Genomic DNA, 57671 nt, shown 5'->3' on the forward strand with positions numbered 1-57671 from the left:
GTGAGTAACGCCCAAATTAAAAATTTCAATTTTTTGTTTGGGTGCTTTCTCCTCCCGCTTGTTATCTGGCGCTGAGCGACAGATGACCAGTGGGTGTTCAACCCGCGCCCCCGTTATCCGGTCACGCAGTGAGCGGATAACTATTTATTCAAGGAACAGTATAACACAATTACCTACTAATATGATTATTAAGGGTACATTTAATATGTCCCCTGCAAATTGAAAATTGAGTCTATTTAATGACAAATTGTCATATTATTTAATGTTTTGCATTCATTTAAGTAGTATGCTTAAATAATTAATGTCCTTTTATACTGAAATCAGTTGTTATTTGGACAAAGTGTTCCGTTATTTTTAAAATAACCCATTAAAAGGACAAAATGTCCCTTAAGTATAAGGTGTATATTATGGAAGTAAAAAAGAAACTTTTAGATATTGTTCGTGATAAGATAAGGTTTAAACATTACAGTATGTCTACAGAAAAAACATATGTACATTGGATTAAGAGCTATATTTTATTTCATGACAAAAAACATCCTATAGAGATGGCTAAAGAAGAAATAGAGCAATACCTTACTAGTTTAGCAACAAAAAGAAAAGTTTCACCAACGACTCAGAACCAAGCTTTTAGTGCTATATTATTTTTATAAGAAGTTCTTGGTGTAGATATAAGCGAGTGGAATATTCAAGCCTTAAGAGCACAAGAGAGAAAACACATACCAGTTGTGTTAACAAAAGAAGAGGTGCTAAACGTATTAGCATCTATAAGCAAAGACTACAGTTTACTCGTTCATCTTATGTATGGTTGTGGACTTCGTATGAATGAAGTACTAAGTTTGAGAATAAAAGATATTGATTTTGGATTTGATAAAGTTTATGTTTGGGATTCTAAATCTTTAAAAGACAGAACTGTGCCACTGCCTTTAAAGTTAAAGCAACAGTTGCTATCACAAGTTCAAGTTGTAACACAAATCCATATGCAAGATTTAAAAGATGGCTATGGCACTGTGTATATCCCCTTTGCTTTAGAAAAAAAGTATCCCTCTTCTAAGCGTGAAACAAAATGGCAGTTTCTGTTTCCTATGAATAAAATCTCTCGTGACCCTAGAACAGATATACAAAGAAGACATCATGTTCACCCAAAAACACTTGGACGAAACATAAAAGTAGCATCGGAAAAGGCAAATCTAAACAAGCGCGTAACTTCACATATATTTAGACATTCCTACGCAACTCATTTACTCCAGGCAGGTATAGATTTACGAAGCATCCAAGAACTATTAGGTCATAAAAGTGTTGAGACTACTATGATATATACTCATGTAGTTAGTGAGATGAACAAGGCAAAAGTTATTAGCCCATTAGATTTTTAACTACAACATAAGCAACTAGGAATATAATAACGGATATATAGACTCCCAAGCAAAAGGACAAACCTTGTCTCTAATTACTCTTGAATACGTAGATGCTCTTGACTCTAACAATGAAAAAAAGGTTTTGGAGTTTTCTCTCAGCTTACTTAAAGAACCGATAAACAAAGACTCTCTGTTTGTCATAAAGGTTGATGGTGAGTCAATGGAGCCTGTTATCAAAGACCGCACACTTGTTGTTGCTGATCTTTCTCAAAGAGAAGTTGTTGATGCTGGTATATATTTGGTCTATTATGAGAACAAAATGTGGATAAAAAAAGCTAAACAAGAGTCAGATGGAATGACGTTTGTATCTATCAACAAAGAATATTCGCATCTGGTATATAAAGAAGAGGAAGTTCGTGTAGTAGCTAAGGCTGTTTTGTCTTTTAATAGCTTCTAAAAATACTTCACTAGTCTATAATCGTTCATATATTATCTATTTACCTATGATTATGCTATAATTCGTTCAAATATGAATGAAAGAATATAAATGGATAAGAAGCTAAATAATAACTTTGAGTTTATGACATCGGGTGAAATAAACAGAGCTCTTGCAAAAAAGATACAGTTGATTCGTAAAAAGCATTTTAAATCTCAAAAACTTTTTTCTACTCATATCAATATGAGTTTAGGAACATATGCAAGGTTTGAGAAAACAGGGCAGGTCTCTCTAAAGGGCTTTATAGATATTCTAAAAGGTATTGAGCGAGTAGATGAAATTTCTGATCTTTTTAAAGAAGAAAAAGAAGAGATTCAAGAGATTCAATGGTAGAGGTAAAATAATATGGATATTATAGTTAAAGCATGGGGTGATGTTGTAGCAAAACTAAAAGATATTAAAGTAAATAGAGCCAATGCTATCTTAGAAGCAAAGGAATTATACCAAGAAACAAAAAAAGCTCTTCTTGGAGATGCTGATTTTTCTATCAATGAAATTATCGCTATTTCCAACTCTGCTGCATCTGGAGCACAACTAAAAGCTATAGTGGGATTTAACCCTATTTCTAAAAAGATGTATATAGCATCTAAGTGTGAAGCTCTCCCTGATGGATACATTCACTCAATGGTGAAGTATGATATGAAAGAATGGAGTGAGAACGACTAGAAACTAAATTATTTACCAATAGTTTGGGCAAATGTTTCTAATTCAGCATCAGAGTATTTAGCAACTTGACCTTTCATTACAGCTTTCATAACTCCGCCATAAGTTCCAGCTTTGTAACCTTTTAATGCAGTAGCAATCTCTGCATGTGTTAAGTCTGCAACAATTTTTGATTTACCAAGTGCAGATTTTTTAAAATCAGCGTTATGACAAGCCGCACAAGCCTTTGGTTCTACTGCACCCATGAGAGCGATGCTACTTATAAATAACATTAAGACAATTTTTTTCATTTTATATCCTTTAAAAGTATAGTGTTTTGTATTATAATCCCTTATACTTAAAATTGTTTAAGATATTAATTTTACTTGTTCCATTCTCCTTACTAAGTTAAATACAAAGATTTTGAGAGTATAGTATTAGTAATATACTTCAACAAAGAGGGTGGATGAATAGTGCCAGATGCTAAGACTGATTTAAATCTAATTAACTACGAAAAATATACTATTCATATAGTCGATGACAGTAGATCAATAGTTGCTTTGTTGAGTGAATTATTGGGTTTTAAAGGCTACCAAATTACTAGCACAAGTAATGGACAAGAAGCAGTAGCCGCTATTAACCTAAATAGACCTGACCTCATAATCCTTGATGTTGAGATGCCTGTCATGGATGGCTATGAAACAATAAAGATTTTGAAAAAGAATAAAAGAACTTCAGATATTCCAGTTATTTTTAATACCTCATTAACTAAACCAGAAGTCATTGAAAATTTATTTGAACTTGGTGCTTCAGACTATATTTCTAAACCTTTAGTTCCAAAAGAACTTCTAGCTAGAGTAGAAAAAGAAATAAAAAATATTATGATGCAAAACATACTCAAAGAGAAAATAGCTAAATTAGCAGAAGTTATTTCAACAGACCCACTAACACATACTTCAAATAAATTGCATATGAGCTCTATCATTAATACAAAACTCGAAAAGTTAAAACAGGAAAATAGAGGTGTTTTTTCATTGATGTACATTGATATAGATAACTTCAATTCTTTTACCAAGGTAAATGGGATTAACGCTTCAGAAAATGCTATAAAAAAGATTTCTTTGCTGCTTAAAAGATCTATCCGCGATAAAGATATACTAAGCCACTGGAGTTGGGATAAGTTTATGATACTCTTCCCGCAAATTATAAAAGATGACTTAGATAATATAGCAAAGACTATAGGAGAAAATATAAAGAAGTTACACTTTCAGTCCAATACAAGTTTGACATGTTGCATCAGTATGATTGAAGTCTCCACCTCAGACACTTTAGATACTTCACTATATAAACTTCAAACTGGAATGAAAGAGGCTAAGAACATTCATAAAAGCGCTATTATTAGTACAGATGGCAGATTACTAAAGGGTATTTAAACACCTCTTAAGTAATTTTTATGCGAACGTCTTCTTTATAAACCCACTACCTAAAACCTTGTTACCGTCATAAAATACAGCTACTTGTCCCGTAGCTACTCCGTCTACATTTGTATCTAGGTATATCATGGCTTCACTATCTTCTATAACTACCTTACAAGGTATTTTAAAAGTTCTGTATCTTAGTTTGACTGTACACTCAAACTCTTGCTTATCTATGAAAAGGTTAAGCGTGTCTATGAGTACTTTTGAGACACCGAGGTCGTCTTTTTTACAGACTACTATAGTGTTTGCATTTGGGTCTATCTCTTTTACGAAGTGAGGCTCATGTGCACCGTGGACTGTGAATCCTTTTCTCTTACCTATGGTGTAGTGCATGTAGCCTTTGTGATGACCGACTTCATTACCCTCAGCATCCAAAACACGACCGGGAAGGTCTATGTCTGCATGTTTTTCGATGATGTCAGTGTAAACATTTTCCACAAAACATATCTCTTGAGACTCTTTTCTTTTTGTTATCTCTTTGATAACGGGCAGGGTACTTCCAAGTTTTACGATGTCCGTTTTTTTATACTTGTTCATCGGGAAGATTAAGTGCTTAAGTACATCTTGCTTTATCTGTGCTAGAAAGTAGCTCTGATCTTTAGTGTCATCCTCTGCTTCATAGATAAACTCGCCATCTGTTTTTGCATAGTGTCCAGTTGCTAAAAAGTCAGCTCCAAGTTCCTTTGCATAGTCAAAGAGTGCCCCAAACTTGATAGTACGGTTACACTTTACACATGGGTTTGGAGTCTTGCCATTGAGGTATTCGCCTACAAAGTAGTCATAGACCTCTTCTTTGAACTTACTACTAAGGTCAAGTATATGATACTCGATGCCAAGAGAGTCTGCAACTTTTTTCCCAGATGCAATGTTGTCTTCGTGGAAGCCATCTATGATGTCATGAAGTCTCATATATACTCCGATGACCTCATAGCCCTCTTGCTGGAGTAGGTAAGCCGTGACAGAAGAATCTATCCCGCCACTCATACCTACTATTACTTTTTTACTCATGATATCTTCTTTTAAGAGTCTAGTGCAGCTTTCAAGTCTGCTATTAGATCATCTGCATTTTCAAGACCGACACTTAGTCTTACAAGACCTTCAGTGATGCCAATCTTCTTTTGTTCAACAAGTGGAATCTGCTGATGCGTAGTTGATGATGGATGCGTGATGATTGATTTAGAATCACCGATGTTTACAACGATAGAGAAAAGCTTAGTAGCATCTAGAACTTTCCATGCACTCTCTTTATCTTCAACTTCAAAACTGATAAGACCGCTACACTGTCCATCTTTGAAGTATTTGTTTGCAAGAGCGTTATAGCTGTTGCTCTCTAGTCCCGGGTAGTTAAGGTTGAACACTTTTGGGTGTGACTCTAAGAACTTTGCGACCTTTAGTGCATTACTAGAGTGTTTTTCTATTCTTAAACTAAGTGTCTCTAAACTTTGAATCAGAGACCAAGAGTTAAATGGTGAAGGTGTCGCACCGATATCTCTAAGAAGTGCAAGTCTCACACGAAGGTTAAACGGAGGAAATGGAAGATCAGTATATACCAGACCTTGGTAACTCTCATCCGGCTCGTTGAAGTGTGCGTATCTTGGGTTGCTTTTAAAGAACTCTGTTAAACCGTCTCTGTCTATGATAGCACCACCAAGTGCAAGACCCTGACCTGAGATATATTTACTACAACTATGTACTACGATATCAGCACCATGAGCGATAGGATTTACCAAAAGCGGTGTCGCTACTGTGTTGTCACAGATGCTGATGATTCCATGTTTTTGAGCAATTGCACTGATAGCATCTATGTCTGCAACAGCGATTTGAGGGTTTGAAAGTGACTCGTAAAATATCGCTTTTGTTTTGTCATCTACAAGTGCTTCGATAGTCGAAGGATCATCAAGGTTAAATACTCTCGCTTCTATGCCAAACTTCTTAATAGTATGTTTTAAAAGAGTAACACTCCCGCCATAAACTTTATCTGATAGTATGATGTTATCTCCAGCTTCTACAAGGTTAGTGATAGCGTAAAATATAGCCGCCTGACCACTTGAAGTAGCTAAAGCACTTACTCCGCCTTCTAGTTCTGCAAGTCTAGCTTCTAAAACCGCTGTAGTAGGGTTATTTAGTCTTGTATAGATATTTCCTAAGTCTTGCAGAGAAAACAAATCAGATGCATGTTTAGCACTCTTAAAAGCGTATGCTGTTGTTTGGTAGATTGGGACTGCCGTTGTACCTTGAGAGTCTCTCTCGTAACCGTGGTGTATTGCTATTGTATCTTTGTTCATTATTTTTCCTTTTTAAGTTCATATATTGACTCTTTGAGTGCAAAGAGTAGATGTTTGATGCTATCTACACTATGTGTGTAGTTCACGCTTATTCTTAACCAACTTGGTTTTTCATTGTCAGCTTCGACCTCTGAGATGCCAAAGAGGTCATGTCCGTATGGTCCCGCACAACTACAGCCCGCACGTGTTTGGATGCCAAAGTTTTGTGAGAGTTTCTCACATAGATCAAAAGGCGTTATCCCGTGAAAGTTTATAGCCAAGATGCCGACACTACTGTGTCCTTCGTTTTGTCCGTAGATGGTGTAGTCGTCAAATTCCGAGAGACCATCTTGGAGAAGTTTAAATAGTTCTACTTTCCTATCTTGGATTCTTTTGATTCCTATCTCATTTCTAAGTTGGTAAGCAAAAGAAGCTTTGATGAGTTGAAGAATTGCAGGAGTTCCTGCATCTTCACGTATCTCAATATCTGAGTTAAATATATGATCGTTAGATGAGACATAAGCAACTGTACCGCCACCTGCGAAAGTAGGGGACTCTTTTTCATTTATGAGACTCTTTCTTATAGCTAATAGCCCACAAGTTCCAGGACCGCCTAGAAGTTTGTGAGGTGAAAGAAACAGAGCATCAAAAAGGTTCGAGTCAACATTTAAACATGGTGATGAAGCAGCACTGTCAAATGCAATAACAGCCTTATATTTTCTCAGTAGTTTTGAGATCTTCACATACGGAGGGATGATTCCTGTCACATTAGATGCTGTTGAAAATGCACCGATTATCTGACGTGACTTGTTTTTCTCCAGTACATCTGCCAAAAATTCTAAATCTACATTTCCAGTTTTATCCAGAGGGATTCTCTGTGTGTCACAGATAGCTTCTCTGTAGCTAATCTCGTTTGAGTGATGCTCAAAAGGACCTATAACTATAAGCGGTTTATCTATTGAATCTACATCAAGGTTAAACCTAGCTCTAGTTGCTGGAGGAATGTAGAGACCAAGAAGCTCTTGAAACTTCTTTATTGCACCTGTAGCACCTGTTCCACAAGGAAGAAGGACAAAGTCTTTCTCGAGTTCTAGATGCTCTTTTAGGTTTTCTCTTGCTATGTCGTAGTAAAAAGATGTAGTTCTAGCATCACTTGCAAACTCTGAGTGAGTGTTTGCATATGTTGTAAGTACCTCTTGTATCCTTTGTTCTATAGGCTCGTAAGCCAATCCAGAAGCCGTGTAGTCAAAGTAGTTGTCTTTGTTTACACCGATAATACCGTCAGATATCTGTTTAAAAGTGACCTCTTCTTCAATAAAAGGTCTAAAAATATCTTTTCTATTTAACATAACTTACCTTTAAATTTTTATGAATAAAGGCTAGTACTTAGATACCTCTCACCTGTATCACACAGGATTGTAACTATTGTCTTACCTTTATTTTCAGGCCTTGCGGCTATCTGTCTTGCTATAAAAACGTTTGCACCTGATGAGATGCCAACCAGTAGACCTTCTGTTTTTGCCAACTCTTTAGATGTTGCAAAAGCATCTTCGTCATCTACTTTGATTACTTCATCGAAAATCTCAGTGTTTAGAACTCCAGGGATTATTCCTGCACCGATACCTTGTATCTTATGTGGACCGGGTTTTCCTCCAGAAATTACAGGAGAGTTTGAAGGCTCAACTGCGATTACTTTGATATTTGGATTTACCTCTTTTAGAACTTCTCCGATTCCTGTCAGTGAACCGCCTGTTCCAACGGCTGCAACTAGAAAATCTATTTTGCCGTCTGTATCTCTTAAAATCTCAAGAGCTGTTGTTTTTCGGTGCATCCTTGGATTAGCCGGGTTGTTAAACTGTTGTGGCATAAAACTGTTTGGCATCTGGGCATCTAGTTCAGCCGCTTTGTCAATCGCACCCTTCATACCCAAAGCAGCAGGAGTCAGTACTATGTTCGCACCTAGTGCACTCAGCAGCTGACGTCTTTCCATGCTCATTGATTCGGGCATCGTAAGAGTCAGGTTAAGCCCTTTTGCCGCACAAACCATTGCAAGACCGATTCCAGTGTTTCCACTTGTAGGCTCAACGATTATAGTGCCTTCATTGATTTTGCCATCTTCAAGAGCTGCATCTATCATTGCTAGAGCAATTCTGTCTTTAACAGAACTAGAAGGATTCATAAATTCACATTTGCCTAAAATAGTAGTCTTTGTTTCGTTAGAGAATTTATTTATTCTCACCAATGGAGTATTCCCGATTAACTCAGTTACATCTTTTGCAATGTTCATCTTATATTCCTTAATTTTATTTCATAATTTATATATGATATGTTATGTTCTTAGAGTCTTTTTCTAAAAACTCCTCCAATTCCTTTATTGAGAGTTGGAAAATCTCTTTTACTTTTTCTTGTGTATCTTCCCAAAACGCTTGTAACATGTTGTCGTTACTTTTGTTGTCAGTTTGTGCCATACAGCACTCTAAAGAGTTTAGTACTTCATATACACTTATACTGTTTTTGTCTCTTGATAGTTTGTATCCACCATTTGCACCTCTAACGCTCTCAACCAGACCACTTTTCTTTAAAAGAACAAGTATCTGTTCAAGATAGTTTTGAGGGATATCACCTTTTGCAGCGATATCCTTGATCTGTAAGAGCTTATCATTCTCTTCTTTTGCTAGAATAACTATTGCTGTCAGGCCGTAAGCCCCTTTAGTTGATATGATTGCCATTTTTGATACCTTTATTTAATAATAGTATAATAATAACAAGTTTACAGCTTAATGTCAAGTAATCCTATCGATTTACTCTAGTATAGATTTATTACTTTAAATCATAGATAGTAAACTCATCTCCTTCTATCAAATCTTTTAAAAACAGACCTATATATTTTTTAGAACTTTTAATATATGAAGCAATTATTTTCTCAAGTGTGCTATTAACGTTTTTAGGTTCTATTTTTAACTTCATCTTTTCTCCATATCTTGATTTATCACCTTCTAGTGTTCCGCCTAAGACTAACTCAAAACCTGAAATAGTCTCACCATTTTCATCTTTAAACTTTGCGCCGACAAGCCCTATATCCACAATATTTGGATGCGCACAAGAATTTGGACATCCATTCATAGAGATACTAACCGTCTCTTGAAAATCTGGAAACTTTTCATGTAGATGCTCAGCTAAGCTGATAGCTGCATCTTTAGTCTCACTGATTCCAAGTTTACAAAACTTCATCCCTGTACAAGATATAGTTCTTGCTTTAAAAGGGTTTGGATTAGCATCTATGTTTATTGCATCTAAATCATCTACCAGAGACGCAGTAGCATCTGAGGGAACATCTATGACAACCAAGTTTTGAGTCGTTGTTGCTTTTATAGTTGTTGCACCATGTTTTTCTAAGATATTTGCTAAATCTTCTAAGCCTTTTGCTCCGATGTTTCCGCCATTTACAGCACAGCCAACAAATGAGTCACCGTTTACTTTTGACTTATGAACACCAAAGTGCTCTCTCTTTGCATAAGGAGTATACTCCTGTGCTTCACCTTCTTCGAAGATAAAACCAAGGCTGTTCTCAACTTCGGCTTTGAACTTTTCAAGTCCCCACGCAGTTATGAGGTGACCAAGTCTTGCTTTTCTTCTGTTTTCTCTTAGTCCGTGAATTCTATATATGATAGAAACGGCTTTTACAACTTCTAAAATTCTAGAAGCATCAACAAAACCCAGATGTAAAGCAAACTGTTTGTTAGATGCTAGACCGCCACCGGCAGTTACATCAAACAAGATTCTTCCATCTTTAAACTTAACCGCAGTAAAAGAAAGGTCTTGAATCTCATGTCCCATACAGTGTTTGGCACATCCTGAAATCCCTACTTTGTACTTTCTCGGCAGATTGACCAAGTCTTTATTTCCATCAAAGTAGCCATTTACTTGAGCTACTATCTTAGATACATCATATATCTCATGTTCATCTACACCAGATACCGGACATGTAACTATATTTCTTGGAACATCACCTGCTGCAAATACAGTAGTCAGTCCCACACTTTTTAGTCTGTAGAAAATCTCTGGCAAGTCACGCACTCTTATAAAGTGAAACTGTAGAGATTGTCTAGTAGTAAAGTGGGCAGTTCCTCTGGCAAACTCTTTAGAGATGCCAGATAGTATTCTTATCTGCGTTGTATTCATCGCACCTTGAACTAACTTGACTCTTAACATGAAGTATAGAGTCTCATCGTCAGATGCTTGCAGGTTTTTGTTTTGTGTATACAAACCGTACCATTTAAATCTATCTATATCTTCAGGGTCTACGTCTTCACCGCTAATTGCGTAGTGGTGAATACTCTCAAGAACATCTAAGCCGCTTTTTTCGACTTTAATACGTTCAACCCTCTGCGCTGCTGTTTCCTTAGCCATAATATTTCCTATAAAATCTCTTTAGCTTCCCAATGAGGAAAGTGTTTTCTAACAAGTGCATTAAACTCAACTTCAAACTCTGAGTGTTCGTTTATGACCGCTTTTGCTGTTTGCTCGGACTTCTTTACAATCATTCCTGCACCAACAGTGTTGTTTGTGATCCTATCAATGATGATAAAACTACCCATCGCTTTAATGTGGTCGTATGAATCATATGCAATACTTTGATTCAATGACAATCTGGCAAGTGCAATCTCATTTAGTTCTAGTTTATTAACACTTTCCTCTTCTAGTGTATTTACATCAGTTCTATGATAAAAACTATCAATTGAACCGGTAACTACCGTTGAAGCACGTTTGAAAAAGTACTGTTTGCCTTTTGTAAGAGGCTCTTCATCCATCCAAACAATATTTACGTCTAACTCACTTGCCTGATCTGGCTGCTCATCACTTTTTACTAAGATATCTCCACGTGAAATATCTATCTCATCGTTTAGAGTTATAGTAATAGCTTGCTGTGCATAAGCACTCTCTAAGTTACCGTCATAAGTAACTATCTCTTTAACAGTTGAACTTTTACCTGATGGTAAAACAGTTACTGAATCACCGACATTTATAATGCCAGATGCTATAGTTCCGCTAAAACCTCTAAAGTTTAAGTTGGGTCTATTTACATACTGCACAGGCAGTCTAAAGTGAGTCAAGTCTCTGTCAGATGCTATCTCGATAGTCTCTAACGTATCCATAAGAGTCTTACCTCTGTACCAAGGTGATTTCTCACTAACATTTACAACGTTGTCACCCTTTAAAGCTGACATTGGAATAAGTGTCAAGTCAGATGTCAGACCTAACTCGTCCGCAAACTCCAAATACTCTTTCTTAATCTCTTCATATCTCACTTGGCTGAAGTCAACCAAGTCCATTTTATTTATCGCAATAACCAGATGCTTAATACCAAGTAACTTTGTTATGAACGAGTGACGTCTAGTCTGAGTCTGCACACCATATCTTGCATCTATCAGGATGATGGCCAAGTCTGCTGTTGAAGCACCTGTAGCCATGTTTCTAGTGTACTGCTCGTGACCTGGAGTATCAGCGATGATAAACTTTCTCTTGTCAGTTGCAAAATATCTATATGCAACATCGATAGTAATACCTTGTTCTCTCTCAGATGCAAGTCCGTCAACTAAAAGTGCCAAGTCAAACTCTTCACCTGTTGTTCCAGACTTTTTAGAGTCGTTTTTTATAGCTGCCAATTGATCTTCAAAAATCATCTTTGAGTCATGAAGAAGTCTGCCTATCAGCGTACTTTTACCATCATCAACACTACCACAAGTAATGAATCGGAGCAGCTGTTTGTTTTCATGTTCTCTTAAATAACTCTCTATATCGTTAGCTATCTTTGTTTCTTGTTTTGACATCTTAAAAGTACCCCTCTATTTTCTTTTTCTCCATTGATCCCGCGCTATCGTTATCAATAACTCTGCCTTGTCTCTCACTTGTTTTAGTAAGAAGCATCTCCTGAATAATCTCAGGAAGTGTAGTTGCAGTTGACTCAACTGCCCCCGTTAACGGGTAACATCCAAGTGTTCTAAATCTTACGTTTTCAAGAGATGGAACTTCACCTTCTTCAAGCGGAAGTCTCTCATCATCAACTAAGATTTTCACTCCGTCTCTTACAACAACAGGTCTTTCTTGAGCTAAATAAAGAGGAACAATAGGAATACCTTCAAGGTATATGTATTGCCAAATATCAAGCTCCGTCCAGTTTGAGAGCGGGAATACTCTGATAGATTCACCTTTTTTAACTCTAGCGTTGTAAACGTTCCAAAGTTCAGGTCTCTGATTTTTTGGATCCCATCTGTGCTTTTCATCTCTAAAAGAGTAGATTCTCTCTTTAGCACGAGTTTTCTCTTCATCACGTCTGGCTCCGCCAAATACAGCATCAAACTTGTACTTGTTGAGTGCCTGTTTTAGACCTTCTGTTTTCATCACGTCTGTATGAACAGCTGAACCGTGAGAAAACGGTCCAATATCCCCGGCTATTCCATCTGGATTTGTATGAACTAAAAGTTCAAACCCAAGATCTTTAGCCATTTTGTCACGAAACTCTATCATCTCTTTAAACTTCCATCTTGTATCTACATGTAGTAGAGGAAACGGTAATTTTGCAGGGAAAAAAGCCTTCTGCGCAAGGTGTAACATAACTGCAGAGTCTTTACCTACAGAGTAAAGCATTGCCGGGTTTTGGAACTCTGATATAACTTCTCTCATGATATGAATAGATTCAGCTTCGAGTTGTTTTAAATGTGTTAATTTTTCTTTATCAATCATCTTTGTCTCCTACGCAGACTTTATTAAGTGTAGTCCACACTCTTTATGTTCTGGGTTTTCCCACCACCATCTACCGCTTCTTATATCTCCACCTTCTTTTACAGGTCTTGTACATGGTGCACAGCCTATACTCGGGTAACCAAGCTTGTGAAGTTTGTTATATGGAACTCTATAAGTCTTTATATAAGCCCATATATCTTGTTCAGACCAATCTTTTAAAGGACTGACTTTGATAACATTGTTCGTCTCATCAAACTCAAAAAGTCTCATATCTTCTCTTGTAACACTCTGAGCAGATCTAAGACCTGTTACCCAGAAGTCAACATTTTTTAAGGCTCTCTTTAATGGAGCTATTTTTCTGACAGAACAACAGCTCTTTCTATTCTCAATAGAGTCGTAAAAGCCGTTTATCCCTTGTCTCTTATATAGGTCTTCTATATCTGTAGCTTTTGGAAAAAATACTTTTACTTTAATGCCATATTTTAAATTTGTTTCATGCATCACACTATATGTTTCATCAGGAAGTCTTCCTGTATCAAGAGTAAAGATATTTGCTCTTTGATCAACTCTTAACATCATGTCAGTCAGTACTTGGTCTTCTGCTCCAAAGCTTGAAGACAACGCTACATTTTGTCTAGTCTCTCTTAAAAGAAACTCTAACACTTCTAGTGTAGATGAGTTTTTGAACTCTTCATTTAATTGGTTTACTGTATTTTCCATTTTATTTCCTATATTTGATATTCTGGGCTTTGAACTTTCCCTAGTTGTACTTTGTTCCATCCTCTTTCATGAAAATAGTACAGAATCATTTTTGTTACAACTTCAATAGACCCAATAGATGCAGCCATTGCCAAATTTCCGGTAATAAAATATGAAATAACAATAGTGTCTATCGTTCCAACAGTTCTCCAAGAGATTGTTTTTACAACAGATCTATAAGCCTTTTCTTTCATTTTATTTCCTTTCAATTGATATCAACTATCAATGCGTGGAGAAATTGTAACAGATAATATATTTAATGTCAAGTAAGTCTATAAGTTTACTAGGGTATTGTCTTGTGATATAGTAGGGTATGTTTTAGAAAAATATCTTTAAAGCCAAATATTTAGGGCTTTGTTCAATCTCTGTACTTTTGTATGAGATTCGCAAAAATATGTAAATTTTACAAAAGGTAAAAAATATCTTACCATTATATGGTATAATTTCTTAAATACTCTAGTAAGTCTATTGGATTACTATTGTTGTAAAATTAAATCAGGAGCTGAGATGTTTAATTCTATTGCAAAAAAGGTTACGTATATACAGGTCGTTGTAATTGTTGTTTCAATGATTGCATTTATTGGATATATAAATGACTACCTTAACACATATATAGATAAAGAGACTCGACTAAAATTAGATACGAGTGTTGAACGTATGGTACATACTATGGACACATATAATGGAGCATTAGAAGAGAGTGCTACAAAGTTATATAGTGTTTTTAAGGACAACTATAGTGATTTCTCTATAGATCCAAATAAAAAGGTTGATGTATATGGTGTGTCGACACCAGAACTATCAAGTAATGGAATAGTTATAAATAATAACTTTGCAAAAATTGAAAAGTTCACAAAACAAACCGGTGCAGTAGCGACAGTTTTTGCTAGAGATGGTGATGATTTTGTACGTGTTTCTACTTCTTTGCTAAAAACAGATGGCAAGAGAGCAATGGGAACTTATCTAGGTGGTTCAAAAAGTCCGGCATTTGAACCAATTATGAATAAGAAAACATTTATAGGTAATGCAAGACTCTTTGGAAAAGATTATGTAACTGTTTACTCTCCAATAGTAGATGCTTCCGGAAATGTGATTGGTATTTTATTTATAGGTTATGATTTTACACAAGGACTTAAATCTCTCTCTCAAAAGATTAATGAGATGAACATCGGAGAAAACGGTCACTTCTATGCGATTAACTTAAAAACTAAAAAATATGATATCCATAAAACTCAAAGAAATGAATCTGCAAGTTCAGATATTGTAAAACAAGTAATAGAAAAAGAGAATGGTTATATATCTTATGAAGAAGATGGTTTAAATAAAGCTGTAAGATTCAAAGCATTTGCCAAATGGAACTGGATAGTTGCAGGAGAAGTCAATTTAGCTGATTTTGAAAAAGAAAATATTGAGTTAAGAAATAACCTTATAATTGCTGCTGTTATTATGATACTTTTTATTAGCCTTATAACATGGTTGGTAGTAAGAAAAATAGTATCTTCACCATTGAATAATTTAATAAGTCGTACAAAAGACTTATCTAGCGGTGATGGCGATTTAACAAGAAAACTTGATATTTCAGGACGTGATGAAATAGCTATTGCCAGTGAGGGAATAAATGATTTTATAGAAAAGGTAAGGCTTATTATCTCAGATGCTAAGCAGCTATCTAGCGAAAACTCATCTGTTTCTCATGAACTCTCAACTACATCAGTTTCAGTAGGTAATCTGCTAGAAGAATCAACTACTACAGTAAACAGTACGACTGAACAAGCCCTTACTATTAAAAATGAGATGGGAATCAGCATAGAAGAAGCAAAAAAATCTAAAGATGATCTGGAAAAAGCAAGTGGCTTTCTTGTTGAAGCAAATCAAGCAATTTTAGCACTTACTCAAGATATAAAAGTAAGTGCTTCAACTGAAGTAGAATTAGCGCATAAAATCAAACAACTAAGTCAAGATACTAAGCAGGTAAAAGATGTCCTGTTGGTTATAGGTGATATAGCAGATCAGACAAATCTACTTGCTCTTAATGCGGCTATTGAAGCAGCTCGTGCAGGTGAGCATGGACGAGGATTTGCAGTTGTTGCTGATGAAGTTAGAAAGCTGGCTGAGAGAACACAAAAAAGTTTAGTAGATATCAATGCAACTATTAGTGTAATCATTCAATCTATTGTTGACTCTAGTGATCAGATGAATTCAAATGCAAAAAAAGTTGAAGAGTTAAGTGAGACAGCCATAGGTGTAGAAGACAAAATAACAGAACTCTCTTTAGTTATGAATGAAGCAGTAATCACCGCAGATAAAACAGTTGAGAGTTACGTTCAAACAGGAAAAGATACTGAACGTATAATTGACGGTGTTAGCAGAGTTAATGAGCTGACCGGTAAAAATGCAAGAAGTGTTGAAGAAATAGCAAGTGCCGCAGAACATATGAATAATATGACCGAAACACTCAATAATAAGCTCTCTGAATTTAAAACTTAAGAGAGTGTAGGGTAGTCCGTGTAGCCTTTTTCATCCTGAGTATAAAAGGTTTCAGGGTCTGCTTTATTTAATTGTGAGTTTGTTTTAAAACGCTCAGGCAGATCAGGATTTGATATGAATAACTCTCCAAATGCTACAGCATCTGCCAGATTGTTTTCAATGGCTTTATTCCCTCTCTCTTTGTCATAAGCTCCATTTGTAATCAAAATACCTTTATATGCTTTTCTTAGTACTGAGAGTTCAACAACATTAGCTCCATGACGAATATCACCTTCAAGAGCATCTATGATATGAAGATAAGCGAGTTTATACTTGTTTAGCTCATTACAAATATATGTAAAGTGTTTTTGTGGATCAGAGTCAGTCATGTCATTAAAAGTACCACTTGGAGATAGTCTTAGACCTACTTTATCTGCTCCTATCTCTTTTATGATAGATTCAATGATCTCAAACAGGAAGCGGCTTCTGTTTTTTATATTTCCTCCATACCTGTCTTCTCTGGAATTGCTGCCATCTCTTAAGAACTGATCTATTAAGTAACCATTTGCTCCATGAATCTCAACACCGTCAAAACCAGCTTCTATGGCATTTTTCGCAGCAATCACATATTTTGTAACAAGTTCTTCTATCTCATCAATAGTAAGTTCTCTTGGAGTTTCATACTCTTTCATGCCTTCAAATGTATAGACTTCACCCTCAGGTTTTATGGCAGAGGGAGCTACTGGTAATTTACCATCATGATATAAGGAGTGAGAGATTCTGCCTACATGCCAGAGTTGTAAAAATATCTTACCGCCTTTGTCATGAACGGCTTGGGTTATTTTTTTCCAACCTTGAATCTGCTTTAGTGTATGAATCCCTGGAGTACAAGGATAACCAATCCCCTGTGTTGAAATCTGAGTTGCCTCAGTTATAATCAAACCAGCAGTTGCTCTTTGTTCATAGTATGTTACCATTAAATCATTTGGTATATTATCTTCAACACTTCGGCATCTTGTAAGTGGTGCCATGAAGATTCTGTTTTTTAAAGTATGGTTCCCGATGAGAATAGGTGAGAATAGATTCATGATTAACTCCTTGAAATAATTAAAACTATTATCTCATAGTATAAATTTTATTTATATAAAGAAATATTATTAATAGAGAATAACACGTTTATAAACGTTAGTAAGATGAAATAAAAAATAGAAAATAATTAGACATTGTCCTTAAAATTTGAAAAATATTAAACTTTTTCTCTAAAATAGAGCTTATTTTAAACTCATTATTATATAGTTTCATTAACAAAATATTTAGGAAGACACAATGAGAATTATATTATTAGGAGCACCGGGTGCCGGTAAAGGTACTCAAGCTCAATTTTTAACAAAAAAGTTTAACATTCCTCAGATCTCGACTGGTGACATGTTAAGAGCAGCTATCAAAGCTGGTACAGATATGGGTAAAATGGCCAAAGCAGCTATGGACTCTGGTCAACTTGTTACTGATGAGATTATCATTGGTCTTGTAAAAGATCGTATTGCTGAAGATGATTGTAAAAATGGTTACTTACTAGATGGTTTTCCTCGTACACTTCCTCAAGCAGATGCTGTAACTCAGGCTGGTATCGAAATCGATGCTGTTATCGAGATAGATGTTCCTGCAGAAGAGATTGTTAAACGTATGTCAGGTCGTCGTGCTCACTTAGCATCTGGACGTACTTACCACGTTATTTTCAATCCTCCAAAAGTTGAAGGTAAAGATGATGTGACTGGTGAAGATCTAGTACAACGTGATGATGATAAAGAGGATGTTGTTCTTGATCGTCTTAAAGTTTACAATGAACTTACTCAACCACTTATCGGTTACTACAAAGATCAAGCAAAGACAATCGATACACTAACTTACATCACAGTAGATGGAACAGCTCACATCTCTGAAGTTGAAGCTGCTATCACTTCTCAACTAGGTTAATTATTATTATCGTGCCCAAGTAATACTTGGGCATAGATTTAAAAAGAGTAGCAATGCAATTTCACCGTGTTCACATCGAAGTAACAAATATCTGCGGTCTTGCATGTAGTTTCTGCCCTCCAAAACTTCAACCCTCCAAAACAATGTCACTTGAACTATTTACTAAAGTATTAACACAACTACAAGGTTATACAAAATCACTCGCATTCCACGTTATGGGAGATCCTTTAATACTTTCAAACCTAAATGAGTACTTAGAACTTGCTCACAGTCATGGCTTTGAAGTAGAACTCACTACAAGTGGCTACTACTTTAGTAATCTGGAACACTCCAGCATTTTTCATCCTTGTGTTCGTCAGTTGAATATTTCATTAAACAGCTACAATAAGAACTCTCTAAAGCTTACTTTTGATGATTATATTGACTCTGTACTGTCTACATGTAAATACAAACTGACTGACAAGCCAAAACCTTTTATAAATCTAAGAGTATGGAACTTTGATGAAGCTTGCAGTGAAGCAGAGTTTAACACTCTGTTATTAAATAAACTATCTGCTTATTTTGATATTGAACTAAGCACTGCTGAGCTTTATAAAACTAGACCAAAATCTATACGTCTTGCCTCAAAAGTACTACTGAACTTTGATGATTATTTTGAGTGGCCATCATTAGACTCAAATCATAGCTCGAATGGAAGATGCTACGGACTGAAATCTCATATTGGTATATTGGCAGATGGGACGGTAGTCCCGTGTTGTTTAGATGGTGATGGAGTTATCAATCTCGGAAATCTAAACACAACAGCTCTTAGTGAAGTCTTAGGTTCACCAAGAGCAGTGGCTATGAGCAAAGGATTCTCTGACGCTATAGCGGTTGAAGAGTTATGTTTGAAGTGTAGTTATAAAGATAGGTTTACGGCACTAGGTTGACTTTGAGACATCATAGTCTCTATACTATATCCATTAAGAAAATTACTATTTAGCTTAACTTTTTTATTAATATTTTTATTTGAAGGAATACGATTTATTCCTTGTGATAGCATTAGCGCAACTGCATCATCATAAGCAAATTTATTTTCTATTTCACATGATTTTGGAAAATAACTTGAGCCATGAGTCATCCCTGGAACTAGATTTACTTCCATGAAATAACACTCGCCATCTTTATTAGTCTTAATATCTATACGACCATAATCTCTTATGCCTAAACCAAAAAATACTTCAGTCGCCATCTTTACTAACTTAACTTTTGTCATATTGTCTTTGATTTTTTTGAGTTCTTCAGAGTCCTCTGTTTTTGCTTTATGACCTAAAATTTTAAGTCCATTTGTTGATGCTAAGGGTACTATTTCAATTGGTGATATAACTAAGCGTCCACTACTTGTCTGAATGACTGATACTGTATACTCTTTACCATCCAAATACTCTTCTACCAAGACAGGAGCATTATACTGGCTATACAAAGAGAGTACTTTACTCTCAAACTCTTCATAATTAGTTACATATGATAAGTCATCAATCCCATTTCCATTTGCAGCATCTACAGGTTTTAAAAATAGTGGAAACTTAACAGGTAAATCAACTTCAGATTTATATTCCCCAGGAACAGCAGTAAAGAAATCTGCTGTTTTTATTCCTCTGTTTTTTAAGTATGACTTGGCCATAACCTTGCTTGAATCAAATCTTAAAACATCTTTTGATGAACCTGTATAGTTTATTCTATGATTAGAAAAATATTCAGATAGCCAAACATCAGACTCATCTTTAAATGATAAATATTTTACACCTAAAACTACTAAATCAGGTTGTCTCAGAACTATATTAAGTAAATCTTCTTTAGTTTTACATATATTTAGGACAACATTATGTCCCATATTCATTACTGCTTCTAACACACTGTTACAAGAACTCAGACTTCCAAAGCCGCTCTCTTTTAAATCTTTATTTGGTGTTGTGATTATTTCTATATTCAATGGGGATACCTTGGTTCTGTATGCATCAGTAGTTTTGTTAGATATATAAAGTGCATGTTGAAAAAGCCTAACAAAAATCTGTTAATGTTAATTCGAGTAGATCTAGGCTTTATGTGTAGTTATTATGTCTTTGAAGTATTTCAAAAACGAAGTCAAATACAGATCAAGTATTATGATATTGTATTCAGTATAGCAGAATAAAGGAGGGTCGTTTACAAAGATATGTAATTCGTTATTTAAAAAAGGGTTTACTTACCCTTTTTTAAAATAATAGTAGTTGATTTGTCAAAGTTAAAGTACTTATTAGCAGCGTCTTGAACTTTCTTTGCAGTTATCTTTTTGATGTCCTCTTCATAAGTAAGAAGTGGAGTTAAATCACCGCGAACAAGGTAGCTTCCAAAAAGGTTGGCAACAGAAGTTGAACTCTCAAGTGAGTAGATGAAGTCTGCTTTTGTATTGATCTTGACTTTGTCCAGTTCTGCTTTAGTGACCTTTGATGTCTTCATTAGCTCTATCTGCTCGATAAGCTCTTTTTCTACATCTTCGGCTTTTACGCCGGGGTTACAAGATGCCAAAAATATAAAAAGACCCGGATCAATGCTTTCCATGTTGTAAGCGTATATTTGGTTTACAAGACGTTTTTTATCTATCAGCTCTTTGTATAGTCTTGAACTTTTACCGGAGTAAAGAATCTCAGAGATCACGCTAAGTGTAACTTGGTCTTGGTCTTTAAAGTTAGGAATGTGAAAAGTTATAGCCAGCATCTCTACTTCACTCTCTTTATGGATAGTAACTCTTTTAGCTCCATCTTGCTCAGGTTCTACAAATTTAAACTCAGGAATCTTAGCACTGTTCTTGATACTGCCAAATTCTTTTTTAGCCTTCTTAAATACTTCTTTAGGGTCAACGTCACCTGTAACCATTAAGATGGCATTACTAGGCTGATAGTAAGTCTTATGGAAGTCCTTTATATCTTTGATAGTCCAAGTCTGGATATCGTTCATAAAACCGATTGGAGTCCAGTGGTATGGATGGTAAACATAAGCGTTGTTAAACATCGCAAAATAAAGATAACCAAGTGGAGAGTTCTCTGTTCTCCAGCGTCTTTCTTCAGCAACAACATCACGCTCAGGTTGAAACTCTTTATCTTTTAGGTTTAGGTTTTGCATAAGCTCGGCATAAAGGCTAAGTGATTTAGAAAGATTGTTAGTGCTCGACTTGATGTAGTAATGAGTATAGTCAAAACTTGTAGATGCGTTGTTTACTCCACCTATGCTTTTAACTTCTTTGTCAAACTCTCCTGCTGGAAGGTTTTTTGTAGACTTAAAGTTCATATGCTCTAGCATGTGAGCTATTCCGGTTTTACCCATAACTTCATTTCTACTTCCAACCTTGTAAAAGATATCAGTAGAGATTACATTTGTAGAATTTTCAAGAGGGATTACAACGATTTGTAGTCCATTTTTTAGTGTTTTAGTCTCATATTTCGGTAATGAAGATGCCATTAGTGTCCCTAAGATTAGTATGAGTGCTAAGAAATGTTTCATTTTCTGTCTGCACCGATTGCTTGAGTGATATTTGTATATCCGTCAGCTTTGATAAGCTCTATAAGCTCTTTGTTAATATTCATAACCATATCAGGACCATGAAATACGATTCCGCTTAGTATTTGCACTAGTGAAGCTCCTGCTTTAATTCTTCTGTATGCTTCCTCGGCCGAGTCGATTCCACCAACAGATATAAGTGTAGTTTTACCGTAAAGCTCTTTTGCTACAGCTTCAAAAATTTTAAAACTTTTTTCTTTTAAGACTGCACCGCTAAGTCCACCAATATCATAAGGCTCTTTAACAAGCGAATAGTCAATAGTAGTATTTGTAGCAATGATACCATCTGCACCTTGGTTTACTGCCATCTTCGTAAGTGCTACCGCATCTTCTTCTGTCATGTCTGGTGCTATTTTTAGAAGGATAGGCATGTCTGTAAGTGCTTTAGCTTCACTAAAAAGTTTGCTGATAAACTCTTCGTTTTGCAAGTCTCTTAGACCGGGAGTGTTTGGAGAAGATATGTTAATAACAAAGTAATCTCCAAGACCGTCAAACGTTTTTATAAGATGCGTATAGTCGTTAATAGCCTCACTATCAGGAGTTAACTTGTTCTTACCGATATTTACACCGATAGGAGTTGTAAAAGGGTAGATTTTTTTAAGTCTTCCCTGAACTTTTAGTGCCCCGTCGTTGTTAAATCCCATAGCATTTTGAATAGACTTTTCACCTATGTGACGCCACATTCTAGGTTTTGGATTTCCAGCTTGCGGTTTAGGTGTAACAGTCCCGATTTCAGTAAAACCGAAACCTAGTATCTGCATACCGCGAATCATCGTAGCATTTTTATCAAATCCTGCACCAAGTCCTACAGGGTTTAAAAACTTTCTACCGAATAGTTCTTGTTTTAAAACATCGTCTGTAATGAAGTGAGACTCTAAAAAAGAGTTAAACGGTATTTGGCAAACATTTGCAGTTCTAATCGCTGTTTCAGCTAAGTGGTGTGCATTCTCAGGCTGTAGTTTAAACAGCCAAGGTTTTATACTTTCATAATTTATCATATTCGCAAATTTACCTTTTAATATTTTAGAGATTATACTAAAATAAAGGTAATGATTTAATAAAGGAGATATTATGAGTAGAGTTTTAGTACCTATAGCTAGTGGTTTTGAAGAGATAGAAGCAGTAGCGATAATAGATGTTTTAAGAAGAGCAGAAATAGAAGTTTTGGTGGCTTCACTGGATGAAGAGAAGCTTGTAAAAGGTGCAAATGGCATAACTGTTCAAACAGATATGCAAGTAAGAGACATAGGTGTAGATACTCTTGATATGATTATTCTACCAGGTGGATGGGATGGAACATATGCATTAGCAGATGATGAAAATGTTCAAAGAATTTTAAAAGAGATGGATTCTAAAGGTAAAAATATTGCTGCGATTTGTGCTGCACCGTTTGCACTTAATAAAGCAGGTGTACTAAAGCACAACTACACATGTTACCCATCGGTGGAAGAGCAAATAAGAGAAGATGGATATCTGGGCGATAAAGCGATGGTTGTAGAAGATGGTAATGTTATGACATCTCGCGGACCGGGGACAGCTATATGTTTTGCTCTGGCAATAGTTAAGAAGTTAAAAGGTGAAGAGACATATAAGATGTTAAAGGCTGGAGTATTAGCCAACTTTTGTGAGGATCTTGCATGATAAAACACTCACTTGTGAATCGTATTAGTATATTACTTAGCGCTTTAGCACTTTTTACAGGTTGTTCTACTCTTCAGGTAAGCACAGACTATGATGATACTTTTGACTTTTCTAAACAAAAAAGTTTTGTTATTAAACATGAAAACAAAGCCGGTGAAGACACACTTTCAAATGACAGGATAATAGACTCTTTAGAAGTAGATTTGCAAGCTAAGGGTTATAAAAAAGTATCTCAGAAAGAGGCTGATCTTATCTTTGTATTTCATGTAAATGTAGAGAAAAAAAGTGATATTCAAACTGATTATCAGATGATGGGATATGGTATGTATAGATATGGCGGAGCCATGATTGCGACAACAAGTACATACAACTACGATGAAGGCACTTTGGTTATAGACGCATTAAACCCTAAGAATGAAAAGATAGTCTGGAGAGCTACAGGAGTAGCTGAGTTAAAAGAGCAAAAGACCCCTCAAAAAAGAAAAGAGTATATAAACTCTATCATTACAAAAATGATGAGTAGTTTTCCAAAGTAGAAAGTCTTTAAGGCTTTTTACCTTATGACACTTCTCTATCATTTAGGAATTTTTCAAACTTGTTAACTGGAAGGGCTTTAGACATTACATACCCTTGATAGTATTCGCAATTCAAGTCTTTCAAAAAATCTACATGCTCTTTCTCTTCTACACCCTCTGCAATAACTTCAAAATTAAACTGTTTAGAAATCGTTAAAATAGTTTTAACTAAAGAAGCGTCATCTTCATTGTCAAGTATATTCTGAATGAAACTACGATCGATTTTTAGAAAATCAAACGGTAAGTTTTTAAGGTATGAAAGTGATGAGTAACCTGTACCAAAATCATCCATAGCGATTGTAAAACCGTGAGATTTTAGTAAGTTCATCTTATCAGTAGTTGCTAAAAGATTATCGAGTGCAACCGACTCTGTAAGTTCAAGTTTTAATGCACTTGGATCAACGCTGTACTCTTGTGTTGTTTTTAAAATCTTTGTTACAAAATTGTCTTGGTTAAACTGTTTGGAACTAATGTTTATAGATATGTTTTTTATCTTGTTTTTTATTTTTTTATAGTCTATACAAGTACGTTCAATCACCCAGTCTCCAATAGAGAGAATAAGTCCACTCTCTTCGGCATAAGGTATAAAATCATCTGGATATATAACTCCACGTGTAGGATGATTCCATCTGATGAGTGCTTCACATGAAGTGATATGTGAACTTTTTGTCTCAACTATAGGTTGATAGTATAGTTCAAACTGATTGTGTTTTAAAGCTTCTCGAAGTTCACTACCAAGCAGAAGTTGGCTTTCTATCTTTTCACTCATCTCTTGTTCAAAAAAGCATGTAGTATTTCTACCTAGTTGTTTTGCCTTATACATGGCAATATCAGCATGTTTTAAAATAACGTTTATATCTTCCTCTTCTTTAGATATAGTTGTTATGCCTATACTTAGTGTGATATATAGAGTATGCTCCTCCATTTCTATAGGCTCCTTCATAAGTTTATGAAGTTTTTTTGCTACATTATGTGAGTACTCTAGTGCGTGGTTTTTATTATCACTCAAGTCTGATAATAGTATAACAAACTCATCACCGCCCAGTCTTGCGATAGTGTCTTCTTTTCGCATGATAGTAGAGGCTCTTTTTGCGAAAGTTTTAAGAAGAATATCTCCGATATGGTGACCTAAAGAGTCATTAATAGTTTTAAAGTTGTCTAGATCTATAAAAAGTATAGATCCATAGCGATCATGTCTTGCAAGCCTTGCAAGTTGCTGTTCAAGACGATCATTAAGAGTTAGACGATTAGCCAGACCTGTTAAATGGTCATAAAAAGCTTGATGACGAATCTTTTCATCAGCTTGAATACGTCCTGTAATATCCTCAACAATCCCAAGACCACCTTTAATATTGTTGTTGATATCATACATAGGAACAGCCTGCATCTTTATCCAGATCGTTTCATTTGATATCTGTGTATGATATGACCCTTCATAGTAACCTTTCTCACCATGAAGTGTAACATCAAGAGATGGTCTTATAGATTGGTCATTAGCTAGTTTAATATCCAAATTTATGAGTTTATGTACCGGAGTGTTTAGTAACTCAGAAATAGAGTTGTTTGCCTCTGTGATAATAAGGTCTTTGTCATAGGTAAATACACCTATAGGAACTTCTTTAAATATAGAAGTAAAATAACTCTCAGACAGTTTTAGCTCTTTTTCTGACTCCAGTACTAGCATGTTTGATGTGATTAGTTCTATGATTTTGTCATGATATTTTTTTGAGAATGTAATAAGTAACATTAAAAATAGAGCTATCAGCACTGCCATTAGAATATGTATCTCACTACCGAGCTGATACATGGCAAATGTAAATGGAATGAGTAGTATTAGTAAGTAGTTTCTGGCAAGGTCTTTGTATACAGAAAGGCTCATAACTGTCCCGGCTGATAAACCAGCCATAATCATAGTTAGAAATGCTTGATGATATGGTTTATCAGCAGGAAACATAAAAAATATACCCGCACTGATAATGACAGAAGTTAGAAGGGCTTTTCCCTTAAAGCTTTTTTCTAGAGATTCAAGTGATTGTTTTTGAATAGTTTTTAAATATGATTTTGCTTGTATGTTACGTAAAGTTAGTAGAATGATTATAGCTAGTAGCCAAAGAGATAAAAACGTCTTATCTGCAATATTCCAAAATATAATAGAAACTATTATAGCGTTGAGAATGACTGCGAGAGAGGATGAAAAGAGATTTGATGATGCTAGATGCATCAGCTCTTCTCTGACTTCTAAAGTACTCTCATTAGTTTTAGTCATTGTTTATACTTAACGTATTTTGTTTATTCATAGCATTATTATACTATATTTATTGACCTTTGGAAGACTAAGTTTTTTAAACTTCTCTTTTCATCTTCACTTGCAAACTCTTTTACGTTTTCAAGACGTTCTACAAACTTGAAAGTAGGAGCAAGTTCTTTTATAAGTTCTTTTATAAAGTCCATATCCAGATCAGGTGAGTTAAGACAGGCTAGAAGTGTACAATCCTCAGATGCAATCTGTGGAAGCTTCATAATAAGCTTTCTGTAGTCCTTAGTAGCCTCAAAACTACCTTTTTGAAAGGTTGGAGGATCGATGATAATAAGATCATAAGGACCCTTCTTCTTTATGCGTGAGAATGATTTTAAGATGTTATATGGATGAAAACTAACACCTCTGGTATCTATGTCATTAAGATGATGATTTGTACGTCCTGTGCTTAGTGCGCCTTTACTCATATCAATGTTTGATACTTTGTATGCACCGCCCATCATAGCAGCTATACTAAAAGCACAAGTGTATGAGAACAGATTTAGAACGCTTTTGTCCTTAGAGTTTGATTTTACAAACTCTCTACCGTTTTTCATATCAGGAAAGTATCCGCTGTTACGATTTGAAAGCAAATTTAGCTTTATCTTCATACCGTTTTCAATTACAAAAAGTTCATCTGCTAACTCTCCGACTATAACTTCACTAGGAGCACCTTTTATATAACGGCGTTGAAGAACTATAGTCTTATGTCTGCTAGATGCAATATATGACTTTAGCATCTCTATAAGTTCTGCTTCATTCTCTTCTTCAAAATAAAGAGCAACACTTAGAATGTCGTCTATAGAATCAATAGTCAGATGCTTCCAGCCTTCATAAAGCCCACCGCGTCCATGAAAAAGTCTTTTAAACTCGTTTGTTAAATCTTTTGAATTTTCTTGTAAGTGTGTTTGTATATCTTTAATAGTCAATGTAATTCTTTTATTAGTTTGATTTATGTGAAATGATAGCGAATATTACATCAATATGCTTGCTAAATAAAGATAATTTTATTTTAACGAAGTATAATATCGGCATATTAGTTATTTAAATAAAACAAGGGATAACGATGGGCAGTTCTTTCGTAGATATAGAAGATATAAATATTGATAATAATACAAAAAATGCGTTGGAAAAAACGCTAAACAATATTGGTGATGATTGGATAGTCAGTAGAATTATTGGGTTATCTAAATCTTACTCGTCTAAATTGATAACATTTCAGGATATCTTGGATGGAATCGACGATATTTTATATGGTGAACACGGAGGAGAGGCAACTCTTGCAATGCTACAATCTGCTGAAGACTTTAAGAAAGAATTTTCAAATGCTTATCAAAATGTTAGCTGTGATATAGCTTCATAAGCTTTGGATCTACATGTAAGTATTTATAAAATACTTACACCTTTTCCCAAAAAGTACCTTGTGGTGTGTCCATTATGTTTACACCAAAGGCTAATATCTCATCACGAAGTCTGTCGGATTCTTCAAAGTTTTTCTCTTTTTTAGCCTCGTCACGTTTTACTATAAGGTCGAATATTTTAAGTTTTGTATGAGTATCTACACCAAACTGAAAGTATTCAAAGGCATTTTTAGCACCAAAGCCTAGAACTTCTTCTATGTATGCAAGGTTTGAGATAGTCTCACGTTTAAGTGACTTATGTTTTCCGGCGGTGTCTAGTGTCTCGTTCGCAGTTGATATCATTTCATCAATAAGTGCAAGAGCAGTAGATACATTCATATCATCACTTAGAGCTTTTAGTAGAGCCTCTTTAAATGGAGTAGCATCTGTACAGTCAGCAAGCCCAAAAAGTCTCTTTTTAAGTCTGTATATCTTGTCAAGTCTCTTTTTAGAACTTACAAGGTCTTCAGTGTTGAAGTTGAAGTTACTTCTGTAGTGAGTGCTTAAAAGGTAAAAACGTAGAACTTCTCCGTCATACTCTTTTAGTGCATCTTTTAAGAAGAAGCTGTTCCCTAAACTCTTAGACATCTTCTCGCCGTCAATGTTTACAAAACCGTTATGCATCCAGTAGTTTGCAAGTGCGTGGTTAGTTCCACATCTAGTCTGTGCAGCTTCGTTTTCATGGTGAGGAAAAAGCAGGTCAGCTCCACCGCCGTGGATATCTACAGCAAACTCTGCACCCTCGTGAGCTAAATGTTTTTCTATCATCGCAGAACACTCCAGATGCCAGCCCGGACGACCTTTACCAAATGGAGAGTCAAAAGTGATAGTGTCATCTTTTACGCTTTTCCACATAGCAAAGTCAGCAGGGTTCTTTTTCATAGAAGAACTTTCAACTCTCTGTTGCTTGTCATCTTCGTTTTGAACTCTATGCGAAAGTTTTAGGTATTCGCTATCACTTGAAGTATCGAAGTAAACATCACCCTCAGAAGTCTCATAAGCATGTCCTGAGTCTAAAAGCTTTTGGATAAGTTCGTACATAGCATCAAGAGACTCTGTTGCTTTTGGCTCTATGTCTGGACGAGATGCACCGATGGCATCCATCTCTTTGTGAAATGCATCTGTATAGAAGTCTGTAATCTCTTTTATCTCTTTACCGGACTCTACAGCTTTTTTTATGATCTTGTCATCGATGTCCGTGATGTTTCTAGCATAAGTTACATCGTAGCCGTTAGCTTTTAGCACACGTGAAAGAAGGTCAAATACTAAAGCACTCTTAGCATGACCAAGATGCGCGTCATCGTAAACAGTCGGTCCACACACATAAAGAGAGGCTTTTCCCTCTACAAGTGGAGTAAACTCACGTTTTGTTTTTTGTACTGAGTCGTATATGTACATCTGAAAATTTCCTATGATTGTAATTATTTATAGAAGTTATTATATTCGTGATTATATCATAGTAAGTTTATTTAGCTTTTATATCTATTTAACAATTTCAAAAGACCTCGTGCCGCCTGTTTACCTTGCCCCATGACACCTGTCAATAGATAGCCTCCAGTTGGCGCTTCCCAATCCAGCATCTCTCCAACACAAAATACTCTAGGAAAATCCTTTAGCATCAGATGCTCGTCTAAATTTTCAAAACCTAAGCCTCCAGCTGTACTAATAGCCTCTTCAATAGGTCGATAAGATTCTAATGTTAAGGGAAACTTTTTAAGCGTATTTGCTACTAAATCAGGATCTGTTAACGACTCCTTTACTAAAACCTCTCTCAATAAAGAAGCCTTAATACCATCCAATCCTAAGCGTTTCCAAAAAGCACTCAAACTCTTCTTACCTTGGTTTGCCATCAACTGTTGTTTTAACTGACTCTCCATGCGATGAGGAAAGAGGTCTAAGTAGACTCTAAAGGGAGATTTTTTCTCTATTTGCTCTCTTATAAATTTAGAATGTGTATAGATTAAACTGCCTTCAACCCCATACTCATTCACTAAGAGTTCGCCCAATTTTGAATGAAGGTTACCTTTAATATCTCTGAAGCTAAGTTCTACATTTTTTAGCGGTGTTCCTGAAAACTTCTCTTTAAACACAGTTGACCAAGAGACATTAAAGCCCATATTCGCAGGTTTAAGTGGGGTGATTGTTAGCCCTTTATCTTTGAGCATCTTTGTCCAGGCGCCTGTTGAACCTAAGTGTGGCAAAGATGCGCCACCTAAAGCCAAAATAACTGCATCAAATGAATAATCTTTTAGCCCATCAGGAGTTTCAAACTGCCAAACATCATTAGACCAACCCACCAAACGATGTTTCATTTTAAACTGAGTACCGTTTGCTTTGAGTTTATGTATCCAAGTACGGAGTAGGGGTGCTGCTTTTTTATCTAGCGGATAGACTTTACCAGAAGAGCCAATAAAGGTTTCATAGCCAAGACTTTTCGCCCAAGAGCGCATGTCATTTGGGCTAAAGTTATCAAGCGCAGGTTGTAAAAAAGGTTGGGCTTCAAAATAGCGGCTTGAAAAGAGGTCAAAGTCTTCAGCATGTGTTAGGTTTAAACCCCCACGTCCTGCTATTAAAAACTTACGTGCCGCAGAAGGCATCGCGTCAAACACTGTTGGTGCATAACCCGCTTCAGATAAAACTTGTGCCGCCATCAGACCAGCAGGTCCAGCACCGATAATAGCAATCATAAATCTCATCCTTAGCGAGTTAAAATAATTTCTGAATTATATCTAAAATCACAATATCTCTTGAACCGTATAAGCTTGATTTTGACTCTTGTCAAACACCCATCGCTTCGTACTTAAGTTCTCTAAAAAAGTCTCGTCATGAGTAATGAATAGTAGCACCCCTGAATACTCTTTTAAAGAAGCCTCCAACGACTCTATAGACTCCAAATCCATATGATTGGTTGGCTCATCCAAAATGATCAACGAAGGGTGCTTTAATAGCCCCTCGGCTATTAGCAGTTTTCTTACTTCACCCGGACTCGGTATACTACTGTTTAGCAGTGCTTTGGCATCTGAGCCTAGTCTTTGAACGAGGGTGAAAAGTTCACCTTTTTCTTCACTGTTTAAGTTACTGATATCAGAAAAAAGTTGCTCTGCCTCTTTGTCTGTAATCTCTTGAGGTATGTAAAGATAGTCATGTTGAAAATCAATCTTTTCTATAAAATAGCTTATAAATGTGCTCTTACCAGCACCGTTTTCACCGCTGATACCTACTTTATCTCCAATATCTACTGATAACCTTGGAAAACAGAGTTGTGTTGACTCAAAAAGTGTAATGCAGTTTTTCTCAAGTGCTATGGGGAAATTGTGTTTGGCAATATCTGCCTCAAAGCTGATACCTGTTGCATACTCTTTTGAGAGTTTACTCATATTTTCACTTAAGTGACGTTGTTTAGTAACTGTACGCTGTAGCATCTGCCCATCATGCTTATCTTTACCAGTCAAAATAGCGCCGTTAATTTTCTCTTTCATCGAGCTGTCAGATTTACCAATACCTTTTTTAGAGAACCGCTTTTTAGCAAGTGATACTTTCTCTCTTTGGACTTGAACGACTCTGTTGATTTTTTTTAGCTCATTTTCCTGTTCAGAGATTACTTTTTTCTTGTGAGAGAGTGTCTCTTCATAGGCAAGGTGAGCCAAAGAAAATTTCGATCTATATTTTAAGACTTCTCCTGCTTTTATCATAATAGTCTGTTGTGTTAATGCATCTAGTAAAGTTCTATCATGACTGACCAAGATGCCTATTCCTTTGTAGCTTCTAAGTGCCTCAATTACTATTGCCTGAGAACGAGAGTCAAGATGGTTGGTCGGCTCATCGACCATTAGAACATCACTTTCACTTGAAAGTGCAACTGCGAGTTGTAGTCGTTTGCGTTCACCATGACTCAGAGTTTCCCAAGTGCCTAACCATTCATCTTTGACCTGCAAAAGGTCTCTTAGCTTATACGCCTCTTTTGTAAAAGTCATCATAAACTCTTCAAGCTGTTGCGGGGGAAACTCTGTACTTTGTGCGCAATAAACCACTAGGTCATTACCAATAATCAACCCCTTTTCGGTTTTTAGTTCTTTTGATATTAGTTTTAAAAGTGTACTTTTACCAGAACCGTTAATCCCAGTAATAGCACTCCATCCCTCTTCAAAGTCTAAATTTAGGGCACTAAAAATGGGTTGGGCTGCGCTTGGATATTTATATGATAGGTCTCTGATTTTTAAACTATTCATAATTTCCTGTTTTCTTTGAGTATAGCTAAAAATGTGAATCTAGGATATTTGTTGCTGTTTGATGAACGACTTCCCATTCTTCTATTCCCCCGTCTACTTCGGTAAATAAAGGATGGGTTTTTATTTTTTCAAGAGATTTCAATTCCTGATAACGACTTGGATCACGAAGCTTTAATTTGCTCAACAAGTGCTTGAATTCGTATTTAATCTGACCCTCGGACACTTTTATAAGACTACATTCTCCACTCTTTGGTATCTTTTCCCTGTTAAACTTATAATCTCTTTTATCTGCCTCATCCGCCACACTCCGCAGATAAGAACCTATAGCGGTTTTAGAATTGTCAGCATCTTTGAACCTAATTAGCTGTGGATGATTCTTGTAGCCATTTGTCTTGCCAAGCAACACATTTTGCGCCAATAGTCCCTCTCTCCACAATGCAACTAAACCTTTTGAATCTAAATAGCCTGGATGTATTGACCAAAGTCTCATTTACTACCTTCTGCAATATAACGTTTAAGGAGAGCAATATGAACCCGCTCTTGGGTTCTTTCTCGTTCCCAAGTTGTACTTGGGAATGCACACAAATAATAAATATACATAGACACTCCCAAGCGGAGCATGGGAGCTAGACTGAAATAACCTTTTTTAAATATAAGAACTAATAAAGTCTTTAAAAACTAAAAGTAAAGCAGTAAAAACGACAGCCCCAAGCACAAGATAAAGAGTGTTTTTAGAGTTTAGCATCTCAAAGAAGTTTTTTACTCCGAAGACTCTTATAGTCAAAGTGAAACTTACAAAACCACCGACTGTAGATGCAAGAGCTAGACCGCTTACTCCCATGGGTGATATAAGCGAGAGTGCGAAGATGATGTAAGTGGCTAGAGAGAAGGTTGCTATTTTTGCCGCTTTCATCTGCATCTCTTTAGCGTAGAGCCATAGGACAAAGAGCTTTTGAAGACCAAAAGGAAGTAATCCTATCATGTACATCTGCAGAACTAGGGTAGTGTTTTGAGTATCTTGGGCACTAAATGCACCTCTCTCAAAAAGTAGCCAAGTTATCTCTCGTGAAAGTACAAGTCCGCCAATGGCACTTGCTGTAAGTAAAAATGCTAAAAACCAAAAAGCACGCTGCAAAAAGAGTAGGGCTTTTTCTTCGTCTTTGTTTTTTATGTACCTTGCAACTCTTGGAAAAAGTGCTATAGATGTTGCAATAGCAAAAAGAGCAAGAGGGAGTTGAAAGATGCGGTTAGCGTAGTAGAGGTAAGAGATAGAGCCTGTGATGAGAAAAGAGGCTAAAAAAGTATCTAGAAATGCACTCACTTGTGCAGTTGAGTTTCCCCACATGGCAGGAAAGAACTGTCTTCTAAACTCTCTTGTATCTTTTTTGATGATTTTAGACTTTACTCTTAGGTGTCTGAATCCGCCAATTAGAAGTTTAGAGAGTCCCATTTTATATATGGCGATAACATGAACCCCAAGTTGCATAAGCCCACCGATAACTACACCCCAACTAAGGTAGTAGACTATCTCTGCTTGTTCTTTGTCTTGTGAGAGAAGTAAAGCTAAAATAAGCGATAAGTTTAAAAGAGCAGTAGAGAAAGCTGATGTCGCAAAGTGGTGTTTGTACTGAAGCATTGTACTTAAAAATGTAACCCCAAATATAAGTGGCAAGTACCAAAAGTTTATAGCCACAAACGGAGATGCCAAGTCTATAGTCGCCGCGTCAAAACCTACTGCTATGGCTTGTGTAGCTAATGCTGGTAAAAGGTTTACAAGCAGAGTGATTATGAGTATGATAGAGAAAAAGACTACAAAGATGTTTGCTGAGAATACACCCTTGTGTTTAGACTTGGCAAATGCCGGAATAAAGACCTGTGTAAATGCGCCTTCTGCAAAGATACGGCGAAAAAGATTTGGCAGTTTAAAAGCTATGAAAAAGATGTCACTATATATGTTTGCACCAAGAACGGATGCTGTCAATAGATCTCTAATAAATCCTAAAATTCTTGAAAATAAAATTCCAAAACTGTTCGTGAAAATCGCTTTAAACATGGGCTTCTTTGTGTCTGTTTTATAGGTTTTATGAAAGTTTAACAAAACAATGTGTAAAACTACATTATTTATTATCTCTTTAAAAAGAAGTTTTGATTATAATATTAAAGAAATTAAAATCTATTAAGGCAGAAAGATTGAAGTTTATTAGACTTTGTATATTAATATCGATTCTTTCTGCGACTCTATTTTCTGCAGAAAAAACTTACATTGACAACGAACTTCTTGAAAGAATTACAAAAAAATATGGCAAATTTGCAAAAAACAGATTTCATTTTCTTCAAAAAACCATAGATGCAAATAAAAAACTAAATGAGTTAGAGCAGTTAAAAGAAATAAATGATTTTTATAACGGAGTGAGATATGCAACCGATAAAAATGTTTATAATGAAGATGATTATTGGGCTACTCCTTGGGAGTTTTTAGGTAAAGATAAAGGTGATTGTGAAGATTATGTAATCTCAAAATACTTTGCCCTAAAGCACCTTGGAATAGATAGCAAAAAATTGTATCTTACTTATGTAAAATCTACAAAATTTAAAGAAATACATATGGTTTTAACTTATTTTAAAACACAAAAAGCTGATCCGCTAGTGCTAGATAACAATAATCATAGAATATTTAAAGCATCACAAAGGAAAGACTTGATTCCAATTTACAACTTTAATCCGACTTTATTAAAAAAAGGTAAAAAGAAAAAATCTCACAAAAAATGGGATAAATTAATATATAATATGAAAATGGGGAAAATATGACACTTTTTAGACAAATAGCAATACTACTATCAATATTCTTGATAATTTTACTTTCAACTGTTTTATTTTTAAACTTTAAAAATGCAAGTAAATCAGTTAGCCAAAGACTATATGAAGATGCGAAAAATACGGCAACTTCTCTTAGCTTATCATTAGCCGGTGCTAAAGGTGACATTTCTATGATGTCTATCATGATAGATGCGAATTTTGACAGTGGGCATTATGGGTATATATCTTTAGTAGATTTAGATGATGAACTACTGCATGAGAGAAAGGCTCACAATGATATGCCAAATGTTCCCGCATGGTTTTTAAATGCTATTGATTTACAAGCGCCTATAGCCTTGGCAAATGTTTCAGCAGGTTGGAATCCCATTGGAATTTTAAATGTTCAGAGCAATGTATCATATGCTTATACTCAATTATATGAGATTTTAAAAAGTCTATTTATATCGTTTTCAATTCTATCAACAATAGGTCTTTTTGTATTAAACTTTGTTCTAATTGTAATATTGAAACCACTTAAAAAGGTTCAACTACAGGCTGAAGCTGTTGTTAGAAATGAGTTTGTTGTAGAAGATACAGATATCTTCACAAAAGAGTTTAGAGATGTAGTTGTTGGAATGAATACTATGGTTATAAAAGCTAAAGCTATGTTTGACAAAGGAAATAAAGCCCTTCAAAAACAAAAAGAGTTAGAGTACACAGATAAAGTTACTAAACTTAAAAACCGTAAATACTTTATGCATAAAGCACAAGAGTATTTAACAGTAGATTCCTCATCAAAAGGTGGAATAAATATAATCATAGAAATAAGTGGTTTGATAGAAGCGAATGATGTCATAGGTCGTGAAAATGTTAATAAAATGTTGTGTGATATAGCCGATGTGCTCAGAGATTATTCAAGTCAACATCAACATGCAATAGTAACAAGAATGAACCCGGTGGAATTCTCTATATTGATTCCAGACTTATCTTATGAAGACGGAGTCATATTAGTCGATGGTATAGATAGTTTCATTCAAGATATCGTGCAGGAGTATGACCTTGAGCCTTCTGAAGTATATGTAGCAATTGGACTCAGCGAGTATAGCTACAAAGATAAAATCGGTGTACTCTTAGCACGAGCGGATAGTGCACTTACCCATTCAAAATATTTAAAAAACAATAAATATCTACAAAAAGTTGAAAATACCTCTGAGATTATGAGTAAAGATGAATGGAAAAGTGTTATAGTTAATGCTATAGAGAAAAATAATTTCTCATTGACAACATGGGATATAGTAGATACTGAAAATCAAAAAGACATTTATAAGTCCATATATTTTATGATAAAAACAGATGATGGCACTACGTACAGTTATGATGAATTTATGTTACATGCAAATCAACTAGAGCTAAGTAACAGTATTTATAAAAATATCTTAAATATGATATTTACAAAACCAGATACAAAACTAAGTGGAAGTGTATGTTCCCTTAAGCTATCTTACGATTACGTCATGCATGATGACACATATAATGATATGAAAAATCTTTTCTCCATTTATGCTTCAAATTTACCGTTTAAATTGATTATTGAGTTGCCAGATAAATTGCTTCATACAAATTCTCAAGAGATAAAGCAATATAAAGCTTTATTTGACAAATACTCAATAGACATAGGCATAGTAGATTTTATTGGTGAAAGTACAGATTATCAATATTTACAAGATTTTAGACCTGTATATATTAAAGCAGATAAAAATTATTTTATAGATCAAAATGAACATATTTTATCCGCTCTTAGACTGATCACAGATTCGGCTGGTATCTCCCTAATAGCTACGGGTGTAAGTAATATGACAACTTTGGATGCTTTAAATAAAAAAGATATCTACATGATACAAGGAGAGGTTACAAAGACGACTAAACTCTAGAGTTTAGTGAGTGTTGAAATCTCTTGTAAGCACCAAGGGTACTGTTTTTCAAGGTCTTTAACATACTATTAACAAAAATTTGATTAAAATAGAGGGTTTATTTTTAAAATTTATTTTTGGCAGGAAAAAATGGCACTGTTTGGCTCAGACAATAAGACTACTAAATCATCCAAAAAGATTCGACCAACTGTTGTCCGTACACAAAACGTTGCAAAAGAGTTGATGTCAATCGCAAAATCTAATGATGTAAATGTTAGTTCTATAGATTTCAATATACTAGAAGTACAAACATATACAAGAGTTAATAAGGGTGATAAAGAAGTAGACTGGGAAGAAGCTACTGAGGAAGAACTCTCAGAGTTAGAAGACAAGGGCGCCATCCTTGACAAAAACTTTCAAATTAAACAGATGTATGAGATAGAGATCTTTTCAAAAATCGATAATGATCCATATGGTGACCTTCATTTAGCTGTTGGTGCCAATGCAACTAAATGTAAAATATATCTGAGCATCAGAGAGGGTTCTAAAGTCTCTTTTAATCCAAGGTTTGAAGAAGAACTTTTAATACTTATTAACAAGAGTAAAGTTCGTGCAAATATCTTGATAAATATCTTTGATGAGATGTTAGCAGATGAAATCTCAAAAATAGTTGCTCATGTCAGAGTAGAAGAGACAGCTGTTTATGACAAAAGTGAAACGCATCTGATAGCTGAAGCGTATGAACCGACACCTACTACAAACGATGCTCTAATCTTCCATTATGATAAAAAAGATACTATTAATGAAAAAGATAAAGTAGATTATGCAAACAGAGGTTTTATCCAGAGTGTTCATAAAGATGAACTTCTTATTGAATATGTAAAGATTAAAGAGGGTAAACCTGGTAGAAACTGTCGTGGTGAGTTTATGGAGCCTAAGGAACCGATAGAAGAAAATGTACCTACATTTACTACTGACGATACTATAAAAGTAATTGACTCTGAGAAAAATATAGAGTACCGCGCCGTTGAAAATGGATATATCGCTCTTGATGGAACTTTGTATACGATAAAGTCTGATGTTGATATAGGTGAGATTAGTTTTAAGACTACCGGTTCTATCTCAGCCGGTGTAGATTCAGATGTAAATATAAGTGTAAAAGAGACAGACGCTGTTAAAGATGCTGTAGGTACCGGAATGGTTGTTGAAGTTAGTGAGATAGACATTGATGGTAATGTCGGGTCTAATGCTAAAGTAACAGCACTTAAAGCTAACGTAGGTGGTCAGACTCACAAGACTGCTACTGTAAGAGCAGACAATCTTCAAATCAATATTCATAAGGGAAAAGCATATGGAAAAAATATCCATATAACTAGACTGGAACATGGAGAGATAGACGGAGACAGGGTTGATATTGTTCAGGCTATGGGTGGAAATATACGTGCTAAAGAAATTGAGATAGAACTATGTGGTTCTTATGTTCATGCAACTGCTTCGAGACTGATAGAGATCAAAAAGCTTCAGGGAAGTGAAAATGTTTTTACTATAGACCCTCTTTTAAAGAAGTCTGCTCAGGATGGTCTTGATGAAAACCAAGACAGCATCTTAGAGCTGGCTAACGCGGTTAAAAATATAAAAAATGAGATTGATAAGTATACAACTCTTGTAAAAGAGAATCAATCAACATATAATGATGTAAAAAAACGTTTGATTCACTACAAGAAAAACGGTGTAAAGATGCCAAGTTCTTTTGTAAAGCAATATAAGCAGTTTAAAAAAGTTCAAGAGCACTTAGTGACTATTAAAAGAGAGTTTGAAGTAAAGAATGACCAGTTAACTTTACTGACTACAAAAACAGCTTCCTTTCAAGATAATATCTTTGACGCAAGAATCATTAATAGAGATAGATGGATTGGACACAACGAGATAATATTTAAGTTGGTTGACCCACCGATAGAAGTATCACTTAAACCGGAAGAAGGTTCACCGGATAAGATATTTGCAATAGTTGAGCTAGAAGATGGAAGATATGAGATTGAGGCGGTTAAAGAGTAGATGATAGTTGGAATAAATGGTAGTGTAGTATATAAAGAGCCAACATTTGTACATGTTGATGTTAGAGGAGTAGTTTATGAAGTTTTTATCTCGTTACATACTTTTTCTGCCTTGGGAAATGATGAGGTCAAACTCTTAACAACGCAAATAATTCGTGAAGATGCACAACTGCTATTTGGATTTTTGGATATGGCAGAGAAAAAAATGTTTGCCAGACTCATAAAGATCAGCGGTGTTGGACCAAAGGTCGCTATGGCAATCTGTTCAACATACACACCTAATCAGTTTGCGACAGTGATAAACAATAAAGATATGAACGGGGTAAAAAAAGTTCCTGGTATAGGTCCTAAAAGTGCAGGGCGCATCTTGGTGGAACTTAATGGTTTTGATGTGGAGCTTCTATCTTCTACAGATGCACCTAAAAGCATAGCCTTTAGCCAAGCAAGTGAAGCTCTGGAATCACTAGGCTTTAAAAAGGACAAAATCTCTAAAGCACTAAGTGCATGTAGTGGTGATGACACAGGTTCACTGGTTAAAGAGGCTTTAAAACTACTTCAAACTATTTAAGGTGATATTATGAGGAATCATGTCTATTTACTGCTACTATTTAGTGTAGTTACGACTGTTATGTTTGGTGCTAGTCAAGCAATGTTAAAACTTGATACTCATGGACACACAGGTCTTATAAGAGATATGGTTATCACTAAGGACAGAGATATTATCACTGCAGGTGACGATAAGACAATAAGGGTATGGGATAGAAGTGGAGTTGAGAAGAGAAAGATACTTGGACAGATAGACATCGGTGCGGCAGGTTCTATATATACAATTGCTCTTAGTGAAGATGAAAGATATTTAGCTGTTGGTGGATATTTAGGAAAATATACAGGTAATAAAGCCAGAAAAGATGAAGAGTCTCACTGGATCAGAATACATAATTACTCAACAGGTAAACTGCTTAAAATATTAAAATCCCATACGAATATTATCAATGATGTTTCATTTAGCGAAGATGGAAAGTATATGATTTCAGCATCTGCCGATGATACAGCCAAAATCTGGAATGTAAATGATGACTTTGCTCTTATAGACACTATAACTTTTCACTCCAAAGATGTCTATGGTGGAAGGATCATCAAAAAGCAAGGAAAATACTATGCTGTAACTGTTGCATATGACCATAAAATAGCTCTTTATGATATGAAAAGTAGAGAGATAGTCAAAAGTCAACGCAGTGACTATCAACTAAAAAGTCTGGCTGTCTCAAATCCTTTCGGAGATCAGATTGCAACTTGTGGAAAAGGTAAAGAGATACTTATTTATGATTCTGATTTAAACTTTGTTAAAAAAATAACAACCAATACAAGACCAGAAGGCTTAAATTTTAGTAAAGATGAGAAGATGCTTATAACGGGGAGTAGTAACCTTCCAAACATTGTAAATATTTATAATGTAAATGATAACTATAGCTTAAAGACTTCTTTTAAAGGACACAAAAACATATCCATTGCAGTAGGTTTTTTAGATAATAATACTGCTGTAAGTACGGGTGGAATAAAGAGTGAGATCGCTATATGGGATGTCAATAGTGCTACACTAAAGAAAAAGATGCAGGGTGTAGGCGATAAAGTGTGGAGTGTAGGAATAAACGGGGATGAAATATCTTGGGCAAAAAAATGGACAAAGTCAGGTGGACTAAGTAAACTTCAACACTCTATTAATCTGAGAAACTTTAATATCTCAAAAGTTAAAGAAGAATCGTATTTTCATAGAATCTCAACAACAAATGGAAACTATTCACTTACTACAAGTGCTGGAGACTATGGCAAAAAAGATGTAATTCTAAACATAAATAAAAATGGGGATGTGAAAGCTAAAATAGTAAGAGAATCATATAATGGATATCAGCACAGATGTTATGGCTGGTATAAAGATTATGTTGTAAGTGGTGGAAGTGGTGGACACATAAAAATATACAGTAAAAGTGGAACTGAAGTAGCTTCTTTAGTTGGACATACTGGAGAGGTGTGGTCTATTGCAGTAGATGGAGACAAACTTGTCAGCGGTAATGATGACCAGACCATAAAAGTGTGGGATCTAAGTCGTCTTAGTAATCTTGATTCATCAAAAGTTATATACCCGATGCTAAGTATATTTGTAAGTAATGATAATGAGTGGGTTGTTTGGTCAAATAGAGGTTACTTTAACTCATCTGTGGGTGGTGATAAGTATGTTGGTTATCATATAAACCAAGGACCATACAATCAGGCGAGATACGTAGGAAGTGATAAGTACTTTGATACTCTATTTAGGCCTGATATTATTTCATCTATCTGGAAAACCGGTAGTGAAGATAAGGCAATAGCATTTGCCGGTAAAACTAAAAAAGTTAATAGTGTGAATGTGGCTAAGTCACTCCCTCCAGTGGTTAGTCTACTAAGTAGCTCAAACATTAAAACTTCAAAAAAATCTTTAGAAGTAGAGTTTAGTGTGAGTTCTAAAGAAGATATAAAAGAGATCATCATTTTACATAATGGTGAACGTGTAAATACAAGAGGCTTTAAAAAGAAAAAGAGTAAAAACTCTAAAAGTATAACTATAGACCTTGATTCTGGTGAAAATATTATAAGCATAAAGGCTAGAAATAAATTTGCTATGAGTGATGAAGTTCTTGTTTATGCGACGAAAACCACAAAAACTACAAATATATATAAACCGACTCTGTATATGCTCAGTATAGGGGTTAGCAAGTATGAAAATCCAGAGTATAATCTTGGAGTAGCAGATAAAGATGCTAAGTCTATGGCTAAAATGTTCAAGGCTCAAAAAGGTAAGATATATAAAGATGTAATTGTAAAAACTCTTGTAAATTCTGACGCTCATAGTGACAACATATTAGATGGACTTGACTGGATAGAAAGAGAGGCTACAAGCAAAGATGTTGTTATCGTATTTGTAGCAGGTCATGGAGTTAATGACGATAAGGGAATTTATTACTTTTTAAGTCATGATGCAAACTTGGATAGGTTAAGACGAACAGCCGTGAAGTGGACAGAGATACAAGATACTATGAGTAATCTGCCATCGAAAGTAATACTTATAGCAGATACTTGTCATAGTGGAAATATAACAGGTACTAGACGTGACATAACAAGTGCTATAAAGAGCATCATAAACTCAGGAAGCGGTAGTGTAGTCATGACAGCAACTACTGGAAGTGGTTACTCTTACGAGAAAAAAGAGTGGGGTCACGGTGCTTTTACAAAAAGTTTTATAGATGGTTTGGATGGTATGAAAGCTGACTATGACAAAGATGGAACAGTAACTATAAAAGAGATAGATCTTTATGTTACTTCAAACGTCAAAAAGTTGACAAATGGCAAGCAAAAACCTACAACTATCATACCTTCATCGGTACCTGATTTCGCTATTGGGGTTAAGTGATTTAGCTAAAGGTAAAAATGCTATAATTGCGAGTTTTAAATTAAGGGGATATATTTATGAAACTATACGGTATACCAACTTGTGGTAGCGTGAGGAATGCAAGAAAATTTTTTAAAGATAATGATATTGATTTAGAATTTATTGATTTTAAAAAGACTTCTGTTGATTGTGACAAAGTTGATGAGTGGTTAAAGCAGATAGATATGGATGTTCTTTTTAACAACCGCGGTACTAAGTACAGAACTTTGAATCTAAAAGATTTAAACCTTGATAAGAATGGTAAGCGTGAGTGGCTTTGTAAAGATAACATGCTTTTTAAAAGACCGATTATTGAGTTTAAAGGTCAGGTTGTAGTTGGCTGGGACGAAGAAAAATACAAGGAAATTTTTTGAAATTAACAATTTTATTTGGTGGCGCTAGTTTTGAACATGAGATTAGTATTGTAAGTGCGATAACTCTAAAAGAGAAACTGTCTGGATTCGATCTGAGTTTTATATTTTGTGATCAAGACCATAAGTTTTATTTGATAGATCCATTAAAGATGAAAGCTAACACTTTTTCTAAGGGTGAACATAAAAAGATGCCTCGTCTTAGCATCACTAACGGTTCATTTTCTCAAAAAACTATGTTTGGTTCAACTGAGCATTCTGGTCCTGTGTTAAACCTTATTCATGGTGCTGACGGTGAAGATGGAACTATTGCAGCTTTACTTGATTTTTTCTCTATAAAATATATAGGGCCTAGAACAGATGCCAGTGTTTTTTCTTATGACAAAAGATATACTAAGTGGCTTTGTGAAGCTAGAAAAATCAAAAGTGTTGCATATGAAGTTATCTCATCAAATGAACATCACAATATTAATATAGAGTATCCTATCATCGTTAAACCTGCTAGACTTGGAAGTTCTATAGGGGTAAGTATTGTAAGAAATGAAAGTGATCTTGATTACGCTCTTGACGTTGCTTTTGAATATGACAACTCTGTGATAGTGGAGCCTTTTATAGAGGGTGTAAAAGAGTATAACTTAGCTGGTTTCATGGCAAAGGGTGAAGTGCATTTTTCTATAGTTGAAGAGCCTCAAAAAAATGAATTCTTGGATTTTGAGAAAAAGTACATGGATTTTTCACGTTCAGAACAAGTTTTAAAAGCAGATATTACTCCTGAACTAGAAGCTAAGTTAAAAAGTAGTTTTGAAAAAGCATATAAAAATCTTTTTGAAGGCGCACTTATCAGATGTGACTTTTTTGTTGTTGACGGTGAAGTTCTTTTAAATGAGATAAACCCTATCCCAGGTTCTATGGGTAATTATCTTTTTGAAGATTTTAAAGCCTCATTAGAGCTACTTATAAACTCACTTCCAACAAACAAAAGAGCAAAAGTCAATTATGAATATATTCACTCCATTAGTCAAGCAAAAGGTAAATAATGGCTATTAAATCTATACAGTACAATCAACACACTTTAGATGTAAGTTATGAGATATTAAATCCGGATGCTCCCGTAGATTTGATTATTTTACACGGTTGGGGAAGCAATAAAAGCTTAATGAAAAAATCATTTGCTACATATATGGATGCTTTCCGTCATATCTATATAGATCTTCCAGGTTTTGGAGGCAGTACTTGTAATGTCGCCCTAGAAACTAAAGACTATGCAAGGATTGTTGAGCTTCTTATGATTCATATAAATGCATCTAAGGACATTATCCTTGGTCACTCATTTGGTGGAAAAGTTGCTGTTTTACTAGAACCAAAAGTTCTTGTTTTAGTTGCTAGTGCAGGTATATACATTCCAAAATCAATTAAGGTAAAAGCTAAGATTGCTATATATAAAGCTTTTAAAATCTTTGGACTTGCGAGGCTTCGCTCTATGTTTGTAGCTGAAGATGCAAAATACTTGAGTGAACCGATGTATCAGACATTTAAAAATGTTGTTGATGAAGATTTCTCTTCTGAGTTTGCTGCTTACAACGGTAAAGCACTTCTTTGTTGGGGAAGAGAAGATACAGCTACACCTATAAGCTCAGCAGGAGCTATTGATGATCTTATAAAAGATTCTACTCTTAAAATCTATGATGGTGACCATTACTTTTTTATGACTCATGCCCAAGAGGTTTCTCGTGAGATAGAGAGTATATTTTTGAAAACTTTGGAACATCCATAATGTTTGATTTTGAGATTTTAACTGCCTTTGTAACAAATGTACTTTTTGTAACTGTTTTAGGGTGGTACTTAATTACTAACTTACAGTGGTACGATTATAAACTCTCTCGCGTTATTTTAAAACATCACAAGCCACACTGGCATCTGTTATACTTTTTTATCCCGTTTATGGCTTATTATACAACTGGTAAGTTTTTCCCTATATTCTTTTACTTCGCTGTAGTTCCTGCTATTTTTGTCTGGCATAAAAAGCTGGATAAGAAGCTTGTCCTTACTTGGAGAGTTAAAAGATTTTTGATTCTTCTTGTATCTCTTGTTCTTTTTCAAAATGTGCTTTGTACGCTAAAAGATGCTTGTGGAACTTACGGTGTATTTATGCCTCTTGCTATTGCTTACATCGGTAGTTTTATGATAGAAAAGTTTCTTTTTATGGCATTTGCTAAAGAAGCAAAGAAAAAGTTAAACTCTATAAAAGATCTTCAGATAGTTGCTATTACCGGAAGCTACGGAAAAACAAGTATCAAAAACTTTGTGGCAGAGATGCTTGCTACTAAGTACAATGTCTATGCAACTCCAAGAAGCGTAAATACTCTTGGTGGAATCATGCGTGATATAAATGAATCACTTCCTGCAGATACTGAGATATATATATGTGAAGCAGGGGCTAGAGAGAGTGGAGATATCTATGATATCACTACTTTTCTTGAACCTCAGATTGTTGTAGTTGGCAAAGTTGGAGAGGCTCACTTAGAGTACTTTAAATCTTTAAAAAATATCATAGCTACTAAATTAGAGATCATGCAGTCGCCAAGACTGAAAAAAGCGTTTATCCATACTTCTGTGACTGATGAACCACATGATAAAGTGACTTTCTTTGGTGATAATATTCAAAACGTAGAAGCTACTTTAGATGGAACAAATTTTGAGCTGAAACTAGGTAATGATACTCTCTGTCTTCATACAAATATACTAGGTTCTTTTCAAACTATGAATATCGAAGCAGCTGCTAATATAGCTAAATGTTTTGGTATGAGTAATGAAGAGATAACTAAGGCAATTGCAAAGTTAACTCCAGTTGATCACAGACTTCAAAAGATAGTAGCAGGTGGAAAGATAATTATAGATGATGGTTATAACGGAAACATAGACGGAATGCTTGAAGGTATAAGACTTTGTTCACTCCACGTTGGCAGAAAAGTTATAGTAACTCCAGGACTTGTTGAGAGTAGTGATGAGCTGAATCTAAAACTCATAGATGCTATAAATGATGTTTTTGATATCGTAATTGTTACAGGTGCTCTAAACGCGAAACTGTTTGATAAAAACATAACAGTCACAAATAAAACTATGCTTCACGATAAGTCAAAAATCCAAGATGTTTTAGCTTCTCAGACAAAAGCAGGGGATATTATCCTCTTTGCAAATGACGCTCCGAACTTTATATAGGTATTTGAATGAATGAAGCCCAAACGCGAGCTAATTTAATTGACAGTGAATTAAATAAGTGCGGTTGGGATGTTAGTGATATTACTAAGGTAGTTCAAGAATACGTAATAGAATTAGACGAAGATTTACCTGAGTTTTTCGACAGAGCTAAAAGGTATGTAGACTATGCTCTTATAAATAAGGTCGGTAAAGTTATTGCTATCGTTGAAGCTAAAAGAGAAGATAAAACTCTTGGTAGTGCTAAAACACAAGCTCAGTATTATGCTCAGCGTATTAAAAATATTCAGGGTTTTGCTCCATTCATCTACTTAACAAATGGTCATGAGATAGAGTTTTGGGACTCTGAGAACTATCCTGTTCGAGAAGTATTATCTTACCACTCTTTAGATGATTTAGATACTTACTTTAAAAGAAATAACAACAACACTAAACTATCTCCAGAACTAATAAACAAAGAGATTGCAGGAAGATACTACCAAGTAGATGCTGTTACTAAAACACTTCAAGAGCTAAATGAAAACAAGAGAAGTATTTTGTGGGTTATGGCAACGGGAACAGGAAAGACAAGAACAGTTATATCTTTAGTTGATGTTTTACTTCGAGCTGGAAAAGTTAAAAGAGTTCTATTTTTAGCAGATAGAAGAGAACTAGCTGGTCAAGCCTTAGATGACTTTAAAGAACACATGCCAAACCAATCAAGACAACGTATAGAATCAAACACTTTCGAGAAAACCAAACGCATCTATGTCTCAACTTTTCAAACTATGATGAGTCTTCTTAAAACTACAGATATAAGTCAAGGTTTCTTTGACTTGATTATCGCAGATGAGAGTCATAGAAGCATCTACAACTACTACGGACAACTTTTTTTAAAGTTTGATGCCATAAAGATGGGGCTTACTGCAACTCCTGTAGAGTTTGCAGATAGAGATACTTACAAGTTCTTTTCTGCAGTTGGAGGTAATCCTACTTTTGCATATACTTATGAAGAAGCTATAAAAGATAAGTTTTTATCGCCTTATGATGTAGTAGATGTAAAAACAAACTTTTTAGCTGATGGCATCAGGTTTGAGATGCTTCCAAAAGAGGAACAAGAAAGACTTTTAGTAGATGGTTACGATGCAGCTGAGATAGACTTTGAAGGAAGTGCAGTTGAGAAGATGGTTAAAAATGATGATACTAACCGTAAAATTTTAACTACTCTTATGGAGGATGGGTATAAAAATCCAGTTACAAACTTACCTGCAAAGACAATTGTTTTTGCTATAAACAAATCTCATGCAAACAGACTTGCAAAACTTTTTGATGAACTTTACCCTCAGTACAACTCAGAAGTTGCAAAAGTAATTACTTCCGAGCTAAATAACGCTGATGAGCTTATCAAAGAGTTTAAAGATAAATATGATAACAATAACTCTAAGTTTAGTATAGCTATCTCAGTTGGTATGTTAGACACTGGTATAGATGTTCCAAAAATCATGAACCTTGTCTTTGCAAAACCAGTTTTTTCTAAAGCTAAGTTTTGGCAGATGATAGGACGTGGAACAAGACTCTATGACGGGGACTACAAAAAAGAGAAGTTTGTTATCTTTGACTTCTGGTCTAACTTTGAGTACTTCAACGAAAAACCAAGTGGTGAGATTCCAAAAGAGCAGACAAGTCTGCATAGACAGATTTTCGAGCAAAACTTAGAACTACTCAAAAATCTCAGCGGAGATAACTTTAACACTATAAAGCTAGAAGTTAAAAAACAACTAGATGCCATACCTAAAGATGACTACTTCGTTAAAAAGCACTCAGCACAACTAGAACCATTTTTAAAAGACTTCGACAACAATCTCTCACGACTTAGTAGCATCTCTAAACTACTTGATAGAATCACAGTTCAAAACTACTCTGAGTTAAGGTTTAGACTACAAACTAAAAAGCTACAAACTTACAAGATAATCCAAGACGATGAAAAACTACAAAAATCTATAGAAAAAATAGTAACCGATGTTTTAAGACTTCAAAAAACCATCTCAGCAGTACAGATGCAAGAAGAACTTATAAGTGAGGCAGAGGAGGGGACTTTTTGGTTAGAGCTTGATTTTGTAGAGTCAAATGCTACTACAAATATCTTAGCACCTCTTATGATTTACAAATCAAAACGCCAAGATGCAAAAGAATACCACTTTGACTTAGCAGATGCTATCAAAAGCAAAACAGATATAAAAATAAACCACCTAAGTGTAAACCTAGCTGTATATGAAGAACACATCTTAAAAGTGATACAAAAACTTACAGATGAAAGCCCGACTCTGCAAAAGCTTTTTGTCGGTTTGCATCTGAGTGAATCAGATATAGATGCTCTAAAAGATGAGATGCTAAGAGAAGATATAGATGCAAAGCTTTTGAGCGAGATGTTTGAGTGTAAGTCGGATGATTTGGTAGAGATATTTAAAAATATCATAAACAAAAAAGAGTACAAACTTCCGCATCTTCTTGATGAGTTTTTGAAAAATCACTCACTAAGCTCTACTCAAATAGAGTTTGTAAAAGCCATAAAACACTATGTGCAAGAGAAGCACGACATAACAAGGAAAGATTTGGTACAAAACCCTTTTACAAAGTTTCACAAGATGGGAATACAAGGAATGTTCCAAGGCTCACTTATGAATGAACTAGTACAAATAATAGACGACAAAGAAGACAGTAAATGATAGAGAATTTGCCTGATGGGTGGAAAGAACAACAACTTGGAAATATAGTAAACTTAGTAATAGGTAAAACTCCATCAAGAAATATACCTGAATATTTTACAGGTGAAAATCTGTGGACTTCTATTAGAGATATGAATAGTAAAGTAATATCTAATACAAAAGAAAGAATTACAGAAAAAGCAATACAAGATAGTAAAATTAAGAAAGTAAAAAAAGGAACATTATTACTTAGTTATAAATTATCAATAGGTAAATTATCTTTTGCAGGGGAAGATTTATACACAAATGAAGCGATAGCTGGGTTAGAAATAGAAAGTGAAGAATTAAATAATAAGTTTTTATACTATGCTTTGAGAAATACTGATTTAGAAAGAACAACTGATAGAGCTGTAATGGGTAAGACTTTAAATAAAGCAAAGTTAAAACTTATACCAATTCCAATACCAATACTCTCACAACAAGAAAAGATAGTAAAAGTTCTTGATATTAGCTCGGCTTTGATAGAGAAACAAAAAGAGCTTCTTCAAAACTATGACCTCTTTTTAAAGTCAAAGTTCATAGAGATGTTTGGAAGTATTAAAAATAATCCTTATCATTTTGAGATTGAACCACTTTCAAAGTTTGGAAAAATTATAACTGGAAATACACCACCAAGAAAAGAACTTGAAAACTATGATGATGATTTTATAGAATGGATTAAAAGTGATAATATCTCCCCGAATGAGCTATATATATCAACTGCTAAAGAATGTCTCTCTGAATTAGGTATGTCAAAGGGAAGAATATTAAATAAAGGTGGTTTGTTAATAACTTGTATCGCAGGTAGTCTAAAATCTGTTGGCAATATAGGAATGACAGATAGACAAATAACCTTTAATCAACAAATTAATGCTATCCAACCAAACAATGATGTAAATTCTTTATACTTATATTGGCTTATTAAGTTGAATAAAAACTATATACATACATTTGCTACTTCAAGTATGAAAAAAATGATAAGCAAAGGTGTGTTTCAAGAAATACCATTTATTAAACCACCACTAGATTTACAGAAGGAATTTTCAATTATAGCTTCTAAAATAGCCATAATAAAAGAAAAAGAAAACAAAAAACTAGAATCATTACAGACTCTACATGATAGTCTAATGCAAAAAGCCTTTAAGGGAAAGATAAAATAATGTTTGTAAGAAGTGAAGTAAAAAGTAAAATAGACAGCATCTGGAATAAGTTCTGGAGCGGTGGAATAGCAAACCCGTTAAATGCGATAGAGCAGATATCAGCACTTATCTTTTTAAAGATGCTAAGTGAGAAAGATAACCAAAAGAAACTCCAAGCATCTTTTACGGGCGAGAACTACGAGAGCATTTTCAAAAATGACAAACTTGCATCATGGGATGAGTTTCGTGAGTTAGACAGTGAGTCTATGATGGACACTGTTAGAGATATAGCATTTCCTTTTATAAAAAATGTAAACGCGGGAAGTGAGTTTAACAAGTCTCTTAAAGATTTGGCTTTTATCATCACTAAACCATCATTGCTTAGTGAGACAGTTGAAGGCATCCAAGAGATATTTAGCATCTTAGAAAAAGATGAAAAAGGTTTTATGGATAGTTTGGGAGATATGTATGAGTATCTACTAAGCGAGATAAGCTCAAGCGGAAAAAACGGACAGTTTCGTACACCTAGACACATCATACAAATGATGACCGAACTTGTAAACCCACAGATAGGGGAGAGAGTATTTGACCCTAGTGTTGGAACAGCAGGATTTTTAGTAAGTGCTTACACTCATATGCTTCGTCCTCATACCCAAAAGGGTGGAACTTTAGGGGCAAATCTTGCAGACCAAGACTTGTGGGATAAGCTCTCAGACGATACTTTTTACGGTAATGATAGTGACATAAGTATGATACGCATCTCTATGATGAACATGATGCTTCACGATATTGGAAACCCACATATAAAACAGATAGATACACTCTCAAAAAACTACAATGAAAAAGACAAATACGAAGTAGTCTTAGCAAATCCTCCTTTTAAAGGAAGCATCGACAAAGATGATAAAAACGAAAACTTTAGCATCTCATCTACAAAAACAGAACTTCTTTTTGTTGACCTCATTACAAGAGTTTTAGATGTTGGTGGTAGATGTGGGGTTATCATACCAGATGGTGTTTTATTTGGAAGCTCAAATGCTCATAAAACAATAAGACAAAACCTTTTAGAGAAAAATGAGCTAAAAGCTGTAATCTCGATGCCAAGCGGAGTGTTTAAACCTTATGCAGGAGTATCAACCGCTGTGCTTGTTTTTGTAAAAGGTGGCTCAACTGAGAAGGTCTGGTTTTATGACATGGAAGCAGACGGTTACTCTTTGGACGATAAAAGAAACCCAGTTGAACAAAATGATATACCTGACATAATAGAGCAGTATTCTCATAAAGATGAGGCAGAGTACAAAGATACTAAAAAGCACTTCTTCGTAGATGCATCTGAGATAAAAGAGAATGATTATGACTTGTCAATCAACCGTTATAAGACAATAGAGTATGAAGAGATAGAGTATGCATCTACAGACGAGATTTTAGGTGATATTGAGAATTTGTCTAAAAGTATAGATGCTGATTTGGTAGAGCTTAAAGGGCTGTTGTGATAGATGATGAAAAGGTTTAAACAGATATAATGATGAAAAGATTTAAACTATTATAAGGAGATAAGATGAGTAAAAATCCAGTAGATAGTAAAGAACTTGAAAAAATTATAAGAACAACCCAAAATATAGAGGGTTATAAAGAAGCTACTAAAGAAGTTGTAAAAGAAGTTAAGATACTAAGGGAAAAGTATGGCATCAAAGTACAAAGTTCAAAGTAGTGATATATACTTAGATAACAGTGATGTTCCTAAAAATAAGTTAAATATAGAAGACAGTACTCAAATACATGAACTTGAAAAAGAACTTTTAACGGAAGCTTATCAAGTTTTTTATGATGAATTAAATGAAGATACTATTTTTGATGAAACATACTTTATGGAACTTCACAGAAGAACTTTTGAGGCTTTGTATGACTGGGCAGGAGTCTACAGAGAACATAATATGGCAAAAGGTGAATCTAGATTTTGTCAGGGTATGTATGTAAATAGTGAATCAAAGAAGATTTTTACTCAACTTAAAAAAGATAACTATTTAAAAGATTGCGAAAATATACCAAAAGAAGAGTTTGCTAAAAAACTAGCTTATTATAAATGTGAAATCAATGCCTTACATCCTTTCTATGAGCTAAATGGTCGAATTACAAGACTGTTCTTCGATATGATTGTTTTATTTAATGGATATAAATATATAGATTATTCTGCTGTAACAGTAAAAGAGTACATAGATGCTGCGATAGAATGTGTACAGTTTGCAGATGCTACAAGTATGGAAACTATAATATTAAATGGATTGAATAAATAAAATGGTAGATAAAGGTATAAAGTACTTAGGCTACTTTACAGCTCTTATCTTAGCTCTGCTTGTCTTACTAGTTGTTTATGATGCAACTGCAAGATATCTCTTTTCAACTGGCTCTATCGCTCTTCAAGAGCTGGAGTGGCATCTCTTTGATGTTATCATCCTTTTTGGAATCGCTTATACACTCAAAGAGAACGCTCATGTAAGAGTAGATATATTTTATGCATCTTATAGTGAGAAAACAAAAGTTATAGTCAACATAATCTCTTCACTATTTTTTATACTTCCTTTTTCATTTCTTATCATATATATAGGCATTGATTTTGTGGCTCTTAGTTTTGCTCAAAATGAGGCTTCTTCAAACCCTGGTGGACTAGAATACAGGTTCTTAGTTAAAGCTCTTCTGCCTCTGTCCTTTGCTTTTTTAGCGCTTGTAGCTTTTAAAGATGTAAAAACAAACTACATTAAATGGAAATCACTGTGATAGCTCTGTTTATGTTTATAGTAGTCTTGGCACTGCTACTTATAGGAATCCCAGTAGCTTTTGTATTTGGAAGTGTAGCTATTGCTTTTGCATTTCTTATTCCGGGACTTGGATTTGAAGTCTTTGATATCCTGCCTTTTAGAATCTACGGAATCATGTCAAACACAACTCTTATGGCAGTTCCTCTTTTTATAACAATGGGTCTAGTTTTAGAGAAGTCAAAAATGGCAGAGAGACTTTTGGTCTCTATGAGTGCTATGTTTCGTGATGTACGCGGTGGTTTGGCAGTAAGTGTTGTACTCGTTGGAGCAATGCTTGCAGCATCTACGGGAATTGTCTCTGCATCTGTTGTTATGATGAGTGTCATAGCACTTCCTCTGATGTTAAAAGCTGGATATGACAAGGGTCTTGCATCTGGTACTGTAGCAGCATCTGGAACACTAGGGCAGATTATACCTCCATCTATTATACTTATCATTCTTGGTGATGTTATGAGTGTAAGTGTAGGTGAGCTTTTTAAGGGTGCAGTTTTACCGGGACTTGTTCTGGTAGGTCTCTATATTTCTTACATACTGGTACGCTCATATTTCTCACCTGAGGTAGCTCCAATCCCAAAGAAGATAAAAGAAGTCTCAACAAAGGAGATAATCATCTCTATAGTTCCTCCACTTCTGCTTATGGTATCAGTTTTAGGAAGTATCTTTGCCGGCATCGCATCTCCGACAGAGTCTGCTGCTTTTGGTGTTGTCGGTGCTCTAGTGCTTAGCTATATTAATAAATCACTTAATATGGAGATGCTAAAGTATGCATCTTTAGAGAGTGTAAAACTAAGCGGTATGATATTTATGATTCTTATCGGTGCTACAGCCTTTTCCCTTGTCTTTAATGAGCTAGGCGGTACAGATCTTATAGTTGAGTTCTTTCATGATGACATAGGTGATGTTTGGGTCTTTATTGCCATAGCGATGATAAGTATCTTTATACTGGGTTTTTTCATAGACTTCATAGAAATATCGTTTATCATAGTACCTATACTTGTTCCTGTTATGGAAGGCTTTGGCATCGACCCTGTCTGGTTTGCAGTTCTTATAGCACTAAATCTTCAAGCCTCTTTTCTAACACCTCCTTTTGGACTCTCACTTTTTTTCTTAAAAGGTGCTGCCGGTGATACGATAAAGACTATGGAGATATATAAAGGAATAATTCCTTTTATACTTTTACAACTTTTAGGGTTAGGATTAGTTATACTTTTCCCAGATTTAGTTTTTGCGTTTCTTTAATTTGAACGCAAAAGGAACAAGTCCCTTTTACTACGTTAGCCGCTATGGCACTAAAGCTAGCCTCTTTCGAGGCAGAACGTAGGGTTTGTTATTTTAATAGGAGTTAATTTTGGAAGATATACTTTATGCACCTTGGCGAGATGAGTATGTGACAGGTAAAAAGATAGATGGTTGTGTTTTTTGTCATATAAGCTCTCATGCAGATGATGATACTGAGCAACATGTTCTTTACAGAGATGAATACTGCTTTATGGTTATGAATATCTATCCATATACTCCCGGTCATTTTATGATTATTCCTCATATGCATACGGATAAACTTGAAGATCTTCCTGCTGAGACTTGGCTGCATATGAGTGCTTTAGCTCAAAAAGGTGTACGACTTTTAAAAGAGGGTCTTAAGTCTCAAGGCGTAAACATAGGTATGAACTTAGGTAAAGCCGGTGGAGCAGGGATAGCTGAACATGTTCATATGCATCTCGTTCCAAGGTGGGAAAGGGATACTAATTTCATCACTTCTATTGCTCAGACAAGAGTCTACTCAACTGATTTTGACAAGATATATCAAAAGATTAAAAGTCTCATTCCAAAATATATAGATGCTAACTAGGTTTGTATATCTTTTATTCATCTTACAACTCTCTCTAAGTGCTACGGAGTATCCAAAAAGCTTTGCAAAGATGGGGACTCCGCTTTTTAAATCAACAGAGTCCATAAAGAAGTTATCAGATATAGAATATTCAAAAGAGTATATGAAGTCTGCAAACAAGGCAATGCAAAGTGGATTTGCAGTCGATAAATCTAACAATGATCAAGATAAAAAGAAATATCTCTTTGAGCTAAGAGAACTTCAAAAACAATACAACAAATTTTTACATCAACTGCATAAGAACATAGACTCCTCTATAAAAAACAAAGATTATGATACATTTTATAAACTTACATCTTATGAGTTAGATGGACTTTTAAAGAGTAGGGCTTTGTTGAAGAGATCTATAGAATTTTATAAAAGCAACAAAAATAAAAAGAGAAGTGAGTATTTAGAAAAAAAAATAAACTATAAAAAGATGATAAAAGCATCAAGCAGTGTCGTATATACAAAAGTAACTAAAGCTACTTACAACCAATCTAATAAAGGTGAAAAAAACAGAAGCGTTGATCTCTTTGTTAAAAAATCATCTAAGCATATAACTGTTTTTGCGCGTAATAATAATCCATTCAGCATTACTATAAATGTAATAGGAAAGTATAAAAATCTAGGTTATGCAGATGTAGCTCATACTTTTTCACTCAAACCTGACTCTACAAAAGAGTATATAAAACTATATAAACGAAAAGGCTCTTACTCATATGGCTTTAGCTATAGCTGGATAAAGGGTTCTATGGATGCTAAACATGATGACAGTTATCAATATAGACTTCCATATGCTAGAGGTACATCTAAAGTTGTCTCACAAGGTTACAATGGTAGTAGCACACATAAGGGTGCAAGTAGTTATGCAGTAGACTTTATTATGGATGTAGGGACAAAAGTCTATGCTGCAAGAGGTGGTAGAGTAGTCGATATAAAAGAGGATTCAGATAAGGTCGGTTATAGTGAATCTTTCGCAAAGTATGGAAACTTTGTAACTATAGAGCATGACGATGCAACATTTGCCACATACTACCATCTAAAAAAATTTGGTGCCTATGTAAAGGTCGGAGAGAGCGTAAACAGAGGAGATCTTATAGGTTACTCGGGTAATACAGGTTACTCTAGTGGACCTCACTTACATTTTCAAGTATACAAGACAACAGATGCAAGAAGCACCGAGTCTCTTCCTGTAAGGTTTTTAACAAATAATGGTGTTATTGTAAAACCGAAGAAAGGAAATTCATATACAGCTAAGTAGATGTGAAATATCGAAACTATTTTATATCACAAATAACTAAAAAAAATATCTTTAGTGCGCATTCTATATTTAGTGTGATATAATTATTTGTAATTTATTTATATTTAGGAAAGTTTTTTATGCAAGAACTATCACAAAAACATATAGACATAGTAAAAGAATCTGCTGAATTAATCACAGCTAACGATTTAGAGATTACTAATAAAATGTATGAAATCCTATTTTATAAATACCCGCACTTAGAGATGCTTTTTGAAAATGCTCCTAATAACCATTTTGTTAAACTTGCCGAAGCCCTCTCTTTATATGCTGTCAATATAGACAAGATAGAAAAGCTGACTCCAGCCTTAGAATTGATAGCTATAAAGCATGTAAAAGTAAATATCCGTCCCGGACATTATTCTATGGTAGGTATGGCTCTGATTGAAGCGATAGAAGAAGTTCTAGATGAAATAGCTCCTATAGGTTTTATAGACGCATGGAGAGAAGTTTACAAATATGTTTCAGATATATTAATTGAGATGGAAAATAAGCTATATAAAGAGTTAAAATAGTTACTTTTCGTCTTCTTTTTTTCTAGTTAGAATAAAACCAAATATTCCTATAATCCCTAAAAATACTAGAGTTCTTATTACGATAGTTAAACCATCTGTTTCAGCCATAGTATGCCTTTAAATATATAGTATATGTATTGTTGATTTTTTATGTCGGTGGATGGGGTAGAGGGATTCGAACCCCCGAATGCCAGTACCAAAAACTAGTGCCTTACCGCTTGGCGATACCCCAACATTGAAAAATGTGACGAAATTTTATCATATGAAACTTAGAATTCTATAAAATATAGTGCGTTTTTAAAGATATTTTTTTAAAAGTTTAAATTTGTTTGTGAAGTTTATTATTGAAGTGTGTAATTGGTTGCGGAAACAGGATTTGAACCTGTGACCTTCGGGTTATGAGCCCGACGAGCTACCGAACTGCTCTATTCCGCGACATTAAAAAGAGTGGATGGGGTAGAGGGATTCGAACCCCCGAATACCAGTACCAAAAACTAGTGCCTTACCGCTTGGCGATACCCCAACATTAAAAATTGAATTGGTTGCGGAAACAGGATTTGAACCTGTGACCTTCGGGTTATGAGCCCGACGAGCTACCGAACTGCTCTATTCCGCGGTGTTTAACAAACTCCATTACCATGTTTGTTGGAGCGAAATTATAGACAAATAGTATTTTAAAGTCAAGCATTTTATGGACAAATTTAAAAGAAAGATTGTAGTTGTGCAATAAGGGATTTAAGTTACTACTATTTAATGGAGTTTAATATTATAAAATGAATGTGATATTTTATGCAGTTTAGCTAAACATAATAGCTCAAATTAAACTATAAATTGTATAATTTGCGAAACAATTTATATAAAGAGAATATATGACACCTACACAAAGAGTTTTAGAAGCAATAGAAGAGATTAAAAAAGGGAAAATGGTCATCATGTGTGATGATGAAGATAGAGAAAATGAGGGTGACTTAGTATATGCATCTGCATTTTCAACTCCTGAACATGTTAACTTTATGGCTACGCACGCAAGAGGTTTAATCTGTGTTGCACTTAGTAAATCTATAGCTACTCGTCTTGACTTAAATCCGATGGTAAGTTCAAATACCTCTTCTTATGAGACAGCTTTTACAGTATCTGTAGATGCTAAGAATGCTCTAACTGGTATTTCTGCTGGTGAGAGAGATGATACTATTAAAATCCTTGCAAATCCTATCTCGCACGCTGACGAGTTAGTTAAACCTGGACATATATTTCCTCTTATAGCTAAAGATGGTGGTACACTTGTTAGAACAGGACACACAGAGGGTTCGGTTGATTTATGCCGTTTGGCAGGTCTTAGTGAGTCTGGAGTTATTTGTGAAATAATTAAAGAAGATGGAACAATGGCTAGACGTGATGACCTTGATATCTTTGGTGAACAGCATAACCTTAAAACTGTTTTTATCTCTGATATTGTCGAGTATCGTTTAGCAAATGAGAGACTTGTAAAAGAGACTGGCGTAGAAGAGATAGACTTTTTTGGTGTAAAAGTTAAGCAACATACTTTTTTAGATCACGACAATGTAGAACATACTGCTATAGTCTTTTATAATGCAGGTGAAGT

At 35.0% G+C, this 57671-nt stretch carries 53 protein-coding genes, 4 tRNA genes and 1 pseudogene (1 of these 58 running past the window's edge); 32 read left to right on the forward strand and 26 right to left on the reverse strand.

Features of this window, described 5'->3' with window-relative positions:
• Positions 1-407 precede the first annotated feature (407 nt).
• The 5 genes and pseudogenes from ABZC13_RS10320 (at position 408) to ABZC13_RS10340 (ending at position 2517) form a co-directional block, all read left to right on the forward strand.
• The gene (locus ABZC13_RS10320) at positions 408-650 is read left to right on the forward strand and encodes a phage integrase N-terminal SAM-like domain-containing protein (RefSeq protein WP_373003149.1); all 243 of its coding nucleotides are present in this window, start codon (positions 408-410) and stop codon (positions 648-650) included.
• Between the two features lie 15 nt (positions 651-665).
• Positions 666-1373, forward strand: a pseudogene (locus ABZC13_RS10325) (integron integrase); the annotation flags it as partial.
• Between the two features lie 64 nt (positions 1374-1437).
• Positions 1438-1812 (forward strand): helix-turn-helix transcriptional regulator, encoded by a 375-nt coding sequence (locus ABZC13_RS10330; protein ID WP_373003151.1) that lies wholly within the window; start codon positions 1438-1440, stop codon positions 1810-1812.
• Between the two features lie 90 nt (positions 1813-1902).
• Positions 1903-2184 (forward strand): hypothetical protein, encoded by a 282-nt coding sequence (locus ABZC13_RS10335; protein ID WP_373003154.1) that lies wholly within the window; start codon positions 1903-1905, stop codon positions 2182-2184.
• 12 nt (positions 2185-2196) lie between these two features.
• Positions 2197-2517 carry a hypothetical protein gene (locus ABZC13_RS10340; RefSeq protein ID WP_373003157.1) on the forward strand — a complete coding sequence of 107 codons (321 nt, stop codon included), beginning with the start codon at positions 2197-2199 and terminating at the stop codon, positions 2515-2517.
• Between the two features lie 8 nt (positions 2518-2525).
• On the opposite strand, the gene ABZC13_RS10345 is transcribed toward ABZC13_RS10340, so the two are convergent.
• Positions 2526-2804 carry a cytochrome c gene (locus tag ABZC13_RS10345; protein WP_373003160.1) on the reverse strand — a complete coding sequence of 93 codons (279 nt, stop codon included), beginning with the start codon at positions 2802-2804 and terminating at the stop codon, positions 2526-2528.
• A 162-nt stretch (positions 2805-2966) separates the two neighbouring features.
• Here ABZC13_RS10345 and ABZC13_RS10350 point away from each other — a divergent pair, with 162 nt between their 5' ends.
• Entirely contained in the window at positions 2967-3926 is a 960-nt protein-coding gene (locus tag ABZC13_RS10350) for a response regulator (RefSeq protein WP_373003162.1), read from the forward strand.
• 18 nt (positions 3927-3944) lie between these two features.
• On the opposite strand, the gene mnmA is transcribed toward ABZC13_RS10350, so the two are convergent.
• The 10 genes from mnmA to ABZC13_RS10400 form a co-directional block, all read right to left on the reverse strand.
• Positions 3945-4979, reverse strand: a complete 1035-nt coding sequence (mnmA, locus tag ABZC13_RS10355) for a tRNA 2-thiouridine(34) synthase MnmA (protein WP_373003165.1) — start codon at positions 4977-4979, stop codon at positions 3945-3947.
• An 11-nt stretch (positions 4980-4990) separates the two neighbouring features.
• Positions 4991-6256: an O-acetylhomoserine aminocarboxypropyltransferase/cysteine synthase family protein gene (locus ABZC13_RS10360; RefSeq protein WP_373003168.1), complete on the reverse strand. Its 1266-nt coding sequence runs from the start codon at positions 6254-6256 to the stop codon at positions 4991-4993.
• Positions 6256-7584 carry an aminotransferase class V-fold PLP-dependent enzyme gene (locus ABZC13_RS10365; protein ID WP_373003171.1) on the reverse strand — a complete coding sequence of 443 codons (1329 nt, stop codon included), beginning with the start codon at positions 7582-7584 and terminating at the stop codon, positions 6256-6258. Before ABZC13_RS10365 ends, ABZC13_RS10360 begins: the two co-directional genes overlap by 1 nt.
• Positions 7585-7601: 17 nt before the next feature.
• The gene (gene cysK / locus ABZC13_RS10370) at positions 7602-8522 is read right to left on the reverse strand and encodes a cysteine synthase A (protein WP_373003174.1); all 921 of its coding nucleotides are present in this window, start codon (positions 8520-8522) and stop codon (positions 7602-7604) included.
• A 28-nt stretch (positions 8523-8550) separates the two neighbouring features.
• Positions 8551-8964: an Rrf2 family transcriptional regulator gene (locus tag ABZC13_RS10375; RefSeq protein WP_373003177.1), complete on the reverse strand. Its 414-nt coding sequence runs from the start codon at positions 8962-8964 to the stop codon at positions 8551-8553.
• A 91-nt stretch (positions 8965-9055) separates the two neighbouring features.
• The gene (locus ABZC13_RS10380; protein WP_373003180.1) at positions 9056-10645 is read right to left on the reverse strand and encodes a nitrite/sulfite reductase; all 1590 of its coding nucleotides are present in this window, start codon (positions 10643-10645) and stop codon (positions 9056-9058) included.
• 8 nt (positions 10646-10653) lie between these two features.
• Positions 10654-12066, reverse strand: a complete 1413-nt coding sequence (cysN, locus tag ABZC13_RS10385) for a sulfate adenylyltransferase subunit CysN (RefSeq protein ID WP_373003183.1) — start codon at positions 12064-12066, stop codon at positions 10654-10656.
• 1 nt (position 12067) lies between these two features.
• Positions 12068-12979, reverse strand: a complete 912-nt coding sequence (gene cysD, locus ABZC13_RS10390) for a sulfate adenylyltransferase subunit CysD (RefSeq protein WP_373003186.1) — start codon at positions 12977-12979, stop codon at positions 12068-12070.
• A gap of 9 nt (positions 12980-12988) precedes the next feature.
• Positions 12989-13699, reverse strand: coding sequence for a phosphoadenylyl-sulfate reductase (locus tag ABZC13_RS10395; protein WP_373003189.1), 711 nt, complete (start codon positions 13697-13699; stop codon positions 12989-12991).
• Between the two features lie 8 nt (positions 13700-13707).
• Positions 13708-13932 (reverse strand): DUF2061 domain-containing protein, encoded by a 225-nt coding sequence (locus ABZC13_RS10400; RefSeq protein ID WP_373003192.1) that lies wholly within the window; start codon positions 13930-13932, stop codon positions 13708-13710.
• Between the two features lie 313 nt (positions 13933-14245).
• On the opposite strand from ABZC13_RS10400, the gene ABZC13_RS10405 reads away from it, so the two are divergent.
• Positions 14246-16225, forward strand: a complete 1980-nt coding sequence (locus ABZC13_RS10405; protein WP_373003195.1) for a methyl-accepting chemotaxis protein — start codon at positions 14246-14248, stop codon at positions 16223-16225.
• Here the strand turns inward: ABZC13_RS10405 and ABZC13_RS10410 are convergent.
• Complete coding sequence (locus tag ABZC13_RS10410) at positions 16222-17292, reverse strand: alkene reductase (RefSeq protein ID WP_373003198.1); 1071 nt, start codon at positions 17290-17292, stop codon at positions 16222-16224. The genes ABZC13_RS10405 and ABZC13_RS10410 overlap by 4 nt on opposite strands.
• 238 nt (positions 17293-17530) lie before the next feature.
• Between ABZC13_RS10410 and adk the strand changes: the two genes are divergently transcribed.
• Positions 17531-18178 (forward strand): adenylate kinase, encoded by a 648-nt coding sequence (adk, locus tag ABZC13_RS10415; protein ID WP_373003201.1) that lies wholly within the window; start codon positions 17531-17533, stop codon positions 18176-18178.
• Between the two features lie 53 nt (positions 18179-18231).
• Positions 18232-19107 (forward strand): radical SAM/SPASM domain-containing protein, encoded by an 876-nt coding sequence (locus ABZC13_RS10420; RefSeq protein ID WP_373003204.1) that lies wholly within the window; start codon positions 18232-18234, stop codon positions 19105-19107.
• On the opposite strand, the gene ABZC13_RS10425 is transcribed toward ABZC13_RS10420, so the two are convergent.
• The 3 genes from ABZC13_RS10425 to ABZC13_RS10435 form a co-directional block, all read right to left on the reverse strand.
• On the reverse strand, positions 19077-20150 hold the full coding sequence (locus ABZC13_RS10425) for an ATP-grasp domain-containing protein (RefSeq protein ID WP_373003207.1): 1074 nt from the start codon (positions 20148-20150) through the stop codon (positions 19077-19079). The two genes, ABZC13_RS10420 and ABZC13_RS10425, sit on opposite strands and share 31 nt — an antisense overlap.
• A gap of 248 nt (positions 20151-20398) precedes the next feature.
• Positions 20399-21697, reverse strand: coding sequence for a M16 family metallopeptidase (locus ABZC13_RS10430; RefSeq protein ID WP_373003209.1), 1299 nt, complete (start codon positions 21695-21697; stop codon positions 20399-20401).
• Positions 21694-22752: a quinone-dependent dihydroorotate dehydrogenase gene (locus ABZC13_RS10435; protein ID WP_373003213.1), complete on the reverse strand. Its 1059-nt coding sequence runs from the start codon at positions 22750-22752 to the stop codon at positions 21694-21696. Before ABZC13_RS10435 ends, ABZC13_RS10430 begins: the two co-directional genes overlap by 4 nt.
• Positions 22753-22825: 73 nt before the next feature.
• On the opposite strand from ABZC13_RS10435, the gene ABZC13_RS10440 reads away from it, so the two are divergent.
• Positions 22826-23395 carry a DJ-1 family glyoxalase III gene (locus ABZC13_RS10440; RefSeq protein WP_373003216.1) on the forward strand — a complete coding sequence of 190 codons (570 nt, stop codon included), beginning with the start codon at positions 22826-22828 and terminating at the stop codon, positions 23393-23395.
• A complete protein-coding gene (locus ABZC13_RS10445; protein ID WP_373003219.1) occupies positions 23392-23931 on the forward strand; it encodes a DUF4136 domain-containing protein in 540 nt (179 codons plus the stop codon). Before ABZC13_RS10440 ends, ABZC13_RS10445 begins: the two co-directional genes overlap by 4 nt.
• Positions 23932-23953: 22 nt before the next feature.
• On the opposite strand, the gene ABZC13_RS10450 is transcribed toward ABZC13_RS10445, so the two are convergent.
• Both ABZC13_RS10450 and ABZC13_RS10455 read right to left on the reverse strand, forming a co-directional pair.
• A complete protein-coding gene (locus ABZC13_RS10450; RefSeq protein WP_373003222.1) occupies positions 23954-26236 on the reverse strand; it encodes a putative bifunctional diguanylate cyclase/phosphodiesterase in 2283 nt (760 codons plus the stop codon).
• Positions 26237-26274: 38 nt separating this feature from the next.
• Entirely contained in the window at positions 26275-27195 is a 921-nt protein-coding gene (locus tag ABZC13_RS10455; protein ID WP_373003225.1) for a class I SAM-dependent methyltransferase, read from the reverse strand.
• A gap of 137 nt (positions 27196-27332) precedes the next feature.
• Here ABZC13_RS10455 and ABZC13_RS10460 point away from each other — a divergent pair, with 137 nt between their 5' ends.
• Positions 27333-27629, forward strand: coding sequence for a hypothetical protein (locus ABZC13_RS10460; RefSeq protein ID WP_373003228.1), 297 nt, complete (start codon positions 27333-27335; stop codon positions 27627-27629).
• A gap of 34 nt (positions 27630-27663) precedes the next feature.
• On the opposite strand, the gene cysS is transcribed toward ABZC13_RS10460, so the two are convergent.
• The 5 genes from cysS to murJ form a co-directional block, all read right to left on the reverse strand.
• A complete protein-coding gene (gene cysS / locus ABZC13_RS10465; protein ID WP_373003231.1) occupies positions 27664-29064 on the reverse strand; it encodes a cysteine--tRNA ligase in 1401 nt (466 codons plus the stop codon).
• 71 nt (positions 29065-29135) lie between these two features.
• Entirely contained in the window at positions 29136-30353 is a 1218-nt protein-coding gene (locus ABZC13_RS10470) for a TIGR03862 family flavoprotein (RefSeq protein WP_373003234.1), read from the reverse strand.
• Between the two features lie 48 nt (positions 30354-30401).
• Positions 30402-31895 (reverse strand): ATP-binding cassette domain-containing protein, encoded by a 1494-nt coding sequence (locus ABZC13_RS10475; protein WP_373003238.1) that lies wholly within the window; start codon positions 31893-31895, stop codon positions 30402-30404.
• A 25-nt stretch (positions 31896-31920) separates the two neighbouring features.
• Positions 31921-32385 (reverse strand): pyrimidine dimer DNA glycosylase/endonuclease V, encoded by a 465-nt coding sequence (locus ABZC13_RS10480; protein WP_373003241.1) that lies wholly within the window; start codon positions 32383-32385, stop codon positions 31921-31923.
• A 156-nt stretch (positions 32386-32541) separates the two neighbouring features.
• Positions 32542-33948, reverse strand: a complete 1407-nt coding sequence (gene murJ, locus ABZC13_RS10485) for a murein biosynthesis integral membrane protein MurJ (protein ID WP_373003244.1) — start codon at positions 33946-33948, stop codon at positions 32542-32544.
• A gap of 137 nt (positions 33949-34085) precedes the next feature.
• Between murJ and ABZC13_RS10490 the strand changes: the two genes are divergently transcribed.
• From ABZC13_RS10490 to ABZC13_RS10580, 19 genes are all read left to right on the forward strand, one after another.
• Positions 34086-34703: a transglutaminase-like cysteine peptidase gene (locus tag ABZC13_RS10490; protein ID WP_373003247.1), complete on the forward strand. Its 618-nt coding sequence runs from the start codon at positions 34086-34088 to the stop codon at positions 34701-34703.
• Positions 34700-36622, forward strand: a complete 1923-nt coding sequence (locus ABZC13_RS10495; RefSeq protein WP_373003250.1) for a LapD/MoxY N-terminal periplasmic domain-containing protein — start codon at positions 34700-34702, stop codon at positions 36620-36622. The genes ABZC13_RS10490 and ABZC13_RS10495 overlap by 4 nt, the downstream gene beginning before the upstream one ends.
• A gap of 129 nt (positions 36623-36751) precedes the next feature.
• Complete coding sequence (locus ABZC13_RS10500; RefSeq protein WP_373003253.1) at positions 36752-38656, forward strand: flagellar assembly protein A; 1905 nt, start codon at positions 36752-36754, stop codon at positions 38654-38656.
• On the forward strand, positions 38657-39223 hold the full coding sequence (gene ruvA / locus ABZC13_RS10505; protein ID WP_373003256.1) for a Holliday junction branch migration protein RuvA: 567 nt from the start codon (positions 38657-38659) through the stop codon (positions 39221-39223).
• 9 nt (positions 39224-39232) lie between these two features.
• Entirely contained in the window at positions 39233-42100 is a 2868-nt protein-coding gene (locus ABZC13_RS10510; protein ID WP_373003259.1) for a caspase family protein, read from the forward strand.
• A 56-nt stretch (positions 42101-42156) separates the two neighbouring features.
• Entirely contained in the window at positions 42157-42492 is a 336-nt protein-coding gene (locus tag ABZC13_RS10515) for an arsenate reductase family protein (protein WP_373003262.1), read from the forward strand.
• Positions 42489-43526 (forward strand): D-alanine--D-alanine ligase, encoded by a 1038-nt coding sequence (locus tag ABZC13_RS10520; RefSeq protein WP_373003265.1) that lies wholly within the window; start codon positions 42489-42491, stop codon positions 43524-43526. The genes ABZC13_RS10515 and ABZC13_RS10520 overlap by 4 nt, the downstream gene beginning before the upstream one ends.
• The gene (locus tag ABZC13_RS10525) at positions 43526-44263 is read left to right on the forward strand and encodes an alpha/beta fold hydrolase (protein ID WP_373003268.1); all 738 of its coding nucleotides are present in this window, start codon (positions 43526-43528) and stop codon (positions 44261-44263) included. The genes ABZC13_RS10520 and ABZC13_RS10525 overlap by 1 nt, the downstream gene beginning before the upstream one ends.
• Positions 44263-45708: a Mur ligase family protein gene (locus ABZC13_RS10530; RefSeq protein ID WP_373003271.1), complete on the forward strand. Its 1446-nt coding sequence runs from the start codon at positions 44263-44265 to the stop codon at positions 45706-45708. The genes ABZC13_RS10525 and ABZC13_RS10530 overlap by 1 nt, the downstream gene beginning before the upstream one ends.
• A gap of 8 nt (positions 45709-45716) precedes the next feature.
• Complete coding sequence (locus ABZC13_RS10535; protein WP_373003274.1) at positions 45717-48410, forward strand: DEAD/DEAH box helicase family protein; 2694 nt, start codon at positions 45717-45719, stop codon at positions 48408-48410.
• The gene (locus tag ABZC13_RS10540) at positions 48407-49588 is read left to right on the forward strand and encodes a restriction endonuclease subunit S (RefSeq protein WP_373003277.1); all 1182 of its coding nucleotides are present in this window, start codon (positions 48407-48409) and stop codon (positions 49586-49588) included. The genes ABZC13_RS10535 and ABZC13_RS10540 overlap by 4 nt, the downstream gene beginning before the upstream one ends.
• Positions 49588-51060 (forward strand): N-6 DNA methylase, encoded by a 1473-nt coding sequence (locus tag ABZC13_RS10545; RefSeq protein ID WP_373003280.1) that lies wholly within the window; start codon positions 49588-49590, stop codon positions 51058-51060. The genes ABZC13_RS10540 and ABZC13_RS10545 overlap by 1 nt, the downstream gene beginning before the upstream one ends.
• Before the next feature lie 65 nt (positions 51061-51125).
• Complete coding sequence (locus ABZC13_RS10550) at positions 51126-51278, forward strand: hypothetical protein (protein ID WP_373003283.1); 153 nt, start codon at positions 51126-51128, stop codon at positions 51276-51278.
• Positions 51250-51861: a Fic/DOC family protein gene (locus ABZC13_RS10555; RefSeq protein ID WP_373003286.1), complete on the forward strand. Its 612-nt coding sequence runs from the start codon at positions 51250-51252 to the stop codon at positions 51859-51861. The genes ABZC13_RS10550 and ABZC13_RS10555 overlap by 29 nt, the downstream gene beginning before the upstream one ends.
• 1 nt (position 51862) lies before the next feature.
• Entirely contained in the window at positions 51863-52342 is a 480-nt protein-coding gene (locus ABZC13_RS10560; RefSeq protein WP_373003289.1) for a TRAP transporter small permease subunit, read from the forward strand.
• On the forward strand, positions 52339-53622 hold the full coding sequence (locus ABZC13_RS10565; RefSeq protein ID WP_373003292.1) for a TRAP transporter large permease subunit: 1284 nt from the start codon (positions 52339-52341) through the stop codon (positions 53620-53622). The genes ABZC13_RS10560 and ABZC13_RS10565 overlap by 4 nt, the downstream gene beginning before the upstream one ends.
• Positions 53623-53731: 109 nt before the next feature.
• Positions 53732-54232, forward strand: coding sequence for an HIT domain-containing protein (locus tag ABZC13_RS10570; protein WP_373003295.1), 501 nt, complete (start codon positions 53732-53734; stop codon positions 54230-54232).
• Positions 54222-55514, forward strand: a complete 1293-nt coding sequence (locus tag ABZC13_RS10575; protein ID WP_373003298.1) for a peptidoglycan DD-metalloendopeptidase family protein — start codon at positions 54222-54224, stop codon at positions 55512-55514. The genes ABZC13_RS10570 and ABZC13_RS10575 overlap by 11 nt, the downstream gene beginning before the upstream one ends.
• 119 nt (positions 55515-55633) lie before the next feature.
• Positions 55634-56068, forward strand: a complete 435-nt coding sequence (locus ABZC13_RS10580; protein WP_373003301.1) for a globin domain-containing protein — start codon at positions 55634-55636, stop codon at positions 56066-56068.
• A gap of 157 nt (positions 56069-56225) precedes the next feature.
• Here the strand turns inward: ABZC13_RS10580 and ABZC13_RS10585 are convergent.
• From ABZC13_RS10585 to ABZC13_RS10600, 4 genes are all read right to left on the reverse strand, one after another.
• Positions 56226-56300: transfer RNA gene (locus tag ABZC13_RS10585), tRNA-Gln, on the reverse strand.
• A gap of 126 nt (positions 56301-56426) precedes the next feature.
• Positions 56427-56503, reverse strand: a tRNA-Met gene (locus tag ABZC13_RS10590).
• Between the two features lie 13 nt (positions 56504-56516).
• Positions 56517-56591, reverse strand: a tRNA-Gln gene (locus tag ABZC13_RS10595).
• Positions 56592-56607: 16 nt separating this feature from the next.
• Positions 56608-56684 (reverse strand) — tRNA-Met (locus ABZC13_RS10600).
• 253 nt (positions 56685-56937) lie between these two features.
• Between ABZC13_RS10600 and ABZC13_RS10605 the strand changes: the two genes are divergently transcribed.
• A protein-coding gene (locus tag ABZC13_RS10605) for a bifunctional 3,4-dihydroxy-2-butanone 4-phosphate synthase/GTP cyclohydrolase II (protein ID WP_373003304.1) crosses the window boundary here: on the forward strand, positions 56938-57671 show its 5' portion. Its footprint extends 295 nt past the window's final position; 734 of the gene's 1029 nt are visible here — the first part of the coding sequence; it begins with the start codon at positions 56938-56940; the stop codon falls past the right edge of the window.

Origin of the sequence: Sulfurimonas sp., from assembly GCF_041563035.1 — a bacterium.
GTDB lineage: Bacteria > Campylobacterota > Campylobacteria > Campylobacterales > Sulfurimonadaceae > Sulfurimonas.

Bases quoted from the DNA above. Each gene is read 5' to 3' on its own strand.
- ABZC13_RS10365 (WP_373003171.1), bottom strand. From the start codon at position 7,584: ATGTTAAATAGAAAAGATATTTTTAGACCTTTTATTGAAGAAGAGGTC.
- ABZC13_RS10495 (WP_373003250.1), top strand. From the start codon at position 34,700: ATGACACTTTTTAGACAAATAGCAATACTACTATCAATATTCTTGATA.
- ABZC13_RS10500 (WP_373003253.1), top strand. From the start codon at position 36,752: ATGGCACTGTTTGGCTCAGACAATAAGACTACTAAATCATCCAAAAAG.
- ABZC13_RS10530 (WP_373003271.1), top strand. From the start codon at position 44,263: ATGTTTGATTTTGAGATTTTAACTGCCTTTGTAACAAATGTACTTTTT.
- adk (WP_373003201.1), top strand. From the start codon at position 17,531: ATGAGAATTATATTATTAGGAGCACCGGGTGCCGGTAAAGGTACTCAA.
- ABZC13_RS10360 (WP_373003168.1), bottom strand. From the start codon at position 6,256: ATGAACAAAGATACAATAGCAATACACCACGGTTACGAGAGAGACTCT.
- ABZC13_RS10555 (WP_373003286.1), top strand. From the start codon at position 51,250: ATGGCATCAAAGTACAAAGTTCAAAGTAGTGATATATACTTAGATAAC.
- ABZC13_RS10470 (WP_373003234.1), bottom strand. From the start codon at position 30,353: ATGATTGCTATTATCGGTGCTGGACCTGCTGGTCTGATGGCGGCACAA.
- cysK (WP_373003174.1), bottom strand. From the start codon at position 8,522: ATGAACATTGCAAAAGATGTAACTGAGTTAATCGGGAATACTCCATTG.
- ABZC13_RS10435 (WP_373003213.1), bottom strand. From the start codon at position 22,752: ATGATAAATTATGAAAGTATAAAACCTTGGCTGTTTAAACTACAGCCT.
- ABZC13_RS10480 (WP_373003241.1), bottom strand. From the start codon at position 32,385: ATGAGACTTTGGTCAATACATCCAGGCTATTTAGATTCAAAAGGTTTA.
- ABZC13_RS10460 (WP_373003228.1), top strand. From the start codon at position 27,333: ATGGGCAGTTCTTTCGTAGATATAGAAGATATAAATATTGATAATAAT.
- ABZC13_RS10345 (WP_373003160.1), bottom strand. From the start codon at position 2,804: ATGAAAAAAATTGTCTTAATGTTATTTATAAGTAGCATCGCTCTCATG.
- ABZC13_RS10510 (WP_373003259.1), top strand. From the start codon at position 39,233: ATGAGGAATCATGTCTATTTACTGCTACTATTTAGTGTAGTTACGACT.
- murJ (WP_373003244.1), bottom strand. From the start codon at position 33,948: ATGTTTAAAGCGATTTTCACGAACAGTTTTGGAATTTTATTTTCAAGA.
- ABZC13_RS10575 (WP_373003298.1), top strand. From the start codon at position 54,222: ATGCTAACTAGGTTTGTATATCTTTTATTCATCTTACAACTCTCTCTA.
- ABZC13_RS10320 (WP_373003149.1), top strand. From the start codon at position 408: ATGGAAGTAAAAAAGAAACTTTTAGATATTGTTCGTGATAAGATAAGG.
- ABZC13_RS10405 (WP_373003195.1), top strand. From the start codon at position 14,246: ATGTTTAATTCTATTGCAAAAAAGGTTACGTATATACAGGTCGTTGTA.
- ABZC13_RS10540 (WP_373003277.1), top strand. From the start codon at position 48,407: ATGATAGAGAATTTGCCTGATGGGTGGAAAGAACAACAACTTGGAAAT.
- cysN (WP_373003183.1), bottom strand. From the start codon at position 12,066: ATGTCAAAACAAGAAACAAAGATAGCTAACGATATAGAGAGTTATTTA.
- mnmA (WP_373003165.1), bottom strand. From the start codon at position 4,979: ATGAGTAAAAAAGTAATAGTAGGTATGAGTGGCGGGATAGATTCTTCT.
- ABZC13_RS10430 (WP_373003209.1), bottom strand. From the start codon at position 21,697: ATGAAACATTTCTTAGCACTCATACTAATCTTAGGGACACTAATGGCA.
- ABZC13_RS10550 (WP_373003283.1), top strand. From the start codon at position 51,126: ATGAGTAAAAATCCAGTAGATAGTAAAGAACTTGAAAAAATTATAAGA.
- ABZC13_RS10545 (WP_373003280.1), top strand. From the start codon at position 49,588: ATGTTTGTAAGAAGTGAAGTAAAAAGTAAAATAGACAGCATCTGGAAT.
- ABZC13_RS10560 (WP_373003289.1), top strand. From the start codon at position 51,863: ATGGTAGATAAAGGTATAAAGTACTTAGGCTACTTTACAGCTCTTATC.
- ABZC13_RS10335 (WP_373003154.1), top strand. From the start codon at position 1,903: ATGGATAAGAAGCTAAATAATAACTTTGAGTTTATGACATCGGGTGAA.
- ABZC13_RS10475 (WP_373003238.1), bottom strand. From the start codon at position 31,895: ATGAATAGTTTAAAAATCAGAGACCTATCATATAAATATCCAAGCGCA.
- ABZC13_RS10450 (WP_373003222.1), bottom strand. From the start codon at position 26,236: ATGACTAAAACTAATGAGAGTACTTTAGAAGTCAGAGAAGAGCTGATG.
- ABZC13_RS10340 (WP_373003157.1), top strand. From the start codon at position 2,197: ATGGATATTATAGTTAAAGCATGGGGTGATGTTGTAGCAAAACTAAAA.
- ABZC13_RS10580 (WP_373003301.1), top strand. From the start codon at position 55,634: ATGCAAGAACTATCACAAAAACATATAGACATAGTAAAAGAATCTGCT.
- ABZC13_RS10420 (WP_373003204.1), top strand. From the start codon at position 18,232: ATGCAATTTCACCGTGTTCACATCGAAGTAACAAATATCTGCGGTCTT.
- ABZC13_RS10400 (WP_373003192.1), bottom strand. From the start codon at position 13,932: ATGAAAGAAAAGGCTTATAGATCTGTTGTAAAAACAATCTCTTGGAGA.
- ABZC13_RS10535 (WP_373003274.1), top strand. From the start codon at position 45,717: ATGAATGAAGCCCAAACGCGAGCTAATTTAATTGACAGTGAATTAAAT.
- ABZC13_RS10410 (WP_373003198.1), bottom strand. From the start codon at position 17,292: ATGAATCTATTCTCACCTATTCTCATCGGGAACCATACTTTAAAAAAC.
- ABZC13_RS10525 (WP_373003268.1), top strand. From the start codon at position 43,526: ATGGCTATTAAATCTATACAGTACAATCAACACACTTTAGATGTAAGT.
- ABZC13_RS10445 (WP_373003219.1), top strand. From the start codon at position 23,392: ATGATAAAACACTCACTTGTGAATCGTATTAGTATATTACTTAGCGCT.
- ABZC13_RS10380 (WP_373003180.1), bottom strand. From the start codon at position 10,645: ATGGCTAAGGAAACAGCAGCGCAGAGGGTTGAACGTATTAAAGTCGAA.
- ABZC13_RS10515 (WP_373003262.1), top strand. From the start codon at position 42,157: ATGAAACTATACGGTATACCAACTTGTGGTAGCGTGAGGAATGCAAGA.
- ABZC13_RS10375 (WP_373003177.1), bottom strand. From the start codon at position 8,964: ATGGCAATCATATCAACTAAAGGGGCTTACGGCCTGACAGCAATAGTT.
- cysD (WP_373003186.1), bottom strand. From the start codon at position 12,979: ATGATTGATAAAGAAAAATTAACACATTTAAAACAACTCGAAGCTGAA.
- cysS (WP_373003231.1), bottom strand. From the start codon at position 29,064: ATGTACATATACGACTCAGTACAAAAAACAAAACGTGAGTTTACTCCA.
- ABZC13_RS10395 (WP_373003189.1), bottom strand. From the start codon at position 13,699: ATGGAAAATACAGTAAACCAATTAAATGAAGAGTTCAAAAACTCATCT.
- ruvA (WP_373003256.1), top strand. From the start codon at position 38,657: ATGATAGTTGGAATAAATGGTAGTGTAGTATATAAAGAGCCAACATTT.
- ABZC13_RS10440 (WP_373003216.1), top strand. From the start codon at position 22,826: ATGAGTAGAGTTTTAGTACCTATAGCTAGTGGTTTTGAAGAGATAGAA.